This is a genomic window from Deltaproteobacteria bacterium (assembly GCA_011375175.1).
Taxonomy (GTDB): domain Bacteria; phylum Desulfobacterota; class GWC2-55-46; order GWC2-55-46; family DRME01; genus DRME01.
The window spans coordinates 1-41,954 of record DRME01000068.1 but is presented as its reverse complement, the minus strand read 5'-3'; the positions used below and the strand labels follow the sequence as shown (position 1 = coordinate 41,954).

Here is a 41,954-nt window from a genome sequence, read left to right as displayed (position 1 = left end):
GGGCGTGCTCATCATAAGCGGCGTCCACCGCGACGCCGACATCGAATCCATCTTCCTCGGCATCTCCCCGCCGCTCACCTCCATGGAAAAAAAGAGCATCATCCTGGAGAAGCGCTCTTCGAGCACCGTGGAGAACGCCGTCGAGGTGCGTCGCATAATGGAGGAGTTCGGCCTCGGCTCCATGGTGCTCATAACGTCCAACTACCACATGAGGCGTGCCGCCTACACCTTCACGACCGTCATGCCCGAGGCCGTGGAGATCAAGCTCCACGCCGTGCGCTCACCGAACTTCGATCCCTCGCGCTGGTGGAGCGGCCGGGGGCTGTGGATAACCCTCTCGGAGTTCGTCAAGTACCGGCTCGCCGTGCTCCGCTTCAGGCTCGGGGACCCGGCGCGGTGAGGGCGGTGTCGCTCAAGGGGTCTCACCGGCGAGCTCGAGTCCTTCGAGCCTTTCGATGACGGCCTCCCGTATGGCCTGGGGGGACGGCAGCTCCCGTGCGATGCGCCCCCGCCGCACAAGCGGCGTGAGCAGGTCGCCGGCGGGGCCGCCGCAGGGGCAGGGGGCGGCGCCGGAGGCGAGCGGGACCACCTCGCGGCGGCCGCAGGCGCGGCAGAGGACGAGCCGTTTTGCGCCCGAGCACTTGCCGCGCTTGGAGTGGGGAACGCCATCGACCTCCACGATGTCCATGGAGTAGTCCACCACCGGGGCGCTGCTTATGGAAGTGCCCACGCCGAAGGCGTCGACCACGTGGCGAAGACCGATGACCGTCTCCTCGTCGAGCCCGCCGCTTGCAAAGAGCTTTACGCGGCCGTAGCCGCGCAGGTCGAGCTCCCAGCGCACCTCCTCGAATATCTTGCGGAAGTCGCCCCGCCTTGACGACGGCGTGTCGAGCCTCACGGCGTAGAGCCGGTCGCCGAGGGCCTCGGCCACGCGCAGGGCCTCGAACTTCTCGTCGTTGTAGGTGTCTATGAGGGCCACGCGCTTTACGTCCCCGTCGACGACCTCGTCGAAGGCCTTCAATGCCTCGACGGTGTCGCCGAACATGATGACCAGGGCGTGGGGTATGGTGCCCATGGGGTCCATGTGGAGGAGCCGGGCGCTCGCCGTGACGGCCACGCCGTCGCAGCCGCCGATGTAGGCTGCGCGCTCTATCATGGGGGCCACCACGGGGTGCATGCGGCGGGCGCCGAAGCTCACGAGCATGCGGTCTCCGGCGGCGATCCTCATGCGGGCCGCCCTGGTGGCGATGCCCGACGCCTGGCAGATGAGCCCCAGCACGGCCGTTTCGAAGACGCATATGTCGCGGTAGCGTCCCTCTATCTCCATGACGGGCTCGCCGGCGTAAAAGACCTCTCCCTCGGCGAGGGCCCTGATGTCGACGGCCTTGCCCTCCATGAGCGAGGCCACCTCCTCGGCGCCGGCGAATACCGCCCACGGCACGCCGCCGGGAAGCTTCTTTGCGAAGAACTCGGCGCGCACCTCTTTGTCGATGCCCTTTGCCTCGAGTATCTCGAGCGTCCTGGCAAAGTAGACGTCCGTGACCCTGCCGGCCTTTATCTCTTCCCAGTCGGCCGTATGAAACATCTCGCCTCCGCTCCGGTTCAGGCTGGGCCGGTCGCGCCGGTCCTGCCTCTTACGAGTTCGCCTCTCTCGCCGCGCATGAAGAGCAGCAGCACCATGCCCGCGACCAGCACGGCCGAGCCGGCTACTATGAGTCCCATGCCGGGGTCCCTGTTTATCGTGAGCACCGCGTAGGGCGTCATTACGTAGCCTGCGAGGCGCAGCGTCTCTCCGTCCACCTCCACCTCCGTGCCGGGCCTCGATATGTCGAGATAGGCCCTGACGCCCGAGCCAGAGACGATCTCGCAGTGCGGATTTCGCAAGGCCCCGGAGCGCGAGTAGGCGCGCCCTTCGGCGTCGAAGGCCAGGTCCGGGTAGATGCGGCCGAGCCTGTACGTGGAGCCCGAGGCCGTGGTGAAGACCTCGCCGAAGGAGACCTCCCGGCGCCGCGAACCGGCCTCGATGACAAGGCCCGTGGGCGTAGAACCGTGGTCGGCGTGGTAGAAGGCCACGCCCTTGTAGATGACGGGTCCGTTTATCTCGATGGCGTCGCTGAGCACCTCGCGGCCCTTCTCGAAGATCGTCACCTTCGTCTTCATCGAGACCAGCCCCTCGCCGGGCCTGGTCTCGACGTCCACGCCGTCGAGGCGGACGGTGAGCTCCGGCACATAGGGCACGGCGGCGGCCTCACCCTGGATAAGGAGGTTCCCGTGGCTTCGGAAGCCCCACAGGGCGCCGACGAGATGGCCGGCCAGGGCGATGAGAAACCCTATGTGCACGACGTGGGGGAAGAGGGCCTGGAGGGGCCTGCGGTTGCTGACGACGGCGTAAAGCCTGTCGGCCGTACAGACCGCCGTATTGACGGCGAAGAGCGCGCTCAGGCCCACGAGGACGAATATCCAGGCGCTGAGATCGGGCCGCTCAAGCCCCGTGGTGAAGAGCCAGGGAAAGAGCACGGCCCGGTCGAGGGCCCCGTAGGCCGCGGGGTTCTTCACGGCCACCATCGAGCCCCAGGCGGCGTCGAGGCATATGAGCGCAGCCAGCGCTACGGTAAGCCCCGGGGAGGCGAAGAACCTCCAGAGGGCCTTCACGGCCTTCGTCATCCCGCATTCTTACCACAGCGCAGCGGAACCTGTCAAGCCGCCCCCTTGCCGCCGGTTGGCGCCGTGAACGTATCTGTCCTCTCTCACGAGAGTCCTTCGGGGGTGAAGTCGAAGGTATAGACTATGGAGAAGTCCTCGTCGCCTTCTATCCTTGGGAACTTCCAGCGGTAGATACGCCTTACGAGCGCCTTGACGAGTCTCTCGGAGTCGAGGGTGGTCGAGAGCTTCTCGACGAGCTTCACCTTCCCGTCGGCCCCGATGACGATCTTTACGCGCAGGTCTCCGCGTAGCGCGGGGTCCTCGCGCAGGGCGTTGTTGTAGAGGTACTTGAGCCCGCCGGTATAGCGGCGCACCACCCTGTAGACGTCGCTCTCGGAGCGCGACTTCTTCACCTCGACCGCCTCGTCCGCCTCCTTCTCCACGTCGGCGAAGAGGGCGTCGCGGTCGACGAGCGCCACCTTCCGCTTCTCGCTCACGATGTCGCGCACCGCCTTCTCGTCGCTCTTCTTCTCCACGGCGAGGGCCTTCTCGGAGACCTCCTCGACCTTGCGCCTCGCCTCGGTCCTTATGCCGGCGATGACGTCCTTTTTCCCGCTCTTCTTCCCCGAAGCGGCCTTCGGGGCCGCCCTCACCGGCGAGGGCGGCTTCAGGATCGTCCTGGTGAGCTCCTCCGTGCCCCTGAAGAGGTCCTCGTCGCCGCCCGTTTCCGCCCCGTGGCGGGACTTGGCCATGATTATGCCGAGAAGCCCCTTGCGCTTTACTTGCTCGCGGACGGCCTGCCGCGAAGGGGCGGGCTCGGCCGCAGGCTCCCGCGGGAGGGGCTGCGAAGGGGGCGGCTCAGGGGCGGGCTCGAGGGCGGGTTCGACGACCTCCGGCTCCGGCGCGGCGGGCTCGGGCTCCATGCTCGCCACCTCCACGGCCTCGGGCTCCGGTTCGGCCACGGGCTCGGGAGCCGGTTCGGGCTCGGGTTCGGGCTCAGGTTCCGGTTCGGGCTCGGGTTCGGGCTCAGGTTCCGGTTCGGGCGCGGGTTCGGGCTCAGGTTCCGGTTCGGGCGCGGGTTCGGGCTCAGGTTCTGGCTCCTTTAGCGCCTCCTGCTTCGGCTCCGGCTCCTCGACGGGCTGCTCCGCCTGCTCCTCTTCGACGACCTCCTCCTCCTTGACCTCCTCTTCCGGCTCCTGCGGCTCTTCCTCCTTAACCTCCGGCTCGACGACGGCGGGTTTTTTGAACTTGCGTTTCTTCGGCCTCGGCGCCTCCAGTATGAGCCTTGCAAACCTCTTGGGGATCTTCTTTATGACCTCGATGGGCTCGTCCTTCTTTATCTCTATGGTGTTGAGGTAGCCCACGGACGAAAGGTGGACCATGGCCGAGAGGGCGACGAAGAGTACGAAGCCCAGCTCCTCCCTAGAGACGAGCGGCTTCTTGAGACCCCTCTCAAGGCGTCTTCTCCTGCGGCGCGCGGCCGGCCGGTAGCCGAAGGTGAGGGTCATGGGGCCGGCCGTGAGCACGAGGTCCTTCCTGTCGTTTACGGGCAGGAGATAGCAGCGGCCCCTCTTCTTGAGGAAGCCGAGGTCGATGAGCCCCTTTGTCGAGATGACGTGGCCGCCGCGCACGATGGTTGCGTCGAGTTCGGGCGGGATGTGGAGGGCGTAGCCGCGGTCGGTGCGCTCGATGAAGCGGAGCCTTGCCGGTATGCCGTCCACCCCCGCCACCACGATGTGGCAGCGGGGATCGCTCCCTATCGTGAGGAAGCGCCTGAACCGGCCGAGCGCCTCGTCGACACGGATGGTCTCCGGGCTGTCTCCGGCGACGTCGACCGTTACGGTGAAGAGACTCCTGCCTTTATTCACGGGTAAGGACCGCAAGCGATATGTCGTAGTACCCCGCCTGACCGCAGGTGTACATGACCTTTTCCAGGAGCGCGAAGGGTATGGACCTGTCGCCCTGGATCATGACCTCGCCGGTGAACTTCACGTCGGGGTTGGTGCGGGCGATGAACTCCACCTTCTCGGTGTTCCTGTCGAGCGCGGCGAGAAGCGGGCGGATGAGCAGGTGCTCGGGGTCGTCGGTCTTGGGCTTGAAGTCCCGGAGCGCCTCGGCGACGGTCACGACCGGCTCGCCCTCTATGAGTATGTGTTTCGATGTGAGCTGGATGAGGAGCTTGAGCCTGGGCTTCTCCGTGGATATGGACACGGGCAGCGTAAGGCTCGGATGCATGGTGTATATCTCGCCCTCGGCCGAGTAGCTCTTGAGGAGGAAGAGCAGGATGATGGTGAACATGTCCATCATGGACGTAAGAGTCAGCGCGGCCGCCGCGAGTCTCGATCTCCTGCGCCTGTTCCTCGACACCGATCTCGCCCTCGCCATCGCGCTACTCCCTGTTCTCACCGAGAGAGACGAGGGGGAAGAGCGAACGCCTGCTCTTGACGCCGCCGCGCTCCAGGGTTATCTCCCTCGATGCGTCCATGACCTTGACCACGTAGTCGTAGGAGATGTGCGAATCGAATAGAAGGATTATCTCCCTGTGGTCGGGGGCTTCCCGCTTTATGTCGAGAAGCGCCTCCGAGAGCCGGCGCAGGTGCGAGTTGTCGGGCGCCGCCTCTATCCTCTCTTCCCTCTCGCCCCAGCCCACGGTGAGGGCCCCGTCGGTTATCTTCACGGTCAGGAGCCTGGGCGGCGTCCTCTCGCCGGGCTCCTGCTCCGTCTCCTTTTCGGGCGGACTTTCGACCTCGTGGGGGAGGTATACGTCTATGACCGCCGTCTTGGCGAAGACCACCGTGAGGAGCAGGAACGGAATGATGATGATGAAGACGTTCATTATGGGGATGAGGTTGAGGTCGGCGCCCTCGGCGCCGTGGTGCATCCTTCTGCTCGGTCTGTATGCCATGGCGATAATGGACTGGGGGTTGAATAAAGGGGACGGCGCCGCTCTAACGGCCCTCCCTGTAGCGGGCCAGGAGGTTGATGATCTTTATGGAGAACTCGTCTATCTCGTCGATGATCCTGTGGGCCTTGGAGAGGAGGACCGAGTACATGACGAGCATCGGTATGGCCACGATGAGGCCGAAGGCCGTGGAGTAGAGGGCTATGGATATGCCGCTTGCAAGGAGCGAGGCCTTCTGCGAGGGGTCGGCGCTGCCTATGGCGGCGAATGCCTGGATGAGGCCCTGGATGGTGCCGAGCAGCCCCAGAAGCGTTGCTATGTTGGCCAGCGTGGCGAGGTAGGGCACGCGCTTGTCGATGGATGGGATCACCTCGAGGGCCGCCTCGTCCACGGCGTTCTGGATGTCCTTTTCCGTGCCCGAGGCCGCCGAGATGGCCCTGTGGAGTATCCTCATCAGGGGCACCGGAGAGTTGGCGCAGAGGGCCTCGGCCCGGTCGAGGTGGCCGTCCTTTACGAACTTCTCGACCTTGGCCCACAGGGCGCGGCTGTTGAGGTTGTACCTGAAGATGAGAAGCACGCCGCGCTCCACCATGATGGCGAACCCCACGATGGAGACGAGCAGTATGAACCATATGAACATGCCGCCTTCCCTGAAAAAAGAAGCGATGAGCTCCATGAAACATCCACCTCCGTCAGGGGAGCGCCGCGCCCCCCTCCTCGGTTAATTTGTCCGGATAGACCGGCCTCAGCATATCGTCGAGAAAACTCTTCCCGAAGAAGTCGGCCCTCCATATCCTGGCCCTCGGCACGATGAAGAGTATGCGGGGCTTCTCTATGGTGCCTTCGATCCTTATGACCCTCTCGACGATGACGGGCTCCCCGGCCTTTGCGTCCCTCTCCATCACGTCGGCCGAGGCGGAGGCGCAAGGGGCCCGGAGAAGCAACACCGCGGCCGCTATCGCAAGTGCCGCGCCCCTCACGGCGGGCCCTCCCCTCCCCCGGCCCTCTCAAGCCTCGCCCTCACCAGGCGGAGCCAGCGGCCCACCTCAGGGTCGTCCTCTCCCGCCGCGGCGAGGTAGAGCTCGTAGTTTCTTGCCGCCCTCTCCATGTCTCCCATGTAGAGCTCGTAGATTATGCCCATGTTCCTGTAGATCGCGGCCTTGTCTTCACCATCATCGGCAAGTCTCTGGAGTATCTGTAGGGCGGCCGCCGGCTCTCCGAGCTTTAGAAGCGTTCTGGCCTTGAGCAGCAGCAGGGTGCGGCGCGGCGCCTCGTCGCGCTCCAGGGCCTGCTCGAACCTGTGAAGCGCGCCGTCGTAGTGGCCCATCCTGAAGAGCAGCATGCCGAGGTTGTAGTCGAGTCCCCGGAACTCCGGGTCCACGGCCTCGACCTTCCTGTAGTTGCGCAGCGCCTCTTCGAGCCTTCCGGCCTCCTGGTAGGCGTTGGCGGCGTTCATGAGCATGGCGGGCGACCTCTCTACACCGAGGCCGTCGTCGAAGTATCTTATGGCCTCTTCGGTCATGCCGAGCCGCAGATGCACCATGCCCAGGGCCGCGTATATATCCGAAGGCGGCCGGCGCGCGTTTTCGAGCGCCAGGAGAAGCTCCCTTCTCGCCCCCTCGAGCTCCCCCTCCCACATCATGAGCATTCCGAGGTTGTAGTGGGCGAGCCAGTTGGCCGGGGCCATGGAGATGACCTTCTGGTATATCCTCCTGGCCGCCGCCGGGTCGTCGTCGAGGCGCTTGAAGGCGCCCTTGAGGAAGAACCCTATGACCTCCTCCTGCGAGACCTCCTCTTCCGGCTCCCCCACGGCCGCGGCGTCATCGGAGGCGGCCTCTGGCGGGCGCCGGGGCTCGGCCTCGATCACCTCCTCCCCGACGACTTCCCCCTCGACCTCCTCCGCGGCCTCAGGCGGCCCGGTCAGCTCACCGGGCTGCGGCGCGCCGGCCCCAGCGGCCGCCTCCTCGACGGCGGCGGCATCGCCGGATGGGGCCTTGCCGGATACGGCTTCGCCTGGCGCGGCCTCCTTCCTCAAAGCTGGTCCGGCGCATCCCGCGACGATAAGCAGACACAGAAGCGCCGCCGCCGCCCTCCCTGTCAACGCCCTTCCGTTCACAACACGCTCTCCGCCATGATCGGCCCCGGCACGACGTAGACGAGCTCCGCCCCTCCCGTGTCGAAGCTCCTCCTGTAGGTCGCGGGCCGCAGCTCGGCGAGCCGCTCAAGGCTCTTTACGACCCACTCGTTGAATAGAGCCTGCTCCACGCCGGCCCTGTAGCCGTTCTCGTAGGCCGCCACGGCCCGCTCGTCATAGGGTATGGCCTTCTCCTCCAGCAGAAAGTCGTACTCCTCGAGCTCTTCGGCCGTGAGTCCCTCGGGCCTCTCGCTCTCCAGGAGCGAGACCTTGTAGTCCTCGAGGATGAGCCCCACGGGATAGTATATCTCCGGCAGGAGCTCGGCTATGCCGAAGTCGATGAGCTGGGAGAGCTCGCTCATCAGCGACTGCAGTAGCCGTGTCTTCTTGACGAGATTCTCCTCCACCGGCTCCACGAGCCTTACGGCGAAATAACCCTCCATGGCCTCTCGAAGCAAGACCAGTCTCGCCTTGGCCACGTAGTATCCCCTGGACTCTCCGGCCCACTCGACGAGCTCCCGCATGGTGGCCAGCCCCTCCTCGACGGCGCCCGAGTCCATCTGCGCCTTGCCGAGCCTGTAGCGGACCTCTTCCTCCATCTCCGGCTCTATGGCCTCGACGGCCAGGTATCGCCTGAAGGCCCTCACTGCGCTCAAGAGCTCGCCCGACGACTCGAAGAGCAGCCCCGCCCGGAGCACAAGCGCCGCGGCGGCCGCGTCCGAGGCCATGAACGACGCCTTCTCGTATATGGACGCCGCCCTCACGGGCTCTTCCCTCTCCACGGCCCCGGCCGCCTCGAGGAGCAGCGATAGCGGCCCCTCGGAGTCCGGATAGGCGCGGCGGTAGACGGCCACCACCCGCTCGAGCTCGCCCATGAGCTTACGCCTTATATGGAGGTTTCCCAGCCGCAGCAGCGCCGCCTCGCCGACCTCCGAGCCCGGGTCGGTCTCGAACGTCTCCATGAGCTTGGACGACGCCTCGTCGTAGGAGTCCTCGCCTATGAGCCTCTCGGCGATCTTGAACTTCACCGCCGCAAGCCTGCGCCGATACTCCCGCTCGCCCGATAGGGAGACAAGCTCCCCGTAGCTCTTCTCGGCGCCTTCGAGGTCCCCCTCCTCCATGTAGAGCTCGGCGAGCCTGCGGTACGCCTTCTCGGGCTCCCCCCTGCGCGTAAGGGGCTGGATCCTCTCCCTGGCCCTGGCGTAGAGACCGAGGCGCGAGTACATGTCGGCCACCTTGTAGACCGAGTCCTCGTACCTGTATACGGCCGAGAGGTCGTCGCCGTAACGGTCGAGCACCTCTTCGGCGTGCCGTATGTTGTCGGTGGAGCCGCCCTTGTAGCGGTAGAAGATGACCTCGTAGGTGAGGATGGCGGAGAAGGCTATCTCACCGCGCCTGGCGCCCGGCGCAGAGAGGTCGAGCACCCTCGAGTACTCGACGACGGCCTCTTCGTAACGCTCGAGGTCGAAGAGCGTCTCGGCGGCGAGAAGGCGCACATCGAGGGCCTTGTCCGAGTCCGGGAAGGCGTCGAGAAAGGTCGTATAGCCTTTGAGGGCCTTTTCGAGGAGCACCGTGTCGGCGCCGCGTCCCTTGACGTGGTAGGCCCTCGCCGACGAGAGCATGGCGGCCGCGACGAGCCTGTCGAGCTCGGCGTTGCCCGCGGGATAGAGCCTGCCGTACCAGGCGGTCGTGGGGTTGTAGCGCTGGGCCAGGTCCCACCTGGTGCTCATCGCCCTGTCGGCCTTGTCGAGCTCGTCGTAGAGTTCGGCTATGACCGCGTATGTGAAGGGTGTCCTCTCGTCCTCGGGGAAGAGCTCCACGAAGACGTTGTAGACGTACAGGGCCTCTTCGTACCTGCCCGCCTCATGGAGCGTGGAGCCCAGGCTCTGAAGGACCCCAGGGGTGTAGGCGCGCACGCCGCGGGAGCGGAGGTAGTCTACGGCCTTCTCGATCCTCGCAAAGTGGGAGAGCGCCATTACGGCCCCTGAAAAGCCCTCTTCCCAGAGGCCCGTGGATGCCCGCTCCCGGCCCTGCTCGCCGAAGCTCTCCATTATGGTGAAGAACGAGTCGGCGGCGTTCTCGAACTCGTCGAGCTTGTAGTATACCCAGGCGAGCTTGTATATGGCCTTGAAGTAGAAGACCGAGTCCGGGTGGGCGAGCACACGCTCGTAGCTCTCTATGGCCTCGCCCATCTGGCCGGTCTCGAAGTAGATCTCGCCGAGGCGGAAGCTCACCTCTACGTAGTAGGGGGTCCGCGGGAAGTCCCCGATGAGTCCCTCGAAGACCTCGACGGCCTCGTCGACGCGGCCGTCCTCGTAGAGGGCGTATCCCAGGGCGTAGCGCAGGGCGTCGGCGCCGCGGCCGAACCTGTTGCGCCCCGCGAGCACGGCGAGACGGTCGATGAGCTCGCCGTAGTCGCGGACCGGCGCTATGGGCTCCTCCGTGATCTCGCCCTTTTCGTAGCGCTCCACGGCCGCCTCGTACTCCTCCATCTCCTTCTTGTAGAGGATGTCGCGGGCCTCGAAGTAGTGCTCCGTGAGCCTGAGGGCCGTCTCCACCGACAGGTCGTAGTCGTCGGCGAGAGACATGTAGCGCCGCCACTTCTCTATGGCCGCCCTTGCAAAATCCTCTTCCGAGAGCTCGACCTTCGGCGGCGGCTCCACCACCTCCCGCACCGGCTTCCTGACGGCGCAGGCGGCCGGGACGACGAGGAGCAGACAAAGCAGAAGGGCCCGGGAGGAACGCATCAGCGGCGGCCGCCCCCCTTCCCCGCCCCGGCCGCGATCCCGGCCTCGGCAAGCCCCTTCTCGATGTAGAGGTCGTAGTCCTCGAGCTCGTAGGCGAACTTGAGGAGGCTGTCGGCCACACGGCGGTGAAGGAGCGAGCTCACGTCGGTCATGCCGCGGCGGGCCAGCTCCGCGGCCGCGGCGGCGCGGCCGCGGAGCCGTTCGACCCCCTCTTTCGCCTCCGCGCACTTGGCCATGGACCTGCGGGCCTGCTCCTTTTTCTCCATGAGCATCTTTTCGAACCCTATGGCCTCGCCGCGGCGTATGTGGGCGAGGTCCTCGGCGATCACGGCCAGCGCCCTGGTGACGTTCCTGAAGTCGTTGAGCTCGCGGTTGTGGCCCTGCACCGAGTCGGGCAGTATGGTGTGCACTATGGGACAGACCACCGGCGAGTTCAGGCACTCCAGGGCCTCGGCGCCTTCCTTGAGGATGAGGCTCACCATCCTCTTCTCGTCACCGGTCATGGGCCGGCCGGCCGTCTTAAGCCAGCGCACGAAGAGCATCTCCTCCACCTCGGCGAAGAAGTCCCTGTTCTCCCTGTCGTAGCCGCCGAAGGGGTCGGGGTGGGCGTCGAGCACCCTGTTGGCCGATGCGAGAAGCCGTTTCACGCCGTCCATCTTGGCGCCCGGGCTTGCGACAAGCGCCTTGAGACCGATGATCGTGTTGTCGAGATGGGTGGCCGTGGAGAGGATGCTGCGCTGCTGGCGCTCGAGGGCGTCGGCTATGCGGCCGAGGGCCCTGTAGGACTCGACGAGGTCGAAGACGTCTCTATTCGACCTCACGACGGTGAGGTACTTGCGCTCGCGGCTGTCGAGTCCCGAGTCGTCGCCGTCGAGAATGGCGCCGCTCAGGCGCTCGAGCCTCTCCGGGCTCCCGAGCAGCCCCTCTATCTCGTCCCGCTGCGCCCTGAGCTCGACGGCGAGCCTTGCGAAATGGTTTCTCGCCTCGACGGCCCGGCCCGAGCCGAGGTAGCAGTAGCCGAGGAGCACCATCACGTCCATGGCGTCGGCGTCGTAGGGCGGCGACGGCCTGATCTCCTTTATGATCGGCACGGCCGCCTCGAAGGAGCCGAGCTTTGCCAGCGCCCAGGCCTGCCCTATGAGCGCCTCCCTGTAGAGGGGGCTCTCCATGGATATGCGCAGGTACTCCATGAGGGCCTCCTCGTAGCGTCCCTCGTCGAAGAGCACGCCTCCGAGCAGCACGCGCATCCTGTCGGAGAGCCCGCCGTCGAGTTCCCCCCCTGCGAGCACGGCCTTGAGCACCCCTTCCGCCCTGCGGCGCTGCTGCTTCATGAGGTATGCCTGGGCTGCGGCGACGGCCGCGTAGGGGTGGAGGGGTTCGCCGGCCGGCACGGCCTCGAGGTCTGCAAGGGCCTCGTCGATGCGCCCGAGCCTCAGAAAGCCCATGCCCCTGAAATAACGGGCCGCCGGAGAGTCGCCGAGCTCGTCGGCGAGCATGAGGGCCCTGTCGTACTCGCCCATCCTGTAAAAGGTGTCGAACATGCCGATGAGCGCGGGCATCCTCTCGCGGAGGACGTCCCCGCCCTTGAAGTCGGGGTAGAACCTGCCCGTGTGGAGGCGCTTGAGGTCGGAGAGACGCAGCAGCAGAAGCGCCTCGTCGTGCCGGGCCGAGTGGTCGTCGAGGAGCACGCTCGAGGCGAGGGCGGAGGCGCTGAAGAAGTCGCCCGTTACGTAGCTGAAGAGCGCGCTCTGGTAGTTATAGTCGCCCCTTGACATGGAGAAGGGTATGCGCCCGGGCTCCTCGGCGGCCCCGTGGCCGGCCGCCACAAGGAGCGCCGCGGCGGCGAGTATGTGCCTGAGGCGTATCATCGTCTCTACAGGGCGCTGTAAGTTGTCTTGTGATGGCGGATGACGACCGTGCCGCCGGCCCTGACGGGGTTGAACTCTATGAAATGTTCCACGCCGGGCTTGACGGTGATGTTCACCTGCGTATCGGACCTGCCTTCGCGGGCCGCTCTCTTCCCGGCGCCGCCCGTGCTCCAGACGAGAAGGACCTTGAGCTGATGGGGCCCGGTGCTTGTCTCGTCGAGATAGAACTGGTGGCGCCCGCCCATGTGGAGGGCCTCGTTCTCACGGTCGGTGTAGATGTGGCTCATGAGCGGCCGCTTGTTGTCGAGCACCTCCAGCGAGACGATACGGAGCAGGGGGTCGCGGTTGACGACCGAGATGTTCAGTATGGTGGCCGGAAACTCCCTGACGCTCTCCTCGAGCTTTTTGAGCTCCTCCCCTATGTAGTTGTACTCCTTGTTGAGCCTTATGATGAGGTCCCTTATGGACTCGGCCGTCACCGTTTCGCCGCCCTCTTCGGCGGCGGAGAGGGCCGGGAAAGACAGGAGCGCCGCCAGCGCCCAGGCAAGCGCCGTCGACGGGCGCCCGCAATGCAGTCGGCAGGTGAAGAGTCTTCTCATGGCGTCATGCTCCCGTGCACTCGCAGCCGGCGAGCTTTCCAGAAGAAGGGCGTCGAATTCCGCCCGTCCACCAAGGTGTCTAAATCGGGGCTTCCCTAAGGAAGCTTTGATTTATTACACTGGGGGAAACTTTCTGTAGAAGGGCCACAGGCCCACGTTTCCCCCAGCCCCCCTTCAAAGACTTTTAATCCCCTGCGGATCACCCCGATTTTGCAAGCAAAATCGGGGTGATCCGCAGGGCGTTTAAAGTTTTTGGAGGGAGTCTGAGGGAACCTTTTTACAAAAAGGTTCCCTCAGGGTAATTAATCAGAGTTTCCCTAAGAGAATCCCTTGAGCCGTATACCGTTTCTTTCAAGAAGCGCCGCCGCCACGCCTCTTCCGCTCCGCTCTCCCGCGCCGCGCGCGACGGCCACGACACCGCACGAGGGGCTCCTCTCCTTGAGCAGCGCCTCGCGCGCCGAGCTTATGCGCGCAAGCCCGAGGGTCTGGAAGGCGCCGCGAAGCATGAGCGCCGTCACGTCGCGGCCCTCTTCGTCAACCGCCGCGGCGCGGCCGTCGAGCACGTCCGCTCCGTCTCCGCCCCGTATCTCCACCCTCGGGCGCGGCGTGGCCATGCCGCCGAGCTGCTCGGGACATACGGCCACGGCCGTCCTCGCACCGAGCGCATCGAAGACCTCCCGGCGCCTGGCATGGGAGCCGTCGTAACGGGTGCACAGCCCCAAAAGGCAGGCGCTCACCAGCACGGCCTCAGCCACGGTCGAAGATCCTTACCGGGGGGTTGGCGAGTGCGCCCGAGGCTCCCTCGCCGTCGCGCACCAGGACCCGCCGCCCCTCGACCCTGAGGCGGCCCTCGGCAAAGAGACGGATGGCCTGCGGGTAGATGCGGTGCTCCTGCTCCAGTATCCTCGCCGAGAGGCTCTCCACCGTGTCGTCGTCGAGCACGGGCACGACGGCCTGGATGATGATCGGTCCCGTATCCACGCCCTCGTCGACGAAGTGGACCGTGCAGCCCGAGAACTTGACCCCCGCCTCGAGGGCCTTTCTCTGCACGTCGAGACCGGGAAAGCTCGGCAGAAGAGAGGGGTGGATGTTCATTATCCTGCCGGCGAAGGCCTTTATGAAGGCCGGAGAGAGGATGCGCATGAAACCGGCGAGCACGACGAGCTCGATGTCGTAGCGGCGCAGGACCTCGACGAGCCGCTCGTCGTAGGCGCCGCGGTCCGGGAAGCCCCGGCCCTCGACGACCTCGATCGGTATGCCCGCCCTCGCTGCCCGCTCCAGGGCGTAGGCGCCGGGCCTGTTGCTCAGCACCACGCGGATGCGCGCGTCGAGGAGCCCCGCCTCGACGGCGTCGATTATGGCCTGGAGATTGGTGCCTCCGCCCGAGACGAGCACGGCTATGGGGAGCGGCCGGCGCCCTCCCCGCAGGCGTCCGCTCTCTGCGCTCAACCGACCACCTCCACCGATGGCGCCCCCCTGCCCTCGACGACCCGGCCTATGACCCAGGCCTTCTCGCCCATGGCGTTCAGCGCTTCGAGCACGCCCTCCTCGTCGCCGCCTCTTGCGATCACCACAAAGCCCACGCCGCAGTTGAAGGTCCTCATCATCTCTTCATCGTCGAGCCCGCCCCCTTGCTTTAGGAGGCGGAAGACGGGCGGCACGGGCCAGGAGCCCCGTCTTATCTCGACCTTGACGCCGTGGGGCAGCACCCTCGGCAGGTTCTCCGGCAGCCCGCCGCCCGTTATGTGCGCCATGGCCGTCACGGTGAAGGGTCTCTCCAGGAGGGCGAGAACGGGCTTCACATATATGCGGGTCGGTCTCAGGAGCTCGGAGGCGAGGGTGCGCCGCAGCCCCCTGGGCCTGTCGCCGAGGCCGAGCCCCATGCGCTCGAAGAAGACCTTGCGCGCCAGGGAGTAGCCGTTGCTGTGCAGCCCGTTCGAGGCGAGCCCTATGACCGAGTCGCCGGGCCCGACGCGCGAGCCGTCGACGAGCCTGGGCCTGTCGACGACGCCGACGGCGAATCCCGCCAGGTCGTACTCTCCGGCGGCGTACATGCCGGGCATCTCGGCCGTCTCTCCGCCGGCGAGGGCGCATCCCGCCTCCCTGCACCCGGCGGCGATACCCCTGACGACCCTGGCCGCCCTGACGGCGTCGAGAGAGCCGCAGGCGAGGTAATCGAGAAAGAAGAGCGGTTCGGCCCCGCTTACGACGATGTCGTTGACGCACATGGCCACGAGGTCGATCCCCACGGTATCGTGGCGGTCGGCCATGAAGGCGACCCGCAGCTTCGTGCCCACGCCGTCGGTCGATGAGACTATAAGCGGCTCCTCCATCCCCTTGAAGCGACCCGAAAAGAGCGCGCCGAAGCCGCCGATGCCGCTCACGAGCCCCGGCCGCTCCGTCGACTTCGCAAGCGGCTTTATGAGCCTCACCAGACGCTCGCCCTCGTCGATGTCAACGCCCGCACTCCTGTAGGTGAGTCTGCTCTTCATCAAATCCAGGGAAGCTCTGATTAATTACTCTGGAGGAGCCTTTCTGAAGAAGGGCCATAGGCCGCCGTCTCCCCCGTACCCCTTGTAAGTTATTCGGACGTTCGGCGGTCGCCGGGAGGTTCGGCCCGCGCCGGGCGGGTTCTTTACGCCCTTGCGGCCCGAACCTCCCGGCGACCGCCCCCCAGACAGCGGGCGCGGGGCGCTGGCAAGGTCCCCCCTTCAAAGACTTCCAAGTTTCTCCAAATTATAACTCCATCGTCCCCTTCAAGTCAACGGCACCGGCCGCATCGAGGGCAGAGGCGGCGCTATCGCGGAGTATCGAGAGGCGGGGGTTGCACCACTCTTTCGGCGACCTGCTGCACATTTTCCAGTGCACCATGCACATACGGATGTGCACAAGAAAAGTATAAATTCCCGCTATTCGCCATTACAAAAATTCCAATTCCTGCAAAAATAACAGTTTCCAGCGACGCCGGCCCTTTGGCATGACGCTTGCATTTGAAATTGTTATCGTTATCGTTATCGTCGAAACGTTCTGAAGGCGGCGTCAACAACAGGTTTACAGGCCCGCAATCCACGATTTGAGGACGCGCAGCGAAACGGGACGGCCACACAGCCAAAACGACATCAACCAACGCAACTGACAGGAGGTTTGGCAATGCGTATCACAGAGGTCAAGGTTCTGCCCGTAGACGGTGACGACAAGCTCAAGGCTTTCGTCACGATCAAGCTCGACGGTTGCTTCATCATCAGGGACATGAAGGTCATCAAAGGAACCAACGGATACTTCGTTGCCATGCCTGCCAAGAAGATGAAGAACGGCACCTACCGGGACCTCATCCATCCCCTCGACCAGTCCACAAGGCAGATGCTCGAAGACGAGGTGCTCAACGAGTACAAGCGCATGCAAAACAAGTTCGCAATGGGCGAGCGCCCCACAGACGCCGACAGGGCCACCGCCTGACGGTACGGTACAGGCGATCACTCACCTCCTGACCCCCAACCCTCCTGAAACGCACACCCGAAAGGGTGTGCGTTTCAGGTTGGAGTGAAAGCGGCTCGGCGCTCCTTCTCCCCCTTCCCCTCCCCTCATCCCCCGCTCCCCAGCGCAGACGCCCCGGCCTCAAAAGACCCTTGACCGCGGCGGGCGTTTCATGTATATCATAATAATGTAGAGGCGGGCGTAATTCAATGGTAGAATGGAAGCTTCCCAAGCTTCATACGTGGGTTCGATTCCCATCGCCCGCTCCAACGGCCTACATGCGACCAGCCCCGCTCCGCGAAGGACGGGCTGGTTTTTTTTCGCCCTGCCCGGCGAGGTGACACCGTGAAACGGAAACTTTCGACCATCCTGGCCGCCTGCGTCCTCCTTGCGGCCGCTCCCGCCGGCGCGGCCGCCCCCGCCGCCCTCTTCGAGAGGGCCGAAGAAATAGCCAGGGAGATAACCATCCTGAGAAGTTCGCTGGCCGCAAGTTTTGTCGGCGGCGGCTCGGACGCGGACATCGAGACCTTCAGGGGGGTGTGCGGCCAGGTCGTCCGCCGCATAAAGGGCATATCGGCGCGCGAAGGCGTCACCATAAGACACTCCGCCGTCAGGTACCGCAACCCGGCCAACGCGGCCACGCCGGACGAGAAGGCCCTCATCGAAAGATTCGACAGCGACAGGACACTGCTCTCCATCACCGAGATGAGGGAGAAGGAGGGCAAAAAGACCATCGCCTTCCACATGCCCGTATTCGTCGAGAGGTCATGCCTGGCCTGTCACGGACCGGCCGCCCTGCGGCCGCGATTCGTCAAGGAGAGGTACGGCGACGACAGGGCCTACGGCTTTGTGCCCGGCGACATTCGAGGCATGATATCCGTCATATTCACCATCCCCTGAAAGCGCTATCATTCTTCAAAGAGGCTCCCCCGGAGCGACTGACCCGAGCCCCCGGCGGAAGTCCCGCCGGGAAACACAGAGAGAGAGAGGAAAAGCCATGAAGAGAGTGTTCATACCCGCCTTCGCCCTCGCCTTCTCGGCGGCGGCGCTCTTTTTCACCCTCGAGCAGGGTGCGCTAAGCAAGGGCCACGGTCACGGCGGCGGCCACGGCGCCATGATGATGGGCGCAGCGATGAAAGACGAGCGCCGGGAGCTCAAGCTCCCGGCGGCGATGAAGGTGATGCAGAAGGAGATGATGCGCCGCCACCTCGACACGGTGGCCGACATAACGGCGGCGCTGGCGGCGAACGACACGGCCGCCGCGGCCGAGGCCGCCAGGGTGCTCGGCTGGTCGCCCCAGGAAGAGCAGCGCTGCTCCAAGGTGGAAAAGATGACCGGCGAGAGCGGATTCGTCGAGCTCGGCATGGCGGTCCACAAAAAGGCGGACGAGCTGGTCGTCGCCGCGCAAGAAGGCCGCCGCGACGACGCCCTCAGACTCCTCGCGGAACTGATAAACAACTGCAACGCCTGCCACAAGACCTTCCGCCACTGACGCCCCCTTCCCGTGGGGCATTGAAAATCTTTGGAGCGGGTCTCCTCGGGAGGCCGGCCTCCGCGGCTCTCACCGGGGGGCCGGCCGCAAAGGCGTAACAACCCCGCCTGGCGCGGCCGGCCCCCCGGTGAGAGCCGCACAAAGGACCGGCATACCGCGGCGGTCCGAGCCGGCCGCGGCCCCACGCTCCTCTTTCGGGAAGCTCCCCTCGACTCATCCGTGTATCTTGTATTCGGGGTCGAATACGTGGTAGGTCGACCACGGGAAGTATACGAGCCCCCAGTAGAGGACCACGGCGGCCAGGAAGCCCGCGGCCGCCCACCGGGCCACCCGTCGCTGCGACCAGCCGAAGAAGATGCGGCCGTGCACGGCGGCCGCGAAGACGAGCCAGCTTACGACGAAGAGGTACTCCACGGGGTCCCAGGTCCAGAGCGCGCCGTGGAGAAGAGACGAGTAGTAGGAGCCGAGCACGAACATGACCGTCTGGCCCATGAGTCCGTACAGGAGGCCGGCGTAGAGGATGCGCCGCGGTCCGTCGCCCTCCCCCCTGCCCCACAGTATCCGCAGGGCGGCGGCGAAGCTCACCGTGTAGGGCCCGTAGGCGGCCCAGGCGAAGAGGGCGTGGAAGTAGACCCACAGGCTCTGCTCGGAGATGATGAGCGGCCTCGGCCCGGTCTCGAAGCCCAGGCCGTAGAGGAGCGTGAGGAAGGCAAAGGGCGCGGTGAAGGCGGCGGTTCGGCCCTGCCGGTCCATGAGCAGCGCCGAGAGCGTCACCGACCAGGCGGCGCAGAGACTCTCCTCGAAGGTGCCCAGTATGGGCGGATGCCCCGAAATGCGCCAGCGGAGCAGGATATACAGCAGATGGGACGCCAGGGCGCCGGCGGCCGAGAGCCTGTAGAGGCGGACAAGCCCGGCGGGCGCGGCCGCGGCCGCCGCGCCGTAAAAGACGAGGCCCGCCGTGAAGGCTATGCCGGCCGCCGCGTTCACGTCCGCCTCACGGCAGGGACAAGCCTCATCAAGAGACCGATGGCGGCCGTGACAAAGCCTGCGAAGGTCACCGGCTCGCCGGGATCCCTGACCACCCCCACCTCGACCCACTGGCGAAGGCCCGTGAAGGTGACGGTCACGCCGGCGAAGGTTATGGACTCGCCGGCACGGAAGGGCCCCTCGTGTATGGTCGTGCCGTGCCAGAGAAGCCTTGCCAGGAAGAGCGGCTCCGTCACGTCCATCCCCCTGTTCACGTAGCGGCCGCCGACAAACTCGGGGTCGCTCAAGACCTTTATGTAGAGGTCGTAGTTCTTCACCTTTATGACGTCCTCCGAGCCCGGCGGAAAGACCATCATGGGCACGGCCCGGCGCACCACCGCCTCCCCCCTCTCCGTGAAGAGCAGCTCTGGAAAGAAGCCGTAGCGTATGATGCGAAGGCGCGCTCCTCCCACCGACGGCCCGCCGTTGAGCCTCAACAGCGAACGCTGCGAAAAGGAGCCCGCCGGGTAGGTGATCTCGGCCTCGAGCCCCGTGAAATAGAGGCGTCCCTGCCAGTAGGCGGGTCTTATGCTCTCGACCCTGAAGGAGAGATGGGGCGCTGCGGCGAGGCTTCCGGCCTCGACGGTGTCGTACTCGCCGGGGCCGCCCGAGAATATCTCCCCCTCGAGAACGACGGCCGAGGCCTCGAACCTCCACAGAACGCTCGCCACGGCCCCGGCGGCAACGAGCAGGAAGGCCGTGTGGAAGACGAGGTTACCCCTGTAGCGGTACCTTCTCCTCACGAGGCTTACGGCCGTGTTGGCCGTGAATAGGGCTCCCCACAGGGCGAAGGGCCCCCAGACCATGAAGGGCGCGGGAGGCTCGAGGGCAGCGAAGGAGAGGGCCGTCAGGTAGGCGAAGTAGAGCGCGCCCGCGACGAGCAGACCCATGGAGAGGAGGCTTGAGCCGAGGACGTCAACTACCCTGGACATAGGGGTTGCCTTCCCTTATCTCTCTGAAGGCCCTGCCCATGGGCACCTGTATCATGGCGGAGGTCACGTGCGTCATGGGGAAGCCCCTCGGTCCCAGCTCCCACAGCCTCCCCATGATCCTCGAGGCCGAAAAGGCCTCGGCCCGCAGCCAGAAGAGCGCCTTCTCGCGGTTTTCCACGCTCATGGCGGGGTCGTCGTGCTCGAAGACGGCGCGGTTGCCGTTGTAGTACTCCCAGCCCCGCCCGGCGATGAGGTACGGCCTGTAGAGCTCGTAGAGGTCCGTGCCCGGAAAGGGTGTCACCATCATGGGGTGGATCATGCAGCCCAGCTCGTCGGATATGTCGAGGGCCCGCTTGAAATCGTCGGGGGTGTCCCTGCGCCCGCCGACCATGATGAAGAGCATGACGTCTATGCCGTGATCGCGTATCATCCTCACGGCCTCGCGGCGCCTGCCGCCCTGCTTGAGCAGGGCGTTCCACTCGGCGAGACTCGCCGCGTTCTCCGTCTCCCAGCCCACCATGACGAGCGTGAGGCCGCTTCTGCGCGCCCACTTGAGGAGCTCGCGGCCCCGCGAGTGCTGGGGGCTTACGAGATCGCCCGACCCTATCCACCACTTGCGCATCCCCGACAGCTCGCGGTAGAGCTCCGTATAGAGCCTTATGGAGCGGTCCATGCCGGCGCCCCAGATGTTGTCGTCCACATTCCAGAACATCCAGTAGGGGCTCTCGGCCACCTCGGCCACCACATCCTCGATGGGGCGGTGGCGAATGGCGTTGCCGAAGAACCTGTATACCGAGCAGTAGGCGCACTTGAAGGGACAGCCCCGGGCGGTAAAGAAGGAGCCCATGGGATAGCGCGTGGCGAGGAGCCCCCGCCTGGGACGGGCAAGGTCCTCGAGCCCCGCCCTCACGCCGCGGTAAAAGGGCTTGAGGCGGCCGGCCTCGGCGTCGGAGAGGCACTCGCCCCAGCAGCTCTCGGCCTCGCCGATGATCACGGCGTCGGCGTGGGCGGCGGCCTCGCGGGGCAGCACCGTCACGTGCATGCCGCCGAGCACCACCTTCCTGCCCATGGACCGCAGCTCATCGGCCCGCCTGTATACCCACGGCGCCTGGGGCGTGAGGACCGTAAAGCCCACGACGTCGGCGTCAAGGGCCGAGACGTCGAGGTCCTGGCGGTTGGCGTCCACAAGCTCCACCTCCACGTGGGGGGCGACCTTGCCGGTAAGGCCCGCCAGATACTCGAGCACCGGCGGAGCTATGGGCAATCCCTCGCTCTTCTGTATCTCGTCAAGGCCGGTCATGGACATGAGCCGGCTCGAACGCACGGCCTCGCCGAAGGGCGGGGAGATGAGGGTGAGCTTCATGTCACACGCTCTCTGCTGTGTCTTTTCCGGGCGGCCCCTGCGGAAAAGGGCCTCACGGGCCGCGGTCTCTTCAGAGACCCTTGCACCCCGGCCTGCCCCTGCGGAGGCAGGGGGGGCGCCTTCCCGCCGCGCAAAGAGACTACCCCGGCGGAGAAAGTCAGGATTTGCCCTGCGCCATCCTGAACTCCCTTATCTTGCGGTGGACCTTGACCCAGAGACCGAGGCCGTAGAAGAAGAGGGCGAAGAGTATGACGTGTTTGACCATGAGGGCCGCCACCTGGTTGTTGGAGACGGCGCTCTGCCACTCGTAGTCGCCGTAGGTGAAGGCCCGCACCACTCCGGCGAGCATGACGAAGACGACCGAGCCGCCGGTGAGGTGGACCATGCGGGGATAGAGGGCCAGCACCATGCGGCGCGACTCCTCGCCGCCGCTTCGCTCCACGTAGCGGACCATCATGAGCATGCCGTATGTGCAGACCACGACCAGCGCCGTGGCGAAGTCGTGGAAGTAGTTGTTCATCATCACCAATATGCCGACCATGCGCGATACCCCCTGAAAGCCCTCAGAGAAGAGGCGTATGGACGCCGCCTATGAAGCCGATTCCGCCGAAGGTGACGAGCACGGCCGCAAGCGACGCTATGGCGAGCCACGCGGCCCTGGACCCCTTCCAGCCGTAGCTTGCCCGCAGGTGGATATTGAGGCCGTAGACGACCCAGGTGACGAGGCTCCACGTCTCTATGGGGTCCCAGCCCCAGTACCTGCCCCACAGGCCGTAGGCCCATATGGCCCCGGCGCCTATCTCGACGGTGAGGCTTACGAAGCCGAAGATGACGACCCTGAAGCAGAGCTCGTCGAGCGAGGCCAGCCGCACTTCATCGCGGCCGGCACCCCTGGCCTTGACGAGGTAGTAGACGCCCACCGCGGCGGCGACTACGAAGGCGCCGTAGGCGGCCCAGGCGAAGAAGACGTGGACCCAGAGCCAGTTGCTCTGGTAGGGCGGCGGCAGCGGCTCCACCGAGGCGGGTCCGCCCATGATGCCGTAGCCGAGCATGAGGATGACGAAGGGCGTCACGGTGACCCCCAGCACCCTGAGCTGCGGGGCCGCCCTGCCGACGGCGAGGTATATGGCGGCGACGAGCCACGAGCCGGCCAGTGCGTGCTCGAAGCGCCAGAGCACCGGCGGATGGCCCGACTCGATCCATCGGTTGGCGATGGTGGCCGAGTGGAAGAGGAAGGCCGCGACGGCTGCGAGCCAGCCCGGGCGCACGAGGGAGCGGCGGCCGAAGACCACGGCGTAGAGCATTATGAAGAAGTCGACGAAGTAGAGCCCCACCGTCGACCACAGCAGCAGGGCCTCGAGCGCCCTCACGTGGCCTCACCTCCGTTTCCCGCCGACGGGGCCGGCCCCGCGCCGTCGCGCCGCTCCAGGAGCAGCGGCCCGTAACGCATGGCAAGCCCCGCGACGATGGCCGTCCAGCTCACGAATATCCAGTAATAGGTCGGGTCCCTGACGACGTATATGACGGCGAAGGCCCTGATGTCGGCAAGGCGCAGCGTAAGGCCGTCGAAGCCGGCCGACTCCCCCACCCTGAGCACCCCCTTGAATATGTCCCTGAAGGGGTCGTCCCTGCGCGCCGCCTTTATGCCGAAGGCGGGATTTCTCGGATATGGAGACCGGGTGCCCACACCGCCGTCCTTCACGTAGAGGTCGGGAAAGAACCTCGTGTAGAAGACAAGGCCCGCCTCCGGGGCCTCGAAGGAGTCCTCCCTGGCCGTCTCACGCGCCAGCTTCACGTAACGGTCGAAGAGGACGGCCCCGCTCCGGTCGCTCAGTACGAACCGCCCGGCGTAGCCGCCGTTTTCGAGCAGAAAGGTGTAGCCGCCGCGGCGGAAGGGACCGTTTATCCGTATGGGGACCTCCACGTCCCGGAACTCGCCGCCCTCGAGAAAGGCGATGCGCGAGTACGCCGTATAGTCGACGGGATAGACGTCGTCCTTGTATCTTATAACAAAGCGTTCGAGCTTGAAAGATATAAAAGGCGCGGCCGGGCCGACGAGGGGCCTTTCGAGCACGGTCACGTAGTCGCCGTCGTCGGCCGATACGCTCATCCCCTCGAGCGCCTCCACATAGGCGGAGAACCTCACAAGGGGCGCGAAGAAGATGACGGCCACGCCGGCCATGAGCCCGCCGTGAAAGACGAGCGACCCGATGAACTTGACGCTCCTGCGCCGCCGGGCCCTGTACCTTCGAAGCGTACAGAAGAAGAGGCTCGCAAAGACGAAGGCGGGCAGCAGGACAAAGAGCGGGCTGTACAGGCCCGTGCGCCTGGCCATGAAGACGAGCAGCACGAGCGAGGCCGCCAGCAGGAAGACGGCAAAGCCCCTCGATACGAGGATGTCGACTACTCTCATGGTCCGGCGCAAGGAACCGCCCCGCGGCGCGCGGCGGGCTCAAAGCCCCGTCACCTCCTTTTCCGGCTCGCGCAGTATGGCGAGGTGGCGCTTCACTTCCTCGGGCATCTCGCCGAGGCCGCCTATCTTCTCCACGAGAAAGGAGTTGGTCATCATAAGCTTCATGGAAAAGAGCAGGTAGTCGCGCTTGAAGCGGTCCCCGATCCTTACGACCTCGTGGAGCTTGTCCATGTAGAAGCGCCTGTAGCAGTCCACTATGGCCGAGTTTATGTCGTCGAGCTCCATGGCCCGGGGCTTCACCACGGGGTCGATGAGGTTGTAGCGGCGGTAGTCCCTGACCGCCACGTGGGGGGCGAGCTCCTCGTACATGTCGGCGTACGGCCATGGCGCTATGGCGAGGAAGTGGCAGAAGTCGGGGTTGTACTCCCTGGCGAGCCGAAGGGTGCGCTCGATGGAGTCCCTCGTCTCGGCCGGAAGCCCCAGTATCATGGACGTCTCCGTTATGATGCCGTGGTCGTTGAGAAGCCCTATGGCCTCCTTGGCGTCCTCGACCTTCACGTCCTTTTTGAAGAGGTCGAGGGTGGCCTGGTCGGTCGACTCGGTGCCCACGTAGACGTGTATGATGCCGGCCCGGCGGTACTCCTTGAGTATGGCCCTGTCGCGCAGTATGTCCTCCACCCTCGTCTCCATGAGGATGTAGGAGCCCAGGTTGCGCAGAAGCAGCAGCTCGAGGAGGCGCTCCCACCTCTGCCTGTCGTATGTGGGATAGTCGTCGGTGAAGAGCACGACGTTGACGCCGTGCTCGCGCTTGAGGGTCTCCATGTCGGCGACGACCGACTCAGGGCTGCGTCCCCGCCAGCTCTGGCGCCAGAAGCGCCGCTGCGAGCAGAAGCTGCAGTCCTTGTTGCAGCCCCGCGAGGTGTCGACGGCGCCGAGCCTTGAGTCGGGTATGACGAAGTAGCGGTAGTCGTCCCAGTCGAGCAGGTCCCACGCCTTGGCAAGGGCATCGAGCTCGCCGGGCTCCATGAGGGGGCGCTGCGGCCCTGCGCCCTCGCGCGTCGCCACGCCGGCCACGGCAAGGGGGTCGCCGCCGCCCTCGAGCGCATCGAGCAGCTCGACCACCGTCTTCTCGCCCTCGCCCACGACGACGAAGTCCACGTGGGCCGAGAGGGTGAACACCTCTTCGTGCATGAAGGTAGGGTGTATGCCGCCCATTATGGTGGTGATCGACGGGTCCACGCGCTTGGCCGTCTCCATGACGGCGAGGGCGTCGGGGAAGGTGCATGTGATGGCCGATGTGGCCACGTAGCGGGGCCGCATCTGCCGTATGCGGGCCTCGATCTCGGCGTGGCCCACATCCTTCGTCATGGCGTCGTAGATGGCGGCCTCGAAGCCGGCGGCCCTGACCGCCCCGGCCAGATAGACGAGATGGAGGGGCACCCACCTGCCGGCGACCTCGACCACTCCCGCATGGTAGGGCGGGGTTATAAAGAGGATGGCGCCTTTTTTCATGGTCTCAAGGGCGAGCGGCCGACGGTCCCCTCTGCGTGCGGCCTCAGGCCGAAATCCTTTCCATTATGCTGCGTAGCCGTTCGCCCTCGACAACGCCCAGGACCCGCTCTACGAGAACGCCGTCACGGTCGATGAAGACCGTGAGCGGCAGGGTGTTCACGCCGTAGTCGCGGGCTATGGAGCCGTCCTCGTCGTAGCCCACCGGCGCCGAAAGCCCCTGGGAGCGCACGAAGTCGACTATGTTGGGCTTTCTGTCCATCACTCCCACACCCATGACAAAGACGTCGGCGTAGCCCGTGGTCACGGCGTCGAATATGCGCTTGCAGGCGTTGCACCAGCTCGCCGTGAAGTGGATGACCACGGGCCTGCCCCGAAGCTGCGACAGCGTCACGGTCCTGCCCGTCCACGAGCCGTCCGCGCCACCCACGATACGGACCGTGAAGTCGGGGCTCTGCGTCCCGGCCTCGGCTCCGGCGCATCCCTGCAGCAGCGCCGCCATCAGCAGCAGGGCGGCAAGTGCAGCGAAGGGCCTGCTCATCTCCTCCTCCACACGGCCGCCACCGCGCCGATGAGCCCGCCGAGGAGTGTGCCGGCCACCTCGTGGATGATGGCCATGTTGTGGAAAAAACCGGCGTAGGTGCCGAACCAGTAGGCCACGAAGGCGGTGCCGACCACCAGGCCCGCCGCCGCGCCGACCAACATGTGTACGGCCAGGCCGGCCGTCTTCCTGTACGGCCTGCCGCAGCCGGGACAGACCCCGTCACCTGTGGACATTCAAGCCCCCTCGAATTCCGTTATTTGATATATATCAATACCTTATCTTAACATATTAACGGGCTCTCTTCAATTAAATACTCGCATGGGTGGTGTCGAGCTCCCTGTACAAAAACAATACCGCCGGGAACAACCTCTATGAGAGAGTGTGTGTTTCGTGGTATAATCGTGGGTGATGAAGCGAACCCTTTTCTTTCTACTCGGCGCAGCCTTTCTCGCCGTCTCGTGCACGAGCGCGCAGCCCGACACCGACGAGGCCGTCAAGTCCGCCGTACTACGTTATACGCAGGGCATCATAAAGGCATACCGCGACCTCGACCCCGAGATACTCGCCTCGGTAACCTCCCAGCGGCAGTTGACGAAAGTCGACATCGTCGTCCAGTCCTTTCTCCAGGCCGACAGGGTCATGGACTCGGAGCTCTTGAGCCTCGACTTCAAGGAGATCGAAGGCGACGGTTCGAGCCGCCGGGTAAGGACCGTGGAGAAATGGCGCTACAAGTGGGTGAACGTAAAGAGCGGGGACCTCGTCGAAGGTCCCAGGGAGGTGCGTTACGAGATATCGTACACTCTGGCAAGAGAGGGCGAGTCCTGGATCGTCGAGGACGTGGAGATAATCGACGAGAGCAGGCACATCGATGTGGCCGATTCCGGCGCCCGCCCATAGCCCCGCAGCTCACCCGGCCGCGATCAACGGGAGGCCTTCCGCCGGCCCGGGGAGGGCCCACCGCCTCCACCTCCCCGCCGCCATCCATTAGGGAAACTCTGATTAATTGCTCTGAGGGAACCTTTTTGTAAAGGGTCATGGACCCCCGGTTCCCCCAGGGCCCAGGGCAATTAAGCTCCGCCGTCGTGGCCGCTGTCTTCGTTTATGGGTCCGCTCCCGACTCGTAGTCGTAGGTCGAGTACTTGTTCATAGTCCTGCCGGTATTGTGCCTGGTGCACGAGCTCATGCCGGTTATCGACCCCTCGGTCCAGCACGCGCCCGCCTGGGTGGTCGAGCCCCTGGTGACGGCGATCCAGGTGGCGCCGTTCAGGAGTCTGCGGCCCGAGTAGCTCTTGGCCCCCGTGGCCCCGGAGTATCCCCAGGGGTTCTTGCCCCACCTCGAGCCGTGGAGACCTCCGGCCGTGCCGCCGCCGTGGCAGTGCATGCAGTGGATGCCCTGCTTGGGGAGCCACGACGACGACCACGGCCGGTAGTCGTAGCTCGACACGTGGGGCTGGCGCGCATAGTTGGCCTTGGTCGGGGGGGTGGCTCCCATGCCGCCTCCGCCCATGCCGCCTCCGCCGCCACCGTCGGTGCCCTGGTCGAGGGGACCGTAGACGTCGGCGCGGTGGCAGTTGAAGCAGAAGGTCTTCTCCGTGGGCGAGACGGCGACGGTCTCGGCGTTGCCCGTCGAGTAGGAGTAGCCGCCTCCGCCCACGTAGGTGATCGTTATGGAGCGGTCCACGTCCTTGAGCATCCACCTGTTGCTCGAGCCGTGGGGGCCGATGGCCGTCGTGTTCGGGTCGCCCGATGGCGTGGTGTGGCAGTCTATGCAGGTCACGTAGCTGTCGTGGCGCCAGGGGGCGACGAAGTTGTTGGAGAGGCCGCAGCCGCCGGTGGCCGCGTCGGCGCCGGAGCCCGTGTCCCCCTGGCCCGCGGCCCCGCCGCCCGGCCAGTTGGGGTTGGCGTTGCAGGGCGGCTGGTTCTTGCCCTTGGCGAAGACAGGGTGGTAGCCGTAGTTGTCGGTGGCGAACTCGGCGGCCACGTCGGTGAGGCGCTGCCGGTTGGCCACGTAGGGCGTCTGCCCGGTCGGCGTGCCCGTCGTTGGATAGGCGGCGTCGACGGCCGACGACGACGTGAGGGTGGTGGAGGTGCCCAGGCCGAACTGGGAGTGGCACTTCAGGCAGAGCTCGTAGACGTAGTTGGTGTCGGGCTCCAGGCTGTCTATGCAGCAGGAGACGGCTCCCGTGGAGGTCGTCACGGACACGCCCCACACCCCGCGGTTCACGTTCGATATGCGCACGGGTCCGCTCGCCGTGTTCGTGCCCCCGCGATTGGTGTTGTAGGCGACCTGCTCGTCCTGATGGGAATAGGCCTTGGCCGTGTCTCCAGGGCCCTTGCCCGCCACGTGGGGGTTGTGGCAGTCCGTGCATTCGGTGTGGGGATTGTTGTCGAGCCATCCCTCGGCGAGCAAGATGGGACTCTCGCTCGCAAGGTCGTGGCGGCCGTAGTAGGAGTCCTTGCGCACGGGATGGCCGTAGGCGCCGGCAAGGGGCTTGTCTATCCAGGTCTTCACGTCCTTCGACGCCGGGCTCCCGTCGTGGCAGTTGAGACAGAGGGCCTCCTCACGCGCTATGAGCTGGCGGGGGAGCAGGCCGTTGTCGACGGTGGACGAGACGTAGAGGTTGGACGTCGACGGCGCCGTGCCCGTGTCGTAGGAGCCGCGAAGGCCGTGGGGCGTGTGGCACTGGAGACAGTGACCGGAGAGGAGGTTGCCCGTGCGGTCGGTCCTCGGCCACGGAGAGCCCACCCCGTAGCCGGGGTTCTTCATGACCGTGGAGTTGTAGTGGCCCGACTCCAGGTAACGGGCCTTGCCCTGGAAGAAACGCCAGTAGCCCGTCCCTCCCCCGAAGACGGGGTCGAAGTTTATGCTTTCGTGGCAGTAGAAGCAGAAGTTCTGGTCCGCACCGGCGAGACCGAGATAGGGGTTGGGACCGCCGTCGGGGTCCCATACCGAGCCCGAGGCCGGAGGCGGCTCGCTTTCGCCGAAGCTTGCGTGGACCTCGTGGCAGTGGACGCACTCGCCGGGTTTGTAGCGGCCGCCCTCGCCGGTAAGGTCGTTGTAGTAGCTTCCGTAGTCGGGGTTAACAGACCGGTCGACGCCCTGGAAGTCTATGCCGTCGACCGTGCCGCCGCCGTGCTTGGTGTCCTTGAAGGCCCCGCCCGTGGCGTAGGCCGAAGGAACGACGTGGAAGAGCGAATCAATACACGATAGAGAAGCAACAAGACAGACAGCGACCGGAACAGCTATGAAGAGAATCGTGTATCGTAGGTAACGCATATTTCACCGCTATTGTCATCGGTTGTAGTCACAAACCTCCCCATCCCCTGCGAGCCCTGGGCCGCTCCCGCTCTACTCAAGACACCCCACCGACAGCCTCCGTCCCCAAAAGACCAAGTGAGGCCGTGCTTACAGAAGCCGCCGAAGATGTAAAACAAAACTCACCGAAGAGAACAAAAAAAGACGCAACTGCGCCGCCGCTCCCCTGTGCCCCCCCTGCTGCGCCCCGTCCGCGAAGAAGAGCCCCCTGCACCCCTGTCTCCCTCGAGTGTCATCTCGCAAGACTTAAGCTCAATATGAATATTCTATTAAAAATGGTTCAGAAACGCAAAGACAAAACCGTCATACAGGGCGAAAAGCCTTGCTACACCCTTATTCCATGATACTTTTCCAGGTCCATTCTGTCAAGATGAAATATAACAAACATACCACGACTGCAGCGGTCACGCTCAAAGGATATAACAAAAGGAAGAATCCGGCGCACTCACGGCGAGTGTGGAGAGGAATGGCGGCTAAGACAAAAAAGCCGCTCCGGGCTACTTCCGGCTCGGAGCGGCTTTGCCGGCCCGTGGCGGGCCCTCTAAGCGGAGCGTCCCAGCCTCCCGGCCGCCGTGAGACCGAGGAAGACGGCCGCTCCCGTAAGGAGAAGCGTCGAGGGCTCCGGCACCGCGGCGGGCGAGGAGGTGATGCTGGCGCCGGTGCCGGTGCCGTAGAAGGGCCCGCCGCCGCCGGTGGAGTAGAGTTGGGACGGGTCGCCGAGCTTGGCGTAGGACGAGGCGTAGAGGGAGTTATTGAGGCCGCTAACGGAGGCGGTGAGGGTGTAGCCCACGGTGGACGAACTGCCGGCGGCGAGGGTGCCGAGCGGGATCGACAGGTTGAAGGCGCTCCAGTTATAGTAGGTGCCGCCGGGGCCGGGGGTCGGCAAGCCCCCTCCGAAGGGCGTCGTGCTCGTGCCGGTAGCGGTGAGTGTAGCCGGCGTTGTGGACGGATAGGGCTGGTGGAGTGTAGTCGTATTGGACCACACTATCGACGAGTCGAGCGTCACCTCCAGGGATATGGACGCCGTGGCGAAGTCGCCGGGCACGGCCCAGTCGTCGAGGTACGTGAAGAGCGAGCCGCCGACGATGCTCAGATCGAGCGTGTAGGCTTGCGCTCCGGCGGTGGTGTTGGAGATGCCGAGGCTCCACGTGGAGACGGCCTGGGCGCTGTAGCCGTCGTTCCACCCCCACCCCTCGCCGCCAGCGTAGACGGCCGTGCTCAGGTCGGAGGCCGTCGTCGCCACGCCGCCAGTGGTGGAATAAATGCCATACGAAGCGGCTACGGCCTTGACCGTTGCGGGGGGTGGACCGCTCTTAGCGTCCGTGACGGCCCCGCCCGTGTCCGTCTGGCCCGTGACGTTCGCGCCTATGGAGAGGGCCCGCGCCGGGCCGGCGAGGCCCAGCAAAACACCGAGCACCGCCACCAAGGCGGCAAGTCTCTTCTTCATCATCCCTCCGATCTCCTTTCTCCCGGGAACCCCCGGTGAGGGTTCCGAAGTCTTCCGCCGGTGAAGCGGTGTTGCAAGGGGTGGACCCGCGAAGCGCGCCCCCGCAGGCCCCTGTCACCGGGGGGCCTGCTCACCTGGACTGCCGTGAGGCTCCCCGTGCCGCGCTCCGGGCTACTTCCGGCTCGGAGCGGCTTCGCTGGCCCGTGGCGGGCCCTCTAAGCGGAGCGTCCCAGCCTCCCGGCCGCCGTGAGACCGAGGAAGACGGCCGCTCCCGTAAGGAGAAGCGTCGAGGGCTCAGGCACCGCGGCGGGCGAGGAGGTGATGCTGACGCCGACGCCGGTGCCGTAGAAGGGCCCGCCGCCGCCGGTGGAGTAGAGTTGGGGCGGGTCGCCGAGAAGGGCGTCGGACGAGGCATCGGAGGAGCTATTGTGGATGCTGCCGCTAACGGAGGCGGTGAGAGTATAGCCCACGGTGGACGACCCGCCGGGGGCGAGGGTGCCGAGGGGGATCGACAGGGTGAAAGGGCTCCACTCATACTCCCACTCAGAGTAGGTACTGCCGGAGTCGACGAGGCTCAGAGAGCCCCCTCCGAAGGGCGTCGTGCTCGTGCCGGCAGCGGTGAGTGTAGGCGGCGCTGTGGACGGATAGATCTGGTGGAGCGTGGTCGTATTGGACCACACTACCGACGAGTCGAGCGTCACCTCCAGGGATATGGACGCCGTGGCGAAGTCGCCGGGCACGGCCCCGCTGATGCGTCTCGTGTTGAGAAAGCCGTCGACGATGCTCAGATCAAGCGTGTAGGCTTTCGCTCCGGCGGTGGTGTTGGAGATGCCGAGGCTCCACGTGGAGACGGCCTGGGCGCTGTAGCTTTCGTTGTTGATGTTGTTGATCCAACTCCCCCGCCCAAAGCCGCCAGCGTAGACGGCCGTGCTCAGGTCGCCGGCCGTCGTCGCAACGGCGCTGGTAAGGGCGGAGTCTGAAGGGCTTAACGAAACGACAGAGGCCTTGACCGTTGAAGGGGGTGGACCGCTCTTAGAGTCCGTGACGGTCCCGCCCGTGCCCGTCTGGGCCGTGACGTTCGCGCCTATGGAGAGGGCCCACGCCTGGCCGGCAAGGCCCAGCAAAACGCCAACTACCGCCAGCAAGGCGGCAAGTCTCTTCTTCATCATCCCTCCGATCTCCTTTCTCTCGGGAACCCCCGGTGAGGGTTCCGAACTCTTCCGCCGGTGAAGCGGTATTGCAAGGGGTGGACCCGCGAAGCGCACCCGCAGGCCCCTGTCACCGGGGGTCCAGCTCACCTGGACTGTGAACAATGCAAAAATCGTACCTCGGATGACGGCTGCCGCCCCATCTGAAGACAACTCCTTGCATTACAAAGTTTTTTCAATAAGAGGTTTGAAATCGCCCGGGGAAGCGCCGGGAGCCGCGGGGAAAAGTGTCAACATATGCTGACGCCAGGGGGGCGGCACGGTGCTGCCTTTCATGGAGGCTGGAGCAAGAAACCCTTACGATACCGGGGGGTTAGCCTTCCAGGCCGCAGCGGCGGCGCTCCCTCGCCGCGCCGTAAAATACTTTTACACTTTCACGGACGGGTGACGAAACGGCGGCTGCGGTCTTTCACCGCCGCCGTTCGTCTCCGATGAGGGAGAGGCCCGTGAGGACGATGGAGACGCCGAGGCTTGCCTGGAAGACGATGAAGGCCCCGAGCTTGACGGCGGCGAAGGCGGCGCCGCAGTAGAGGACGAGCCAGCCGGCCCCCACGTTGAGGGCCCCCGATATGACGGTGGTCCATATGAGAAGGGCCTTGAGACGGGTTGAGACGGCGGTGAAGACGACGAGGTGGTTTACGAGGATGAAGACGAGGCCGTAGGTGAAGAGGTGGGCGTGGGTCGTCTCGAGAAGTCCCATGTAGGAGAGGGGACCGCGGAAGCTCTCCTCGTCGCCGAGATAGTAGAGGGCCACGGAGGCCGGCGTAAGCCCCATCTTCTCGTAGAAGAGCAGCAGGCTGCTCACCCAGAAGAGCGCCAACATCGCAAGCCCCGTACCGAGGGCGGCCCTTACGAGCGGGTTCGCCCCCCTGTGCCTTCCGTTTACGAGAAAGTTCATCTCCCCTCACCTCCGGGACCCAGCACTCCCTGCCCCACATGCGGTATCGAGGCGGCCCGGCCCCGGGAGTCGCCCCGCGTCAGGCGGGATTGTTACGCCTTTGCGGGCCGACTCCCGGGGCGGGGCCGCCCGCCACCACCAAAAAGAGTACGCCGGCGCGCCGCCCCTTTTCAGTCCCCTTTCTTCTCCCCCAACAGGACCTCCAGCACGGCCAGCGTCTTTCTCACCTCGGCCGTTATGGTGGCGACCGAGAGCGTGGCGCCCGTTACGGCCCTCACGTCGCGGCCGGGCCTGAGATCCTCGCCGAGGACGAGCCCCCGGAAGAGCGCGAACCATCTTTTCGAGGGCAGGTACTCGCGGGGTTCGAAGAAGGCGAGCACCTCGACGGATCGCACCCTGAGGTCGGGCTCCACGACGACGAGGGTCACGGCCTGCCGGGTCCTCACCACGTGGCTTGCGAAGACGGCGTAGCCCTGCACGGCGCCGTCCTTCACGGCCCGGTAGTAGGTGAAGAGCCCGGAGTCCACCGCAACCGCGGCGAGCTTCGACGCCGCGGCCATCTCTTCCCTGCTCAGGAAGGCGCTTACGCGCTCCACCCTGTCGGCGCCGGCGAAGACGCGCGCGAGCGCCTCGTCGCGGGTGGAGAAGACCTTGGCCGCCGCCGCGGCCGCAAGGCAGAGCACCAGGCCGGCGGCCAGGGCCGCCGGCCCGCTGCGAACGAGCGCCGAGCAACGCCGCGCCACGGTCCTCAGAATATGAAGCCCACGGCGAGGTTGAACCTGTCGACCTTGCCGGAGTCAAGCCCCGGGCCCTTGCCCTCGGGCAGGGCCGACGCCGTGTCGCGGGCCTGGTAATCGGCCTTGACGACCACGTTGGGGTGGGGCTTGTAGCCGACGCCCACGGTCAGTACCTCCCGGTCGTAGGCCGGGTTGCGCGAGACACCGGAGAAGACCTCCCTGTTGGTGTCGTAGCTCTCGTAGCGCACGAAGGGAGTGACCGACACATCGGCGCCGAGTCCGAGGACCGGCGCCGCGTCGTAGGCCGCCTCGGCGTACCATCCGCCGGCGCTCTTTCCCACGCCCGTGGCCTCGAAAGCGCTGTTGCCCCCGGTCCTGCCGTCCACGTAGATGGCCCTGAGCATGAGAGCGCCCTTCCTGAACTCGCCGTGGGCCTCCCAGAGCTTCACCGTTCCCTCCGCCTGGGAGGCCGCCAGGTCGCTCGATCCCCCGGCCCCCGCCTCGGCGCGGCTGTAGTAGTAGGAGCCGCCCACGATGAGCCCGCCGCCCACCTCGTAGTCGAGCCTCACCAGGCCGGCCGCCGGCTCGGCGTTGGCCTTGGCGCCCTTCTGGCGGCCCTTCTTGATCCAGCTCGACGTCTTGAAGAGATCGCTTCGCAGCCCGTTCAGCACGGCCGCCTTGTAGGAGAGGCGGCCGACGGCGCCGTGGGCCATGACGCCGAACTCGCGCCACGTCGACGGGATGACGAGCGATTCGAGGTCCGGGCGGATCGAGCCGTTGTAGACCGTGGGCTCGTGGTACTCGTTTATGATGCCCACGGGCACGAGTATGAGTCCTGCCCTCACGTTGAAGGCGTCGCTCAGGAGAAAGTCGAGGTACGAGAACTCGACGTAGACCTCGGGCTCCTTGTCGTCCACGTTGCCCACGCCGGCGTGCTCGTACTCGAACTCCGTGTTCATCACTATGGAGTCGCTGAACTTGTAGCCCGTGTAGAGGATGAGCCTGGTCACGTCCACCATGTCCTTCTGCGATCCGTGCCGGTAGTCGGAGTAGACTATCTCGCCGTAGCCGCCCACCGACAGGCCCGAATCCACGCCGTAGACCTTGGAGGCCGCTGGACCCAGCCCGCTGAAGGACTCGTAGGTGTCGCCGGCCACGCCGCCGAGCTTGAGGTTCTCGATCTCCTCGGCCAGTATGCCCACCTGCCTTTCGAGCTCGTTTATCCTTTCCCGGTCCGAGGCCTGCGCAGCCGGAACACAGGTCGCGGCGATCCACACGGAGAGCGCCGCAGCCGCAGCCTTCACGTTTCCCATCACTTTCATCCGCTCCTCCCTGTCACGTTTTGAAGATCCGGCTCTGGACTCGGAGGGTCTCTGGCCTCGCCCGAAAAACCGAAACATCCCCTTTCTCAAGGCGCCTTGCGCCCCGGCGCGGCCGCCGCGCTTGCGTCGAAGCCCTCGGACCATGCGGCGGGGTAGGCTATGAGTATGAGCCGCTTGCAGCGCCTGCACTTGAGCTCGACGCCCTCGGCGGTGAAGACCGCCGCCAGGCTGCCGCACAGGCACCGCTTCTCCCGCCTGGCGGAGCCCCCGCAGGTCTCTTCGATCAAGACGATCACCTCCCGTCGGCCATGAATATGAAAATGAGTATCATATTCATAAAATCGCGTCAAGAACTTTTTCGCCGCAGCCTGTCTTTTTTTTGCAGACCGCGCCGCCGCGCCGCGAGGAGACGGCCCCTGGCTGTCGGCCCGCGCCGGGCGGAATCTTTCTGCGCCTTTGCGGCCCCACAGCGAGGGGCCGTTAAGTGAGGAAGAGTGAGAGCGTTGCGGCTGCGGCATGTGGAGGGCCGGGCCGGAGAGAGGGGCTTGAGGTGTGGGGGGACGCCGCCGCGCCCCGGCGGCTCAGGGCTCGTAGGCGAGGCGCACCACCTTGGAAGGACCGAGCATGTAGAGGGCCCCGTCGGGACCGACCGCTATGTCCTTGAAGGAGGTCCTGGCGAAGGCGCCCGGTATCCAGACGGTGAAGTCGTCGTCGCGCACCTTGTTGAGCTGCTTGCCGGAGAGTACGATCCTGTAGACCCGGCCGAAGTAGGCGTCCACGAGGAAGAGGTTGCCGTGGTACTCCCCGGGAAAGGGGCCGCCCGGCGGATAGAAGGCTATGCCCGAGGGGGCCGAGGAGCGGCGGCCGAAGTCGAGCACCGGCTTGCCGATGTCGGAGAGGTCCTTGAAGCCCTTGCTGTCGCGGAAGAAGTCTTCGCCGAGCTTTCTCGCTATGTCGACCCTGTCGCTGCCGACGGGGTTGTCCTCGGTTATGTAGAGCCGGCCGTTGACCGGGTTCCAGGCGATGGCGCTTATGTTGGTGAAGCCCTTGGAGTAGACGAGAGCGCGCGGCCGGGAGGCGTCCACGGGGAGCGGCCCGCGCACGTCGATAGTCAGGACCTTGCCGAAGAGGCTGTTCTCGTCCTGCGAGAGGTCGATCCTGCCGCCGTCGCCGACGGCGAGATAGAGGCGGCCGTCGGGACCGAAGGCCATCTTGCCGCCGTTGTGCTCCGCCGTGGCGAAACCCTTTATGGAGAGCACCAGTTCCGGCTCGCCGCCCGCGCCGCCCACGTCCTTCACGCGCACGACCCGGTTCTCCATGCTCACGGGCACGGAATAGTAGAGGTAGACGTAACCGTTGCGCCCGTAGTCGGGGTCCACGGCCACGCCGAGAAGACCGCGCCCGCCACTGTGGTCGACGACGAGCTTGGTCCACTGCCGGGCCCCGCCCTCGCTCACCTTCATGACCCTGCCCGTAGCCTTCTCGACGACGAAGAGCGTGCCGTCGGGGGCGAAGGCCATGGCCGTGCAGTTCTTGAGCCTCTTGACGACCTCGCTGACTTTGAAGCCCGCTGGCAGCTTCGGCCCCGGAGGCTCCGTATCCTCGCAGCCCGCAAGGAGCGCGACCAGGCCGAAAAGCGCAAGGAGCGTCCCCACAACCTTCTTCAACTTCCCTTCCCTCACCATACCTTCAAGACTGCTCCAGGAGACCTCGACTCATCGCCCCGCGGGAAAACCTTTTTATTTGCTCTTCGAGCCGCATCCTCTCTCACGTTCGCTGAGGGGGGTTTCTTAGCCGCGCCCGCCGTCCCCCCTCCCCCAAGGTGGCGGTCTCCGCGGGGTCCGGGCCGCAAGGGCGTAAAAAAATCCCGCCCGGCGCGGACCGAACCCCCGGTACAGCCGAAGATCAGAATAACATACGATGGGGCAGGGGGAAACGCGGGCCTATGGCCCTTCTACAGAAAGTTTCCCCCAGAGCGGCCGGTCAGGGTCTTCTGAGGTCGCGTGCATGGCGGAGTCACCCTCCGGCCCTGGCAACGTGCACGACCTTGAGTTTCAGGTCGAGCGTTTCAGGGTCCTTGAAGCGGCTCTTCATGGAGAACTCCCTTACCATGAGCAGCAGCCTGTGCCTCTCGAGCTTGAAGAGGAGGTTGACCGTTTCGTTCATGTCCACTCCCTCGAAGCTCGCCTCCACGGCCCTTTCAATATAACCGTTGAGGGTCCTCTCTTCAAGGGGCTTTATGGAGGTCATGCGCTCCCGGAGGCCGCACCTGCCCGCCACCTCTTCCATGACGGCCACGAGCGATACGTCCCCTCTGGGGGCGGCGGCCCTTCTGGCGTTCACCTCGGTCGCGGCGCGGAGCCTGAGGTACTCGTCGCTGAGGTCGGTGAAGCGCTCGATGGCGGCGCGCTTGGCCTTAAGCGAGCGCGAGAGGCCATCGAAGGCGTCGCGGACGGCGAACACTCCCCACACAAGGGCGGCGAGGAGGGCAGCCGCGGCCGCCACCCCGTATACGGTGCGCCTGTCGAGGTCCTTTATGTACGAGAGATAGGCCGCCGGGTCCACAGCTACTCCCTCCGGAGCGTTACGGCGAGACTGAAGCCCGTCTTGCCGCTCGTCTTGCCCTTCACCTCGGTGAGCAGCACGTCGGAGAAGAGCTCTTCGCGCAGGAGCGCCTCCTTGAGCGCGCCGGCGCCCTCGAAGCTTGCGGCCTCGCCCACGACGACGACCCTCGGCCCCGAGGCCCGCACCTCGGTGAAGCGCACGTCGAGGCCGCGGGACGAACCGGCGCGGGCGAGGGCGGCAAGCACGTCGAGCATCCGCGGCCCGCCGAGCACGGCCGCTTCGTCGCGCAGCGTCTTGAGGCTGCTCTCCATCTGGTACAGCTCGTCCACTATGCGCGTATCCGAGGGAAAGACGCGGCGGTACGCCTCGCGGAGCGTGCGGCTGGCGACCTCGTACTCCCTGGAGAGGGTCATGTAGCGCAGGTATACGTCGCCCGCGCCGAGGCCGAGCAGACAGAGCACGAGAAAGGCCGTGACCTTGAGCCTGCGCACGGCGGCGAGCCGCTCGCGGGTGTAGGCGAACTCGCCCCTGCGGAAATCGACGGGCCAGGGGCGGCCGGAGGCGATGGAACGGCTCATGGCGTACAGGGCGAGCTTCTCCTCCGACGGCGCCGCCGCGAGGGCGAGCTCCCTGAAGGCGGCGCCGGCAAAGGCGCGGGAGAGGGCGGCCACATCCATGGCCGCCGCGTAGAAGCCGTCGACGGCCGCCCCCTCCCGCCGGAGCCACTCCATGGCGAGCTCTATGTCCTCCATGCGCCTTACGGGCTTGTAGAATAGGGGACGGCCCCCGGCATAGGCGGCAAGGCCGAAGGGGGTGAGGAGCACGGGAGCGCCAGTCTCCTCCTCCACCCCCTCAAGGAGCGCGTCGAGGAAGAAGAGCGGTGTGCCGACCCGGCACGGGTCGAAGCCCTCGGCCGAGAGCACGTCGAGACATCCGGCGAGCACCGTCTTCTCCACGGCCGCCACCATCACCCTCCCGTCCCCGAGCGCCACGGCGTCGAAGACGTAGTCGGCCGGCTCGTGGAGGAGCAGCCCCTCGAGCTCGAAGGGGAGCACCTCCAGTATCTTCCTCCTCTCCTCAAAGGGCACGGTCACGATCCTGAGCGTGATCTCCCATGGGGAGAGGGCGAAATAGAGGCGCTGGGGACGGCCGTAGCCGTCGGCGGCCATGGCACGGGCCACGGCGTGAAGCGGCGCGGCCGCGGCCTCGAAGACGGGCCGTCCCGCCGTCCGCTCCATGGGCTCGGCGTAGAAGGCCAGCTCCTCCATCCTCCTGCCCCCGTATACGCCGGCCCTCACCGCGTCGGCGGCGAACTCCACTATGACGGAATAGGACATCAGCCCTCCCTCCAGTAGAGCACGCCGCCGCCGAGCCTTATCACCGCCTCCACCTCGCGCACGGCGTCGCCGGCCGTGGCCCGCGAGAAGACCCGGAAGGTATCGCCCCTGACCTTTATCCTGTCCTGCAGGGAAAACCCTATGGTCTCGAACCCCGGCACCTTCATCACGTCGGCGCGGTCCCTGAACGGAGTGGAGGCCCTGTACTCGATTATCCTCTCGGCGAGCGACTCGTCCATATCCCCGGAGAGCGCCATCAGCACCTCCTTGCCGGCCCGGTTGATGTTGACGAGACCGTCGCCGTAGACCGTGACGAAGGGCTTTATCGTCCTCACGACCTCGGGCGTATAGCCCTTTATCATGTAAAGCTCGTCGACGCTCACGGGCATGGCGTTGCGCGGCCTGTAGGGGTCGGGCAGCGTTGCGTAGTAGTCGTAGGTCTCCGCGCCGGAGAGCCTCGGCTCGTCGTCCACGTCTATCCAGTCGGCCAGCGTCTCCACGAGCTCCGGGTCCCGGCCGAGTATGGAGAGAAGGCGCGAGTAGACGTCGTGGACTCTGTTGTTGACCGCCCCAGTGGCCGGATAGACCACGGCTAGCGATACCCTGGACGACTCGTCCGTTATCCGGAGCTCGAGCACGGTGTCCTCGTCGCTCTTTGCGTAGTAGATGCCCCCGCCGCCCGTGACGCGGTAGGGATCGGTCCTGTCGAGGATCTCTATGGCCGCCTGGGCCATCTCCACGCCCGTTGCGGCGAGCACGCTCGCCCTCTGGCTGTCGCGGTAGTTGGCCACCATCGACGTAGAGACGTACACGGCGTACACGAACTCGACGACCACGGAGACGAGAAGGGCCGTGACGAGAAGCACCACGACGAGGGCGAACCCCCGCTCTCCGCCCATGGGCGGCCGTCCCCCAGCGCCGGCGCGCCCTCCCCTACCTGATCCTCGTCCTCGCAACGGCGCTCACCTCCGTCATGTCCCCGAGCACAAGGCGCATCTTGACGGCCCGCGGCAGCGCCTTCTCGAGAGAGGCGTCCCAGGCCTTCGACCACGCAAGGCCGTTATAGAAAGTCACCTCGAACGCCCTTACGCCCCGCACCATCTCGACCCTGAACTTCTTCTTCACGTAGGGGCTCCAGACCTCGCGGTAGAGGCTTGCGCCGTCGGGCCCGTCGTCGACGAAGTAGCTCACCGCGGTGAGGTCGCTCACGGGCGCGGCGCTCAGTGGAGTGGGGTAGCCGAAGGTCGTAAAGGAGACGGTCGAGGCAACGTCCCTTTTGCGGCCCGTGAAGAAGGTGGCGCCGTCGGCGGGTCTGAAGACGGCCGACGCCACGTCGCGGCAGAAGCGGTCGGTCAGGCGCCCGGCCTGCAGGTAGGCGTCGAGCCCGGTCATGGCCGCCCCGTCGCCGGCCCTCACGGCGATGAAGAAGGTCCCGTAGAGCGCCGTCAGCACAAGGGCCGTCAGCGCCAGGGCGATGAGCGTCTCAAGGAGCGTGAAACCGCCTTCACCGGGCCTGCGCCGTCCCCGGCCGCCCGCCCCGCCGAAGGGGCCTTTTCTCCTTGACAGCGCGGCTCCGGCCGCCCCCGCCCTCCCGGGCCGCGGCGGCCAGGCAGGCGCAGGCGGAAGCGGCGCAGCCCCGAGGACACCGGAAGTCTTCCGGCGAAGGGCCGGGGCGACTCCATCGGGAAGGTCTCTTCCAGCCACACTCATCACCCGGCGGATCAACGCGCCTCACCGCGCGTCTTCGAAGGTGTAGAAGAGGAAGCGCACCTCCTCCACGCCGTCCTTGCGCACCGAGAAGCTGCGGCGCACAAGGCCCTTGAGCTCCGTCTTCTCGGCCGTCCCTTTCCAGGTGTAGCCCTCGAAGGCCCGGCCGAAGTCGCCCTCGCCCGCAAGGGACGCCCCCGTGACCGCCGCCTCCTCGACGGCCGCCCTGCCGATGATGGCGGCCAGACAGACGCCGGCCCTCGACGAGGCGACGTCGAGGTGGAAGTTGAGGCTCGATAGCAGCGTAACGACCACGCCCGCCATGATGGCCAGGGCGATCATCACCTCGAGGAGCGTAAAACCCCCCTCCCCTTCTCTACGCGGCGCCGAAGGACTCATGTCACACGTACCCCTCGGAGAGCTCCACGCGGGCGGTGTATGGATTGTAGCCTATGGTCACGACCCTGCCCGCGCCCTCCACGTGGAGTTTGAAGGGCAGGGACCCGCCGTAGGGGGCGAAGACCGTGGAGACCTCGCCGCCCGCCGCCTTGCCGAGACCGGCGACGACCACGTCGACGATCTCCGCCCCTTCGAGTTCGAAGGGACGCAGCGCAGCGTCCGCGGCCGGAACGAACTCCACGGCGTCGTGCGAGACCTCCACCCGCACCCTCTCCCCGTCGATGTCGAACCAGAGGCGGTAGTAGCGCTTCTTCGTCTCGGCGCTGTCGCCGAGATAGGTCACAAGGCCCGTGAGCCTTCTGACCGTGCTCCTCATCCTGCCGTCCTCGACAAGCCCCAGGCGCGGGGCGACTACGGCGAGGACTATGCCCAGAAGCGCCACGACCACCATGAGCTCTATGAGCGTGAAGCCGGACCGCCCGCAAGGCGCCCCGGCGGCTCCGTCACGACCTGCGCCCACTCCGCTCACCTCCCGGCGTCATCCGCCGCCCCGGCCCGCTCAATCGATCTCCCAGCTTGCGATATCGGCGTCGTAGCCCTCGCCGCCCCGCACGCCGTCGGCCCCGAGGCTCAGGATGTCGTAGTCGCCGTGGAGCCCCGGAGAGACGTAGACATAGGGGTTGCCCCAGGGGTCGAGCGGCACCCTGCGCTTTTCGAGATAGCCCCCGTCCCGCCATTTCTTCGGCAGGACTCCGACCGTGGGTTTCTCGACCAGGGCGTCGAGCCCCTGCTCGGTCGAAGGATAGACGCCGTTGTCGAGCTTGTAGAGCTTGAGCGCCGTCTCGAGGTTCTTTATCTGCACCTTCGCCTCCGTGACCTTGGCCTCGTCGGTCCTGCCCACTATGCGCGGCGCTATGACGGCGGCCAGGATGCCGAGGATTACGATGACCACCATGAGCTCTATGAGGGTGAATCCCGACACACCCGCCGAACCCCTCGCCCATCTCACGATAAGACCTCCTTTCTCAAGAGAAAGCTTCTTCGAGAGAAGCCTTTTTCAAGGAAAGCCTTCGGCCTGCCCCACGCCGCCTCAGGTCACGACCTGGTTGAGCTCGAAGAGCGGCAGCAGTATGGCCAGCACTATGAATCCCACGACGACCCCCATGACGACTATGAGGAGCGGCTCGAGCATTCCCAGGGTGGCCTTTATGCCCGCCTCCAGCTCTTTTTCGTAGGTGTCGGCCGCCGCGACGAGCATCGGGCCGAGCTCGCCGCTCTTCTCGCCTATGCCTATCATATGGACTACCACCGGCGGTATGACGGAGCGGCCCCCGTGGCCTGCCGACAGGCTCGCCGACAGGCTCGCGCCCTC

General features: G+C 65.7%; 44 protein-coding genes, 1 tRNA gene and 1 pseudogene. 6 read left to right on the top strand and 40 right to left on the bottom strand.

The window, feature by feature from the left end:
- Positions 1–400 (top strand): YdcF family protein (locus tag ENJ37_05940; GenBank protein ID HHL40027.1); only part of this gene is annotated, 400 nt, incomplete at its 5' end.
- 12 nt (positions 401–412) lie between these two features.
- Here ENJ37_05940 and ENJ37_05935 read toward each other — a convergent pair.
- From ENJ37_05935 to ENJ37_05865, 15 genes and pseudogenes are all read right to left on the bottom strand, one after another.
- Complete coding sequence (locus ENJ37_05935; protein ID HHL40026.1) at positions 413–1,585, bottom strand: nicotinate phosphoribosyltransferase; 1,173 nt, start codon at positions 1,583–1,585, stop codon at positions 413–415.
- Positions 1,586–1,602: 17 nt separating this feature from the next.
- Positions 1,603–2,664 carry a hypothetical protein gene (locus tag ENJ37_05930; GenBank protein ID HHL40025.1) on the bottom strand — a complete coding sequence of 354 codons (1,062 nt, stop codon included), beginning with the start codon at positions 2,662–2,664 and terminating at the stop codon, positions 1,603–1,605.
- A gap of 83 nt (positions 2,665–2,747) precedes the next feature.
- Positions 2,748–3,317 (bottom strand): AgmX/PglI C-terminal domain-containing protein, encoded by a 570-nt coding sequence (locus tag ENJ37_05925; GenBank protein ID HHL40024.1) that lies wholly within the window; start codon positions 3,315–3,317, stop codon positions 2,748–2,750.
- Positions 3,318–3,584: 267 nt separating this feature from the next.
- Positions 3,585–3,776, bottom strand: a pseudogene (locus ENJ37_05920) (energy transducer TonB).
- A gap of 727 nt (positions 3,777–4,503) precedes the next feature.
- Positions 4,504–5,028 carry a hypothetical protein gene (locus ENJ37_05915; GenBank protein ID HHL40023.1) on the bottom strand — a complete coding sequence of 175 codons (525 nt, stop codon included), beginning with the start codon at positions 5,026–5,028 and terminating at the stop codon, positions 4,504–4,506.
- A gap of 4 nt (positions 5,029–5,032) precedes the next feature.
- Positions 5,033–5,548 carry a biopolymer transporter ExbD gene (locus ENJ37_05910; GenBank protein ID HHL40022.1) on the bottom strand — a complete coding sequence of 172 codons (516 nt, stop codon included), beginning with the start codon at positions 5,546–5,548 and terminating at the stop codon, positions 5,033–5,035.
- A gap of 43 nt (positions 5,549–5,591) precedes the next feature.
- Positions 5,592–6,221, bottom strand: a complete 630-nt coding sequence (locus tag ENJ37_05905; GenBank protein HHL40021.1) for a MotA/TolQ/ExbB proton channel family protein — start codon at positions 6,219–6,221, stop codon at positions 5,592–5,594.
- Between the two features lie 16 nt (positions 6,222–6,237).
- Entirely contained in the window at positions 6,238–6,525 is a 288-nt protein-coding gene (locus ENJ37_05900; protein HHL40020.1) for a hypothetical protein, read from the bottom strand.
- Positions 6,522–7,646, bottom strand: a complete 1,125-nt coding sequence (locus ENJ37_05895) for a tetratricopeptide repeat protein (protein ID HHL40019.1) — start codon at positions 7,644–7,646, stop codon at positions 6,522–6,524. The genes ENJ37_05900 and ENJ37_05895 overlap by 4 nt, the downstream gene beginning before the upstream one ends.
- Positions 7,647–7,657: 11 nt before the next feature.
- Entirely contained in the window at positions 7,658–10,426 is a 2,769-nt protein-coding gene (locus ENJ37_05890) for a tetratricopeptide repeat protein (protein HHL40018.1), read from the bottom strand.
- Positions 10,426–12,294 (bottom strand): hypothetical protein, encoded by a 1,869-nt coding sequence (locus ENJ37_05885; GenBank protein HHL40017.1) that lies wholly within the window; start codon positions 12,292–12,294, stop codon positions 10,426–10,428. Before ENJ37_05885 ends, ENJ37_05890 begins: the two co-directional genes overlap by 1 nt.
- A gap of 5 nt (positions 12,295–12,299) precedes the next feature.
- The gene (locus tag ENJ37_05880; GenBank protein HHL40016.1) at positions 12,300–12,893 is read right to left on the bottom strand and encodes a hypothetical protein; all 594 of its coding nucleotides are present in this window, start codon (positions 12,891–12,893) and stop codon (positions 12,300–12,302) included.
- Between the two features lie 317 nt (positions 12,894–13,210).
- Positions 13,211–13,636: a DUF523 domain-containing protein gene (locus ENJ37_05875; protein HHL40015.1), complete on the bottom strand. Its 426-nt coding sequence runs from the start codon at positions 13,634–13,636 to the stop codon at positions 13,211–13,213.
- A 4-nt stretch (positions 13,637–13,640) separates the two neighbouring features.
- A complete protein-coding gene (locus ENJ37_05870) occupies positions 13,641–14,321 on the bottom strand; it encodes a phosphoribosylglycinamide formyltransferase (protein HHL40014.1) in 681 nt (226 codons plus the stop codon).
- A 17-nt stretch (positions 14,322–14,338) separates the two neighbouring features.
- Complete coding sequence (locus ENJ37_05865) at positions 14,339–15,385, bottom strand: phosphoribosylformylglycinamidine cyclo-ligase (protein HHL40013.1); 1,047 nt, start codon at positions 15,383–15,385, stop codon at positions 14,339–14,341.
- Between the two features lie 658 nt (positions 15,386–16,043).
- On the opposite strand from ENJ37_05865, the gene spoVG reads away from it, so the two are divergent.
- From spoVG to ENJ37_05845, 4 genes are all read left to right on the top strand, one after another.
- Positions 16,044–16,349: a septation regulator SpoVG gene (gene spoVG / locus ENJ37_05860; GenBank protein ID HHL40012.1), complete on the top strand. Its 306-nt coding sequence runs from the start codon at positions 16,044–16,046 to the stop codon at positions 16,347–16,349.
- Between the two features lie 213 nt (positions 16,350–16,562).
- A tRNA-Gly gene (locus tag ENJ37_05855) sits at positions 16,563–16,636 on the top strand.
- Positions 16,605–17,267 (top strand): DUF3365 domain-containing protein, encoded by a 663-nt coding sequence (locus tag ENJ37_05850; GenBank protein ID HHL40011.1) that lies wholly within the window; start codon positions 16,605–16,607, stop codon positions 17,265–17,267. Before ENJ37_05855 ends, ENJ37_05850 begins: the two co-directional genes overlap by 32 nt.
- 97 nt (positions 17,268–17,364) lie before the next feature.
- Positions 17,365–17,859 carry a hypothetical protein gene (locus ENJ37_05845; protein ID HHL40010.1) on the top strand — a complete coding sequence of 165 codons (495 nt, stop codon included), beginning with the start codon at positions 17,365–17,367 and terminating at the stop codon, positions 17,857–17,859.
- A gap of 213 nt (positions 17,860–18,072) precedes the next feature.
- On the opposite strand, the gene ENJ37_05840 is transcribed toward ENJ37_05845, so the two are convergent.
- The 9 genes from ENJ37_05840 to ENJ37_05800 form a co-directional block, all read right to left on the bottom strand.
- Positions 18,073–18,846: a hypothetical protein gene (locus ENJ37_05840; protein HHL40009.1), complete on the bottom strand. Its 774-nt coding sequence runs from the start codon at positions 18,844–18,846 to the stop codon at positions 18,073–18,075.
- Positions 18,843–19,817, bottom strand: coding sequence for a hypothetical protein (locus tag ENJ37_05835; protein ID HHL40008.1), 975 nt, complete (start codon positions 19,815–19,817; stop codon positions 18,843–18,845). Before ENJ37_05835 ends, ENJ37_05840 begins: the two co-directional genes overlap by 4 nt.
- Complete coding sequence (locus ENJ37_05830) at positions 19,801–21,180, bottom strand: B12-binding domain-containing radical SAM protein (GenBank protein HHL40007.1); 1,380 nt, start codon at positions 21,178–21,180, stop codon at positions 19,801–19,803. Before ENJ37_05830 ends, ENJ37_05835 begins: the two co-directional genes overlap by 17 nt.
- 157 nt (positions 21,181–21,337) lie before the next feature.
- On the bottom strand, positions 21,338–21,721 hold the full coding sequence (locus ENJ37_05825) for a hypothetical protein (GenBank protein ID HHL40006.1): 384 nt from the start codon (positions 21,719–21,721) through the stop codon (positions 21,338–21,340).
- Between the two features lie 22 nt (positions 21,722–21,743).
- Positions 21,744–22,550, bottom strand: a complete 807-nt coding sequence (locus ENJ37_05820; protein HHL40005.1) for a cytochrome C biogenesis protein — start codon at positions 22,548–22,550, stop codon at positions 21,744–21,746.
- On the bottom strand, positions 22,547–23,593 hold the full coding sequence (locus tag ENJ37_05815) for a hypothetical protein (protein ID HHL40004.1): 1,047 nt from the start codon (positions 23,591–23,593) through the stop codon (positions 22,547–22,549). Before ENJ37_05815 ends, ENJ37_05820 begins: the two co-directional genes overlap by 4 nt.
- Before the next feature lie 39 nt (positions 23,594–23,632).
- Positions 23,633–25,105: a radical SAM protein gene (locus ENJ37_05810; GenBank protein HHL40003.1), complete on the bottom strand. Its 1,473-nt coding sequence runs from the start codon at positions 25,103–25,105 to the stop codon at positions 23,633–23,635.
- 43 nt (positions 25,106–25,148) lie between these two features.
- Positions 25,149–25,643, bottom strand: coding sequence for a TlpA family protein disulfide reductase (locus tag ENJ37_05805; protein ID HHL40002.1), 495 nt, complete (start codon positions 25,641–25,643; stop codon positions 25,149–25,151).
- A complete protein-coding gene (locus tag ENJ37_05800) occupies positions 25,640–25,879 on the bottom strand; it encodes a hypothetical protein (protein HHL40001.1) in 240 nt (79 codons plus the stop codon). The genes ENJ37_05805 and ENJ37_05800 overlap by 4 nt, the downstream gene beginning before the upstream one ends.
- Before the next feature lie 175 nt (positions 25,880–26,054).
- Between ENJ37_05800 and ENJ37_05795 the strand changes: the two genes are divergently transcribed.
- Positions 26,055–26,543 (top strand): hypothetical protein, encoded by a 489-nt coding sequence (locus ENJ37_05795; protein ID HHL40000.1) that lies wholly within the window; start codon positions 26,055–26,057, stop codon positions 26,541–26,543.
- Positions 26,544–26,745: 202 nt separating this feature from the next.
- Here the strand turns inward: ENJ37_05795 and ENJ37_05790 are convergent, their stop codons facing one another.
- The 16 genes from ENJ37_05790 to ENJ37_05715 all read right to left on the bottom strand — a co-directional run.
- On the bottom strand, positions 26,746–28,923 hold the full coding sequence (locus ENJ37_05790) for a hypothetical protein (protein HHL39999.1): 2,178 nt from the start codon (positions 28,921–28,923) through the stop codon (positions 26,746–26,748).
- 580 nt (positions 28,924–29,503) lie between these two features.
- Positions 29,504–30,412, bottom strand: coding sequence for a hypothetical protein (locus ENJ37_05785; GenBank protein HHL39998.1), 909 nt, complete (start codon positions 30,410–30,412; stop codon positions 29,504–29,506).
- 212 nt (positions 30,413–30,624) lie between these two features.
- Positions 30,625–31,578: a hypothetical protein gene (locus ENJ37_05780; protein ID HHL39997.1), complete on the bottom strand. Its 954-nt coding sequence runs from the start codon at positions 31,576–31,578 to the stop codon at positions 30,625–30,627.
- Between the two features lie 448 nt (positions 31,579–32,026).
- On the bottom strand, positions 32,027–32,515 hold the full coding sequence (locus ENJ37_05775) for a hypothetical protein (GenBank protein ID HHL39996.1): 489 nt from the start codon (positions 32,513–32,515) through the stop codon (positions 32,027–32,029).
- Between the two features lie 170 nt (positions 32,516–32,685).
- Positions 32,686–33,258: an FMN-binding protein gene (locus ENJ37_05770; GenBank protein ID HHL39995.1), complete on the bottom strand. Its 573-nt coding sequence runs from the start codon at positions 33,256–33,258 to the stop codon at positions 32,686–32,688.
- 5 nt (positions 33,259–33,263) lie between these two features.
- Positions 33,264–34,574 carry a porin gene (locus ENJ37_05765; GenBank protein ID HHL39994.1) on the bottom strand — a complete coding sequence of 437 codons (1,311 nt, stop codon included), beginning with the start codon at positions 34,572–34,574 and terminating at the stop codon, positions 33,264–33,266.
- A gap of 86 nt (positions 34,575–34,660) precedes the next feature.
- Positions 34,661–34,861, bottom strand: coding sequence for a hypothetical protein (locus ENJ37_05760; GenBank protein ID HHL39993.1), 201 nt, complete (start codon positions 34,859–34,861; stop codon positions 34,661–34,663).
- 294 nt (positions 34,862–35,155) lie between these two features.
- Entirely contained in the window at positions 35,156–36,259 is a 1,104-nt protein-coding gene (locus ENJ37_05755; protein ID HHL39992.1) for a hypothetical protein, read from the bottom strand.
- Positions 36,260–36,590: 331 nt separating this feature from the next.
- Positions 36,591–37,139 carry a hypothetical protein gene (locus ENJ37_05750; protein HHL39991.1) on the bottom strand — a complete coding sequence of 183 codons (549 nt, stop codon included), beginning with the start codon at positions 37,137–37,139 and terminating at the stop codon, positions 36,591–36,593.
- A 2-nt stretch (positions 37,140–37,141) separates the two neighbouring features.
- Entirely contained in the window at positions 37,142–38,476 is a 1,335-nt protein-coding gene (locus ENJ37_05745; protein ID HHL39990.1) for a hypothetical protein, read from the bottom strand.
- Positions 38,476–39,375, bottom strand: a complete 900-nt coding sequence (locus ENJ37_05740; protein HHL39989.1) for a general secretion pathway protein GspK — start codon at positions 39,373–39,375, stop codon at positions 38,476–38,478. The genes ENJ37_05745 and ENJ37_05740 overlap by 1 nt, the downstream gene beginning before the upstream one ends.
- A gap of 34 nt (positions 39,376–39,409) precedes the next feature.
- Positions 39,410–40,186, bottom strand: coding sequence for a prepilin-type N-terminal cleavage/methylation domain-containing protein (locus ENJ37_05735; protein HHL39988.1), 777 nt, complete (start codon positions 40,184–40,186; stop codon positions 39,410–39,412).
- A gap of 21 nt (positions 40,187–40,207) precedes the next feature.
- Entirely contained in the window at positions 40,208–40,582 is a 375-nt protein-coding gene (locus ENJ37_05730; protein HHL39987.1) for a prepilin-type N-terminal cleavage/methylation domain-containing protein, read from the bottom strand.
- 1 nt (position 40,583) lies between these two features.
- Positions 40,584–41,111 carry a prepilin-type N-terminal cleavage/methylation domain-containing protein gene (locus ENJ37_05725; protein ID HHL39986.1) on the bottom strand — a complete coding sequence of 176 codons (528 nt, stop codon included), beginning with the start codon at positions 41,109–41,111 and terminating at the stop codon, positions 40,584–40,586.
- 30 nt (positions 41,112–41,141) lie between these two features.
- Positions 41,142–41,537 (bottom strand): type II secretion system protein GspG, encoded by a 396-nt coding sequence (gene gspG, locus ENJ37_05720; GenBank protein HHL39985.1) that lies wholly within the window; start codon positions 41,535–41,537, stop codon positions 41,142–41,144.
- Between the two features lie 135 nt (positions 41,538–41,672).
- On the bottom strand, positions 41,673–41,954 hold a 282-nt coding region (locus ENJ37_05715; GenBank protein HHL39984.1), incomplete at its 5' end, for a type II secretion system protein GspF.

Bases quoted from the DNA above. Each gene is read 5' to 3' on its own strand.
- ENJ37_05935 (HHL40026.1), bottom strand. From the start codon at position 1,585: ATGTTTCATACGGCCGACTGGGAAGAGATAAAGGCCGGCAGGGTCACG.
- ENJ37_05930 (HHL40025.1), bottom strand. From the start codon at position 2,664: ATGACGAAGGCCGTGAAGGCCCTCTGGAGGTTCTTCGCCTCCCCGGGG.
- ENJ37_05915 (HHL40023.1), bottom strand. From the start codon at position 5,028: ATGGCGAGGGCGAGATCGGTGTCGAGGAACAGGCGCAGGAGATCGAGA.
- ENJ37_05910 (HHL40022.1), bottom strand. From the start codon at position 5,548: ATGGCATACAGACCGAGCAGAAGGATGCACCACGGCGCCGAGGGCGCC.
- ENJ37_05905 (HHL40021.1), bottom strand. From the start codon at position 6,221: ATGGAGCTCATCGCTTCTTTTTTCAGGGAAGGCGGCATGTTCATATGG.
- ENJ37_05890 (HHL40018.1), bottom strand. From the start codon at position 10,426: ATGCGTTCCTCCCGGGCCCTTCTGCTTTGTCTGCTCCTCGTCGTCCCG.
- ENJ37_05885 (HHL40017.1), bottom strand. From the start codon at position 12,294: ATGATACGCCTCAGGCACATACTCGCCGCCGCGGCGCTCCTTGTGGCG.
- ENJ37_05880 (HHL40016.1), bottom strand. From the start codon at position 12,893: ATGAGAAGACTCTTCACCTGCCGACTGCATTGCGGGCGCCCGTCGACG.
- ENJ37_05865 (HHL40013.1), bottom strand. From the start codon at position 15,385: ATGAAGAGCAGACTCACCTACAGGAGTGCGGGCGTTGACATCGACGAG.
- spoVG (HHL40012.1), top strand. From the start codon at position 16,044: ATGCGTATCACAGAGGTCAAGGTTCTGCCCGTAGACGGTGACGACAAG.
- ENJ37_05845 (HHL40010.1), top strand. From the start codon at position 17,365: ATGAAGAGAGTGTTCATACCCGCCTTCGCCCTCGCCTTCTCGGCGGCG.
- ENJ37_05835 (HHL40008.1), bottom strand. From the start codon at position 19,817: ATGTCCAGGGTAGTTGACGTCCTCGGCTCAAGCCTCCTCTCCATGGGT.
- ENJ37_05830 (HHL40007.1), bottom strand. From the start codon at position 21,180: ATGAAGCTCACCCTCATCTCCCCGCCCTTCGGCGAGGCCGTGCGTTCG.
- ENJ37_05825 (HHL40006.1), bottom strand. From the start codon at position 21,721: ATGGTCGGCATATTGGTGATGATGAACAACTACTTCCACGACTTCGCC.
- ENJ37_05815 (HHL40004.1), bottom strand. From the start codon at position 23,593: ATGAGAGTAGTCGACATCCTCGTATCGAGGGGCTTTGCCGTCTTCCTG.
- ENJ37_05810 (HHL40003.1), bottom strand. From the start codon at position 25,105: ATGAAAAAAGGCGCCATCCTCTTTATAACCCCGCCCTACCATGCGGGA.
- ENJ37_05805 (HHL40002.1), bottom strand. From the start codon at position 25,643: ATGAGCAGGCCCTTCGCTGCACTTGCCGCCCTGCTGCTGATGGCGGCG.
- ENJ37_05800 (HHL40001.1), bottom strand. From the start codon at position 25,879: ATGTCCACAGGTGACGGGGTCTGTCCCGGCTGCGGCAGGCCGTACAGG.
- ENJ37_05795 (HHL40000.1), top strand. From the start codon at position 26,055: ATGAAGCGAACCCTTTTCTTTCTACTCGGCGCAGCCTTTCTCGCCGTC.
- ENJ37_05790 (HHL39999.1), bottom strand. From the start codon at position 28,923: ATGCGTTACCTACGATACACGATTCTCTTCATAGCTGTTCCGGTCGCT.
- ENJ37_05785 (HHL39998.1), bottom strand. From the start codon at position 30,412: ATGATGAAGAAGAGACTTGCCGCCTTGGTGGCGGTGCTCGGTGTTTTG.
- ENJ37_05780 (HHL39997.1), bottom strand. From the start codon at position 31,578: ATGATGAAGAAGAGACTTGCCGCCTTGCTGGCGGTAGTTGGCGTTTTG.
- ENJ37_05775 (HHL39996.1), bottom strand. From the start codon at position 32,515: ATGAACTTTCTCGTAAACGGAAGGCACAGGGGGGCGAACCCGCTCGTA.
- ENJ37_05765 (HHL39994.1), bottom strand. From the start codon at position 34,574: ATGAAAGTGATGGGAAACGTGAAGGCTGCGGCTGCGGCGCTCTCCGTG.
- ENJ37_05755 (HHL39992.1), bottom strand. From the start codon at position 36,259: ATGGTGAGGGAAGGGAAGTTGAAGAAGGTTGTGGGGACGCTCCTTGCG.
- ENJ37_05745 (HHL39990.1), bottom strand. From the start codon at position 38,476: ATGTCCTATTCCGTCATAGTGGAGTTCGCCGCCGACGCGGTGAGGGCC.
- ENJ37_05740 (HHL39989.1), bottom strand. From the start codon at position 39,375: ATGGGCGGAGAGCGGGGGTTCGCCCTCGTCGTGGTGCTTCTCGTCACG.
- ENJ37_05735 (HHL39988.1), bottom strand. From the start codon at position 40,186: ATGAGTGTGGCTGGAAGAGACCTTCCCGATGGAGTCGCCCCGGCCCTT.
- ENJ37_05730 (HHL39987.1), bottom strand. From the start codon at position 40,582: ATGAGTCCTTCGGCGCCGCGTAGAGAAGGGGAGGGGGGTTTTACGCTC.
- gspG (HHL39985.1), bottom strand. From the start codon at position 41,537: ATGGTGGTCATCGTAATCCTCGGCATCCTGGCCGCCGTCATAGCGCCG.